Source organism: Sphingobium sp. KKT206 (assembly GCF_055640555.1).
In genome coordinates this window covers 114,889-169,442 of the sequence record NZ_CM145765.1, presented here as the reverse complement: position 1 = coordinate 169,442, position 54,554 = coordinate 114,889, and the positions used below count along the sequence as shown (strand labels likewise).

The following is a 54,554-nucleotide window of genomic DNA, read 5'->3' as shown; positions in this document are numbered from 1 at the left end:
GATGAACACGGCGCTGTTGCTTGATAGCTGGTGCAATGGCCACGCCCATGAAGCGCCAACCACGGTGGCGCGCAACGCCCATGGCTGGTTTCTGTCGACCCGCTCTATGTCAGCCGATTGCGAGCGCGCCCTGCCTGCCGATCTGATGGCTGCCATCCTCTTTGCGCGGCGGCGCGGCATCGATCTGCTGCATTTCGACTGCGATGGCCCAACGCTGCCGCAATTGCTCGTGCATGACTGGTGAACATGAAGCGCGCCGACGGCAAATCGCTTTGCACAGATCGGCCTGGCAGCGGCGGATTTTCGATCGGAGGGGAGGGGGACGTTGAGAAGGGGCGGAAAATGACCGCCTGTCCAAGGAGACATAGATCATGGCGTTACCTCTTACGATCACCCCACAGGTGGGCGCGTCCCTCATCACGCGCGTCACGCGTCTGTTCAATGGTACGATCCACGATGTGCTGAACGAGCTGCTGCAAAACAGCCGCCGCGCTGGCGCCAGCGCTGTAACTCTGGATCTTGAAGGCTCCGATGGTGCCCCTATCCTTGTCGTGAGTGATGACGGTTCGGGCATCGATGACCCGGTTGCGCTGCTGACTCTTGGCTATTCAGGCTGGAATGATGCAGTTGCCCACCGCGAGGATCCGGCCGGCATGGGCATGTTCAGTCTTGCAGGACGTCATGTTGAAGTACGATCCTGGTCGCGCAGCGCGGGCAGGGGCTGGATGGTCGAGATCCCCGAACAAGGCTGGCAGAGCCCAGAGCCGCTCGCGATCCAGCCCTGCGTCATAACCGGCGGTACGCAGTTGCGCATCGCCTTGCCGGACGCATGGACCAAGAATTTGCTTGCCGCCGCCCGCAACGCCGCACGCTATTTTCCGCTGCCGGTAACTTTGTCGGGCACGCCTCTGCCACGCGAGGATTTCCTCGCCGAGGCTGTTCGGGTCGAAACCTGGCAGGGCTGCCGCATCGGCATTTTCAGCTGGCGCGGCTACCAGCCGGTCGACATGGCCCGCATTAATTTTCACGGTGTCACCGTGCCTTGCGATTTGCCGTTCGTGTCGGAGGTGGGCAAAATCGACAAATGGTGCGTGAAGGTCGACATTATCGACGCGCCCGATCTGCAACTGGTTCTGCCTACGCGCAAGGAAATGGTCCGTAATGCAGGGCTCGACGCGCTCAAGATCGCTGCAGAAGCCGCTATCTATCGGATGATCTGCGACAGTGGCGACCATCGACTGGGCTTTACGGAATGGAAGCGCGCCAGGGCATTGGGCATCATGCTACCGCATGCAGCGCCCTGGCTTCCATGCTGGGCGCCGATGACCGCCGACAGCATGGGGTGCGATCAGGGCGAACCCATATCGTCGCCTGATATGCTGGTCGTGCCCGCATTGGAGATAGACCTTCAGCAAGGCGCTGCGCCGATATTGAATGCGCCGGACAAGCTCGGCATGCGCACGGTGCGGATCGCGCCGGAATTTTCCGGCTATGACTGGTATGACAGGCTGCCCCGCCTGCAGACTCTTGCCTTTGTGATCGAACAAAATGGTCTCGAACATATGTATGAGGCCGACACCGAACTAGATCCGTCCTGCACATCGGGACGGGCCGACGCAATCACGCTCGAACTGGGGATCGCCAGTTGCGCATTGCCTGGTGCGACGCTTACGAAGCGATGCTTCCCGCTTGAACTGCTGGTGTGTCGCAATGAAGGCTATGATCTCGAGGATGCGATCATCCTTATTGGGAGCAATGCCGTCGTTTCACCCGATGATCTGGCCTGGCAAATGGAGCAGAGCCTTTTTAGGGCATCGGATGGCAGCGATTGCGACAGCTGGGAAACCCAGCAGGACAATTTTCAGCGAAGCGCGCGTAACTACGCCTATGCGTTGCTGCTGAGCGAGGAGGAGGCTCTGCTGCGGCAAATCCGCGACAGGCTTACCGACAAGGTGCAATGGCTGATACCGCCGGACCGCACTCTCACGGTTACAGCGACCCGTACGGGCGTCGAACTGACATTGGAACCGGCGCCATGACGCCTTCGCACCCTCCAAAAATTCCTGCTCTGGGGAGGCTTGATATGCGACGATCCGCGATGTTTACCCTGTCCACCATGCATATTCCGCTCGCCGAGCGACAGAAGATCGAAAAGCTGATCAGGGCAGCGCCGCGCGATGATGACGGCCGATTGCATGTCGCGCATAATGATCTGGTTATCGAACCCCATCTCTACGGATTCTTCGTTCATTGCGGCATCGCGGCCTGCCAGGCCGCCGATCCGCCGGACATCTCGCCTCAACTCTGGGCGTTGCTTTCGGCAGCCAATGCGGACGGAGCGTCCTGGCTGCTGTTCGACCGGGATGAACCACCATCCTCTTGCTGGCCGACGTTCGATGCAGGTTGAGGGAGCACTTCGCCTCTCGTCACCTGCTTGTCAGCATTCTGTCGAGCGCGGCTCTTGCAGAATTATATCATAAAATGATATCTAGGTCGGAAAGGAGTATGACTATGCCATCCAGCTTCACCTTAGGAACCCATTTCGAGGGCTTCATCAAGCAACAGGTGAACACCGGTCGTTATGCATCGGCCAGTGAGGTCATTCGCGACAGCCTGCGTCTGCTAGAGGAGCAGGACGCCATGCGACAGGCGCGGCTTGAGGCGCTACGCGCCGAGATCGATCTGGGTGCGAGCAGCGGGACTGGCATACCTGCGGAGCAAGCCTTCGCAAATGCAAGGGCACGCATTGCTGACATCGCCGCTGCCAACAAGGAGCAGTGATGCATCTTTCGTTTTCACCGGCAGCCGACGCTGATCTGACAGATATTGCCAGTTTCATTGCCCGGGATAATGTTGATCGGGCGTTGACATTCATCGATGAACTCCAAGCGGCTTGCACAAAGCTTCTCGATTTTCCTGGCTCTGGCACGGTGCGTTCCGAGCTTCGCCCGGATCTGCGGTCCAGAGTATATGGCAGTTATGTGATTTTCTACACGCTTGTGCCGGGGAGTGTCCGCATTGAACGCATTCTCCACGGTGCCCGGGATGTGAGCACTATCCTGTCGTAAGACTGATGTGGCATCGCCCGGTCGTGGCGGCCGGTGCTCGCGCATTAAGCTGGACCGACTTCCTTCCTGTCAGGAGTCGAACCGTCATGCCGCATTGATGATGCTGGCTGGTTAGTCATCGGCGCAAAAAGCCCCTGATGGAGAAGTCCCAATGTCCAACACCGATGCTGCGGCATCGCTATCGCCGCGTCGCCAGCGACTGTCCTCGTTCGAAAACTCTTACGCCGTCGCCTTGCAACGCCAGCGGCAGACCGGCGTCAGCCAGTTCATCCTTCGCACGGCGAACCCTCTGCAGCCCTTTCGCACGACCAGTCGTGCGCCCAGGTTTCAGGAATATATTGTCGCGCTGGTCGCTTGAACAGAAATGGGCTGCGATCAGTCCTCCCAAAAACCGCGCTTGCGTCCATGCTGTGCCTGGAGTGCTGCTACATAGGTTTCATGGTCGGGATGATTGCCATAATCATCGATTCTGCGGGCAAGATGCGCGCAGCTTTCCAGATGGCGGGCGGCATGCGGATAGCGTTTGACCCGCGCCCGCTCCAGCGCGAAATCGACCATCGTGCGAAGCGCCAATGTGGCCGCCAGCGGATGGCGGCTTTCCAGTGCTTCGGCAGCATGGTTGAGAAGTTCATTAGGATCGCCATCCAGTTCGTCAGCGCGCGCCAGCATCATAGCTGCCGCGCCCTCGATATCAGGCCAGGCGAGCAGGAAATGCAGGGCGTGGGATAAGGACGGGAAGGCGCGGACATGGGCCAGCGCCTTCTTCTCCGCGTCGAGATCATCAAAATCGGGCAGGCGTTTGAGATAGGCCCGCAGATATTGGGCGTCGAGCGCCGTGACGAACCTATCCCATCGTTCGGCCTGCGCCTCGTCGGTGCGGCCCAGGGAATCGAGGATAGCAATCCGCACCCGGTCCCAATCCGGCCAGTGGCCATCTTTCTGCCTTACGGCCTGCGCGTGCTCGATAGCCGCCATCGCCTCGTCCGTCCGGCCCGCGTCGCCCAAGCGCTCGGCGATCGCCGCGGCGATGGCGGGATTGTCGCGCTGTTCGACGGGATATTGGGCTATGAAAGCATCCACATCACCCAACGCATCGGCAATCTCCAGCAGCGCGGTCTGGACTGTGCGGGCGTGACGCCGGATCTCCATATCATCCTCGTAGATGGCGCCCCCTGATCCATAGCCGATCATAGGTCGTTCAGCTTGCGTCTGTTGCTTTGACGGGCTGCTTGCCATCGCCTCAAACTTGCCTTGGAGCAGTAGCAGTCCCGGCTTCCCGAGAACCGGCGCCATCAGCGTGATGAGCGCGTCGAACTGGCCATAGCCATTGTCGCACACGCTATCGAACACTCTGTCTGCCAGCCGTGCAGTTGGCAGTTTTGCTGCCGCAGCCAGTGGCACAAGGTCAGGCAATGCGGTAGCAAATATCGAACCGATCTGACCGCTGCTATCATCGCAGCGATCAAATACCGGTCTTGCCAGCGCAACCAGTTTCCAGAGCAGATCCAATGCAGTTGCCGGATCATGGGGTGCGACATGATCCATAATTGCTCGCCGCTGTGCCTCTATGTCCGCTGCCAGCAGCTTGACCTTGTGCCAGTCGACAAAGGCTTTCGCTTTGGCGATGGTCGCAATTCGTTTGCCGATTTGGTCGGCAACGTCCCCGCTGCCACTGACGCTGGCCAGCTCCAGCCGCAACCGTCGTTTGGCCTGCGCGTCCCTCGTCACAAGCTCCAGCAGCAATTGCGCCAGGCGCTGCGCGCCCAGCGCTTCGAGGTTGGTCTGATTGAGGGTTTTGGATGAGGCCATGGGCCATTTTTGTCTTGCTGGGACGAGGGACGTCAAGCGTGGAATGATATTGGGACTGGGAATGGGCGGCTGCCCGCGCGGTGCGCGGGCACCGGGCTGGCGGGCTGGCGCCCCAAGCCCCGCTGCGCGGGTCTTGGCCCTGACGGGCGCGCATCCCTGCCGCGTGGGGCGGGGGTATGCGTGGAAAGGAAGCGCGGCGCGGCGTGAAGAATGGGGGCATAGGCGAATGGCAGTGGGTCGCCCCTACCAATGGCGCAGGGGGCGAGGGCAGGATCAGAGGAGAGGAGGATCTGGAAAGATTGTCGCCGGAAATGGGTTTCGAGCGACGATCTGGAAAGGTTAAGTCAATGAACATCGGAGAAGTTCGTATCGTCAATGGTCGTCTGGAAGGCCGTGTCGCCACCCGCACCATCGATCTCCCCCGCATCGGCCTGCGCAAAGTCGATAGCCAGAATCCGCGTGCGCCGGTCTATGAAATCCTCGCGCTTAACGTCGCGCGGCGCTGGGTGCAGGTCGGTGCGCTGTGGGAAGCGGTGGCCAAAAAGTCGGGCGAAATATTCCTCGCCGGCAATATCGATGATCCCAGCCTGCCTGAACCGCTGCCGGTTGCCTTTTTCCCGACCGACAATGGCGGCTATTCGATCGCCTGGCGGCGCGACACGCTGCGCTCGGACTTTGGTGGCACTGGCTTTGGCGCGGCCAATTATGACCGGATGGGTGGCGGTGACGCTGGCTATGATCGGGCAGAAGAGAGCGGCTTTGGCGCTAGCACCGCTGGCATGGACGGGTCGCTGGCCGGTGCCGACGCGGGGTTCGACAGGCAAGCCGACTTTGAACGGCTGAACGGCTGATCATCCGCACTGTGGCCGGGGAAGCATTCGCTTCTCCGGCCATTTTTTTGTCATGCCATCACCCAGGAGACAATCCATGTCCCAGGATAATGCCCGCAGCGTCGACAGCTTTGCTGATCTTAAAACGCTTTATGCCGCCATCACCGCCAGTCCCGATTTTCAGCGGGCCTTTGGCGATCCGATCCCGCTCAGCATCATCGAGCCGGGCGAAAGCCCAAGCGAACATGACATGCCCGAACCGCTTGCCGCGCAGGCCGAATGCGGGGCCGTCATTGCCACCATCTTCGACCTGTTTTCTGGTACGCGGCTCGAACCGCTTGCCGCCGAGATCGCCTGGGGGTTCGTCAACAGCTTCCATTTCGTGGCGTCCAGACTAGAGCGGCGCGAGGACGCGCTGGTCGATGAACTACGCGACATGCTGCGGCGGCCCGATCTTTCCGAAGTCTTCAACAGCGAACTGGAAGAACGGCAGTTGCTGTGCCAATCGACCACCGAGCAGCGCGAAGCGATCGAATGTATGCGCGACTATGCCGCCCATGTGTATAGCGCTCAGTCGGGCTGGCCCTGGTCGCCCTCCCGGGGGACGCGGGCGTCGCCTGCATCCAGCGCCACCCAGATCGCGGTGCAGGATTTCATGCGCGCCCGTGATCTGGCTGCGCGCGAGCGCTATCTGCCCAAAGGCCCGATTGTGGTCGCCTCCGGCCATGCCGACTGGCATGACTGGCAACCGATATGGGACCGGCTCGATCTGGTGCGCAAGCGGGTGCCGCACATGACATTGGTGACAACAGCCCAGCGCAAGGGGTTCGACGCGATCGTCGCGGCCTGGGCCGGTGACCGCGGCGTGCCGCTGGTCGCCTACACCCTGGCGGGGTCAGGTCGTAAAGCGCCCTTCCTGCGCAACCGCAAGATGGTAGAACTGAAACCCGTCGAAGCGGTGCTGGGCGAAGGATCGGGCATTCAGGCCAATCTCTACCAGGTGCTGCGCAAGGCGGGCATTCCAATCCATGCCTTCCGCAAGGCAGATCAGGCCCCGTTAGAGGCCGTGGGCAGGCCTGGCGCTAGGCGCCGGCGCAACGCCGCTGCCTGATCGTTCAATCTACCAAACCGGGGACGGCGCATGAGCGACCGTCCCTTTTTTTGGGAGGCCAATATGGCGATACCTGATGCGTACCGGCGGAATTTTCAAACGCTGCTGCGGGCAGCGGAAGACGGCAATCTTGCGCTGGTGGAATGTACCGATTCCGTGACGGGCGAACCAAAATATGTTCTGTGCGCGGTTGGACGGGATGGAGAGGCTTATATTATGACGCCTTTCGGGCATCTGTGGGAAGGCGATCCCTACCTCGCCTATGTGCCACCGGGAAATCCTGAAACATACTGATCGCAGATCTGAGCGCGTGGCGGGCCGGCGTCTAAGGCGAGTGTCGGGGCATTGCTCTCAGGTGAGCGACTGCAAGCTTACGGCCCCAGGATAGGAGCGGAGGAGGGGGGATGTGGCGCGATGACAGGATCATCGCGTGGCTATGAAGGAGGCTGCGCATGGAAGAAGGATCAGAATGGGGCGATGCGTCTGTGTCGCCTGTGGTGGTAGACGACGTCATGGCCAGGTGGGCGCGCCGGGAGGCGCAGGAGGCCCAGCTTCTGCCGGTGAACAAGACCGGCATATTTGGCGTACTGTCGGCTGCTGGCATGAGCATGGTGCTCATCCGCTTTGATGGATCGGGCGATAGTGGCCAGATCGAAGAGATGGAGGCGCGCGATGCACAGGGCATTAGCCTTCCGATAACCGATGTGCCGGTGAACATGCTGGTACTGCCCTGGGGCGAAGATATCCCTAAATCGCAGACTGTTCCGCTGGGCCAGGCCTTGGAAAATATCACCTATCATTTACTGGGTTCTGCCCATCCGGGCTGGGAAAATGGAGACGGGGCCTTTGGTGAATTTATCTTCGACGTCGCTGCCGGAACGATCCGGCTCGACCATTATGACCGCTATACCGCCACGGAAGAATTTACCCACCATTTCTAAAGGAGGCGCGTCATGGGACATTGCTATCATCATGCGCTTTCGAGCGTACGCAAATGGGGCGGTGAGGCCGAAGATTTCCTGCCGCTTCATCAATGGTTCGATGAGCCTTCAAAACTGATCATCGCCGACTATCGGCACCGAAGCCTGCGCCATCATGCCGAAGGCATTTTCATGGCGGAGCATTTTTTTGGGCCAACGATCACCCTTTCGACAGGCCGCATTGTTCCCGTGCGCCTGATTGCCGAACAGCATGTCATCGAGGATCTGGGATTTATTCCATCCTTTGCCGACTGGGTTCGCGCCATCAAGCCCGAACCATGGATGGGACGAGCGCAGCCTATCCATAGCCTGGTCGATCCCTTTTCCATCACTCCGACGGCGGCCTGAACTTTGGCATATTTGAGCGCGATACCCCTGAAGAGTTCATATTCAAACGGGGCTCGCTGATGGCGTAATATCGCCAGGTCATCCCAGGACCCATTCCCGAATCAGGGGCATCGAGCCCCAGATTCGGGAGCCTCCTCTCTTCTCTCAACTCTTTTTAGTGTGGCACGGGGTCAGCACCGGCCTCAAGGACGGCAGGGCCCCACCATTTTTTCCGGCGGGTCTGACCTGTGTCTGTCGATCCAGCCTTAGTGGCCGCCAGAAAAAATCGTGACCCCCACCGCCGCTGCGCGGTCGGGCTACGCCCGATCCTTGACCCCGCTGCTCGGAGCCCGTGCCGAAGAGAAAATCTCAAACTGTAAAGAGGAGGTTTTCATGACAAGGATTTTCCGTACCGTCCGTTCCTTCCCCGAAATTGCCGACCTGCTGGGGCTCGAAACCGGGCAGGTGTCCGACCGCTTCAGCCAGGCTTTTACCGAGACGATCGACGGGTTCCGCATGGGGCATGCCGAGGAGGAGAGCGATGCCGGGATGCCCGATCCCTGGCAGGTGCAGCAGGCGACCGAACTGATGATCTGCACTCTTTTTGACGTCCTGCGCGACACAAGGCTCGAAAGCATAGCCGGACGGATCGCCTGGGGGATCGTGCACAGCTTCCACAAGGTTGCAGGACAGCTCGATGGCGAGGCGGACAAGGCAGCGCTCAAGGTCCGGGATCTGGTCCGCGATGCCGACGGCAGCGAGGTGCTGATGGCGCAGTTGGAAGAAGCGCAAACCATCTGCCAGTCCCTCGACGAGGCGCGCGATGCGGTGGCCTGCATGCGCGACCATGCCGCAGGAAGTTATCATAATGAAACAGGGCGGCCCTGGTCTTCACCGCAGGGATCGCTGGTGTCGAGCAAGCGCACCGCCTCGGTGGTTGCCGCCCAGGACTTCCTGACCGCCCGCAGGGAGAAAAAAGCCGCAAGCCATTCCCCAAAGGGACCGATCGTCATATTCTCCGGTGGGCAAGTCTGGGAGGATCATGACCAGATCACCACGACCCTTGATGCGATACGCCAGCGCATTCCGACAATGGTGCTGGCGACGAGCGCGCAGGACAAGGGATGCGATGCGATCGCGGCATCCTGGGCGGCGCGCAGTGGCACACCGCTGATAGCCTTCACCCTCAACCGCAAGCTGGGACAAAGGGCCGGGTTCGCGCGCAATGAGCAACTCCTGGCGCTGCAGCCAGTCGAGGCGGTGGTGTGCGAAGGCTCAGGGCTTCAGTCCCATCTGGCACGATTGGTCCGCGCAAAAGGCGTGCCCGCGCACTTCTTCCGGCTTGCAGATCAGAAGAGCGGCGCAGCAGGGCAGCGTCACAGCGCGGCCTGACGGAAAGGGGTCAGGAGGACCGGTTCGGGTTTGCCGAACCGGTCCTCCTGTTTTTACTGTCGGGATATGTCGCCCCGCTCAGGGACCCGTAAGGGGTCCGTCGCGGAGCGATGCGGTGTCGCCTTTTGGGCGACCCCGGCCTCCTGCGCGCGGCTCCGCCGTGCTCGTCGCAGGGACGCCCTGCGGGCGCGGGCCGGGTTGTTGGTTATGTGCGATTGTGGCGGGCGGCAGGGTCTTGAGCGTAGCGACAGAGGCTGCGCCACCGGCGCGGATCGCGTGGGTGAGAATGTCGCGTAACTCGCGTTCAGTCAAAAACTCGATCGGCAGTTCGGAGACGATCGCGGCATATTTGCCGCGCAAAGCGCGGCGGGTCTGGTCGATCTCCTGCGCGACTTTCTTCTGTCGTGCTTCGAGGTCAGCGAGGCGTTCGCGTTCAGTCATTCTGGGCATGGCATCTTCCTGTCAGATGGCCTGCCCGCCACCTGTTTCTTATCGATGGAGTGCATCATGATCGCAATGGAAATGTTGCAGCTGGGGTGCGTTGGCCTGTGGCGGGATGTGCCGCGGGCAAGGACAGAAACCCCTGCGGGGAGCCCCGCGCCTTCCGGCACGAGGCAGCGCAGCGGCAAGTGCGCTGCGAGGTAAGGACGCACGGCACGAGGCCGTTTTGTAATGCACCGTACGCACGAGTGCTGCGAACGCGAACCGCCCTAATTTCCGCAGCTTATGTCTGTCACATCGGTCGGACAGTTTGTCACTGATCGTCATACCGGTATGACGCCCGATCAGTCGATCTACGCTAAGTCTTTGATCGCCCATGTCATCATTTGTCGGACATGGCAGACACCGAAAATTTCTCTATGGCATTGAGATCAAGCGACGAATCTGCCATAAGGTCAAGGCTTCACTACCCGTCGGCGCAGAAACAGGATCTGCGCATGGCCCGAATAACTATCCGTCTAGATGACGCCCTGTTCGACCGACTGGTCGATCAGGCCCATAGCAGCGGCAGCACCCCGTCTGCCTATCTCCGTGATATTCTGCACCGCTTTGAAGGGGACGATCCATCGGGATATCATGCCCGTCTGGATGAGCTGCACGCGACTGCCATTCAAACCCTTGCGATCCTCGCCAAGTCAATCGGCGCGCGCACACCCGACATATTGGCAGCAGGACTGGCCGATGCCCGACGCCTGCTCAAGGAAAGGGGGCTGCTCGATCCCGAGCAGGACCGGCCATGAGCATTTTCCGACATGACACATTGGGGTCCTGGACGCGTGGCGGCCAGGCGATCGTCCACAATGTCCGCATGACCACGCAGGTTTTTTACCAGACCTTTCTTGCCAGTGTCATCATCTGGATTGGCGGCATCATCTGGTATGCGCTGGAGAAGTCATCCGACTATGAACGCTTCGTTCTGATGAAGCTCGGCCAGGCAATGGTGATGGGGGATACTGTCCCTGGCAACGTCACGCCCATATTGTTCAAGACACCCGCCGGCCGTGAATATTGGACGACGCCCAGAGATATTTTAGAGTCGGGCATTGCCCATAAGACGCTTGTCGCTTTCGAAACCTATCTCCTGCACGGGGCGGCGCTTTCGGGTCTATTTGCCCTCGCTATGCTGTTCTGGGCCTGGTTCTATTTTACCCGCATGGGCAGGGGGCTCGGGTCGAACCAGTTCCTGCGCGGCGCGCGCTTTGGAACCGTGCGGCAGATACGCCGGGCGTTGCGCTGGCAGAAGCGCGGCAGCCTCGCCATCGGCGGCGTTCCCGTGCCTCACGCATTCGAGTCAGAGCATATCCTCATCTGCGGCGCGCCTGGCACAGGCAAGACCAACCTCATCATCAAGATGCTCGACGGGGTACGCAAGAAGAAGCGCCGGGCTATCGTATATGACACTGCGGGTACGTTTGTGGAGAAATTCTACCGGCCACGCACCGACATCCTCCTCAACCCGCTCGATGCCCGCGCTGATGCCTGGGCCCCCTGGGTCGATGTGCCGCGCGACTATCATTATGACCAGATTGCGGAATCGACCATCCCCGACAAGACCGGCGATCCCTTCTGGGCGAAAGCGGCGCGCGGCACGCTGGTCGCCGTCATGCGCAAGTTGGCGCGGCAGGAACGGACCCTGGTTTCGATCCTGCTGGACACCCTGCTTCGGTCCAAGCTCAAGGAACTGGCCGCTTTTGCCGCCGGAACCGATGCGTCGGCCTTTATTTCCATTGAAGGGGAACGAACCTCAGCGGGCATCCAGGCGGAACTCGCTTCGGTCATGCGCAGCTTCTCCTATCTGGATGATACAGATGATGGCCTGTCGATCCGCGATTGGGTCGCCAATGAAAAGGATGATAGCTGGCTATTCATTACCGTAAAGGCTGACCAGTTGCCCTCGCTTCGTCCGCTGATAACGGTCTGGCTGGACATCGCGATCAGCGCCATCATGAGCCTGGAGCCGGACCAGGATCGGCGTCTTTACTGTGTGATCGACGAACTGCCATCACTCCAGAAACTGCCCTCGCTCTCCGACTTTCTGGCCCGCGCCCGCAAATATGGCGGATGTGGTATATTGGGGTTTCAAAGCTATCCGCAGCTTGAGGCCACCTATGGTATTCAGGATGCAGCAGCCATCACCGGCTATTGCTCGACCTGGGTAGCGCTGCGCGCCAACGACACCCCGACCGCAAGGCATGTCAGCGAAAATCTGGGACAGGTTGAACAGGTCGAAGCCAATGAGGGCATGTCCTACGGCGTCAACGATATGCGCGATGGGGTAAACCTGTCGCGCATGCAAGTGACCCGGCCGCTGGTCATGCATACCGAGGTTACCAATCTTCCCAATCTCGTCGGTTATCTGCGTTTCGGTCGCAGTCTTCCGGTGGTGCGCTTTATCGACAGCTATAATAAGTTGCCCTCAATTGCTGTCGCGTTTGCAGAGCGGATCGCCCCGCCTGTCCGGCTGTCACCGCAGCTGGATGGGGAAGGGGCACCGACAAAAACTGCATCGAAACGCATGGCCAGGCCGACCCGTCGCAAGACTTCATCGTCATCCCACGAGACCGCCGAAATTCCGCCTGAACAAGAAGAAGCCGGTTTTGGCGGGGTAGATGCGCCCGCACCAAATGCCGTTATGCCGAGCAGGAATGATGGTGAAAGCCTAGCGCCACCTGTACCACCGCCGTTGGAGCTTTTTGGCAAGCCCGCGGGCTTCCGCCTTTCCCAGCATGCGCGTCACGATGGTGCTCGCAACAGGGCGACGCCAGCATGATCCATCCTCGTCGCTTGAAGGGCACGCCGACCAATCTCACCCGCTATTATATGGTGGGTGATTATTACACCAAAGGTGCCGACGAACATTCGCAATGGGGTGGTGCCATCGCTGCGGAGCTTGGACTAAACGGTAAGGTCGATCCCTCGACCTTCCAGGCTTTGCTCGATGGGAAGGTCGGTGAGCAGCAGTTGGGTCGCCGCCGTGGGGAAGGCAAGATCCAGCATCATCCAGGATGGGACTTTGCAGTGAATGCGCCCAAATCGGTGTCGATCATGGCGCTCGTTGCTGGTGACGAACGGGTCATTGCCGCGCATGAAAAAGCGGTGAGCGCGGCGCTATCCTATCTGGAGGAGCATGCGACGCTGCGTCACCGGGTCGATGGCAATATCCTTCACGAAACCACCGGGCGTCTGATCTTTGCCCGGTTTACCGAACATCCCTCGCGCGAACTGGACCCCCACCTCCATACCCATGTCGTGATCATGAACATGACCAATCGGGGGGACGGAACGCCCATGTCCAGCCTCGAAACCCGGGCGATGTTTTCAGAACAGATGGTTGCAGGGCAGATTTATCGCAACGATCTGGCCCATCGGCTCAAAGAACTTGGCTATGAAATCGACTATGATCCGCGCAAGGGACTGTTCGAGATTGGTGACATACCCAAAGAACTCATCAAACATATGTCCCAGCGCGCGGAGCAGATCGAGGCGCATGCGCGGGAAAATGGGCTGGCGGGCCAGGCGGCCCGACGCATGTCCTTCTACCAGACGCGCGGTCCCAAGGAAAAACTTGCCCTGGATGCGCTTCACCACCGTTGGTCAGCACGCCTGGGTGTCCACCAGGATGCTATCGAAGGCGTGAAGGTGGCAGCCGAGCAGAAAGGGGAGCGCCGTCTTGGTATCGAGCCCGCCACTGCTGCGCGCGCCATGCTCTTTGGCCTGCGCCAGGCGGAGGCGCGCGAGGCGGTCAATAATCTGGGCAAGCTGTTACGTATCGGCCTTGCCTCTCATGTCGGCGAGGTGCGGTTGGAAGATATCCGCCCCCTCGCGCAGGCGCATGAAGCCAGAGCCAGGCTGCTTGAAACCCGCCACCCAACTGGCGACGAAATTCATACGCGCGGGCGCACTTCGCGTCGAACCGCGCGACTTGAATTGGCGCTCTCGGATCAACTCGCGCTCGCGCTCAATGATGCAAAGCCAATCGCAACCGGCGAGAAACTTCAAAATCTGGCTGACGAAAATGGTCTCAACGCCGAGCAGGCTGCGGCGTTGGTGATGATCGGCACGACGGCTGACCGCGTGGTCGGTGTCCATGGCGTTGCGGGCGCGGGCAAATCGACGCTGGTCAGGGTATTGAACGCAGGTGCCGGGCCTGAAACGACCCTGATCGCGCTGGCGCCCACCTCCTCGGCCGCCGCCAATCTGGGTTACAGTGCGGGAATAGAATCGCGGACCGTGGCCAGCCTGATCGCGGGTGGTGGCCGCAATGTCGATAACCGCCATGTCCTGATCCTTGACGAGGCTGGGCAGCTTGGCAACCGCCAGGCGATGCGAGTGCTGGAGATCAGTCGCAAGACCGGCGCGCGCCTGATTCTGCTCGGCGATAATATGCAGACCGGTGCGATCGAGCAGGGTAAGGCTTTCTGGCTCATGCAGCGCTTGGGGCTGCCCAAGGCGGAACTGACCGCATCGGTTCGGCAAGAAACACGCCCTATGAAGGTCGCAGTGACGCAGGCCCGGCTTGAGAATTATGGGGCTTCGCTGGCATCGCTCGACAAGGTGGTAAGTGGCGATACCGCCGAAAATCTGGCGCAGGCGCTTGTAGGAGAGTGGACGCGCCTTGGTGCCAAGAGCCGCACCAGGACCAACATATTGGTGCTGGAAAATGCGACCCGTCTCATCCTCAACGACAAAATCCGGCAAGCTTTGAAGGCCGAAGGAGCGCTCGCCGGGCGAGATACCGGGTTTACCGTTCTGACGCCTTCCGGGATGACGGATCAGGAAAAGCGCTTGCCCCGCTTCTACACGCACGGACAGATCGTGATATTCTCGCGTGACGATATTGGTCTTGGTGTCGTCCAGGACAGGGAATATCGGGTTGCTGGGATTGCCAAGGACGGTAACGGGCGACAGCGGGTCCGCCTTTCCGATGAAAACGACCGTATGATCTTGTGGGATCCACGCCTGGGTCGGACGGCTAAGGTCAATATCTTCAACGAGGAGCATCGTGATCTGGCCAAAGGCGATCGGATCCAGTGGCGTCTGGTCGATCATGCGCTCGGTATCCGAAATGCTGACCGGGGGACCGTAGAAAAGCTCACAGGTCGAACCGCGACGATATTATGGGATCGTGACGGCAGACGTCAAGAAATTGACCTTACACGACACAAGAACTGGGACCATGGCTATGCGGAAACGGTCTATTCTGCACAGTCAAAAACCTATGATCGTGTCTATGTGCTCGCTCCGGTAGGTTCGTCGCTGGTCACTGGTAAAAATTATTACACGGCCATCACCCGCGCGCGCTTTGGGGTGAAGCTTTGGACGGAAAGTGCGGATCGCCTGATCGAAAAGCTTGAACGCAATTCTGGCACCAAGACGTCTGCGCTCGAAGGGCTCGGTCGGCTCGACAAGGACAGCGTGAAGGGCAGGGCAGTCAAACATGGGCAACGCTGGGACGAGTTGCGGTTGCTACAGCAGTCGGATCGAGAAGCGCGCAAAATGCGGACATTTGATGGGCGAGAGAGGCGATCACAGCCGATACCTGCCAGTCTGGCGGCGAGCCTTGCCGGCCGCGCGCAGTCAGTTGCGCAAATGCTCGATCGTTGGCTGACGTCATTGCTGAGCAAGTCCAACGACCAACATCGGCAGACTATCGATCAAGCAGCGTCACGACAATCTGATATTAATACGCCACCCCAATCGCGTGATTATCGAGGTGGTCATGACCGTTAAATTAGCAACCTGCGCTTGCCATATTGCGATCGCGTTGCTCGCAATGTTGATGCTGACTCTATCTCCGCCCGCACAAGCCAGATCAAAACTGTCTGCTTTGCACGAAACGAAGATTGGAAAATGTATCACGCAGGCAGGGGCGGGACACGAGTGGCTTGAACGGACGCTGTGGGGACTGCGCGACCAGGAAGGTGGATGGATTGGTGCCGAGATTTTGAACACAGACGGCAGCTACGATTTGGGACCGATGCAGGTTAATAGTTGGTGGGTAGGACGGATTTCCAGAATCCTCCGCCATCGCGGGTCGGATGTGCGCCATTGGTTGATCCACGATGCGTGTTTTAATGTGCGGGCCGCACGTTGGATATTTCTATCTGGGCTCGCTGTGACGGGTGATTACTGGCAGGCTGTTGGCGCCTACCATAGTCCGACAAAGCTGCGTCAGCAGCGCTATCGGGCGAATGTCGCGGAAAAACTGATTAAAAGATTTGGTTCGGATTTATTCGAATGAAAATATACCAAGCTGCAACTAAATCAGAGAACGAGCCTCCGTAATTATTTGAAAAGTGGATAGAAGAAACTAAGACTGGACACTCGATAATTGCAGTTATCATATAAGCGGATTTGACGCCTTTCTATAAGGTGGGTATGTGCATCCCGGCGGAGGGCAGGGCATTTGGACACTGAAAAGACGATATTCTGGTCATGGCAGAGCGATTTTGATGGGCGCGTGACGCGTGAGGCTATCTATGGGGTCGAACCGCACAGCTTCGACCAGATTGTCGCGCTGTCCAGATGAGCCTCCCAGCGCCCATCAGCAGCCGGCGAGGCCGACAGGCCGTCGACCTCGCCTGGGAGGTGACCAAGCTGAACTGTCGATCGCCAATCACGATCAACGCCGAGCTGATCGCCGCCTATCAGGCGGCATCCTCGCCGCATTCCCTGCGCGCGCTTGCCAGCGACATCGAGGCGTTCGACCATTGGTGCCGCCGAAACGGGCGCGTGACCTCGCCGGCGACTCCCGAGACGGTCGCCGACTATCTCGATGCCCGGGCAGGGCAGGGGGCGAAACCCGCCTCGCTCGGTCGCTACAAGGCGTCGATCGCCAAGATCCACCAGCTGCTCGACATCAAGGATCCCACCCAGGCCGAGCTGGTCAAGCTGCGGCTCCGCGCGATCCGCCGGGAGAAGGGCAGCACGCAAGCCCAGGCGCGGCCGCTGCGGTTCAAGGGGCCGGTGCGCAATGTCGAGCGGGACGCACCCCGGGGGCTTAATGTGCGGGGGCTGCTTGAGGCCTGCGCGGATGATTTGCCGGGGCTCAGGGATCGGGCTTTGCTGTCGGTCGCCTACGACACGGGCTTGCGCGCCTCCGAGCTGGTCGCGGTCGAGGTCGAGCACATTGTGGACGCCATCGATCCCGAGGCGCGGCTGCTGACGATTTCGCGCAGCAAGGGCGATCAGGAGGGAAAGGGCGCGACCGCGTTCCTCAGCCCGCGCTCGGTGCGGGCGATCGCCGCCTGGACTGCGGCTGCCGACATCGAGGAGGGACCGCTGTTTCGCCGGGTGCAGGTGCGCCGCTACAAGGCGCGGGCCGCGGTCAAGGGGCGGCGGATCGAGACGATTTCTGGCCGCGAAAGCTGGGATCTGCGCAAGACATTGCCGAAGTCGGCGGTGCCGGCGCGCACCGAATATGATGTGGGAGAGGGGGCGTTGCACCCGGGTTCGATCGGGCCGATCTGGCGGGCAATGATCCGGCGCGCCTTCGACAAGGGCGCGCTGAGCGACCTCACCGCCGATGATCTGGCGCAGTTGCTCAAGGGCGTGAGCGCGCATTCGACGCGGGTGGGCTTGAACCAGGATCTGTTTGCGAGCGGCGAGGATCTGGCGGGGATCATGGATGCGCTACGCTGGAAGAGTCCCCGGATGCCGCTCGCCTATAATCGCAATCTGGCGGCAGAGCAGGGTGCCGCCGGCCGCTTGATCGCGAAAATCGGGTGATTAGATCTTGAGCTGCGCACAATTAGGTATTTGTGACGGTGTTTGAAAATTCCGAGTGCGCCAGATCACGCGGATTAGCGTTCCAGCGAATGTCCTACGGAATCGGAAAAGAAAACCCGCCCGTCTTTTGACGGGCGGGCAAGGAAAGGTGTCTACGTCTTACCGAGACTCCTTCGGGTCGCTGGCTGATGCTATGCCTTCGTGTTTCGGATTCAAGGCTAAACTAGCGGGGCTGAGCAGTTTCTCAGGCTGTGTACATCGCCGCGACCGACGACCTGGAAATATGCGCTAGCCTTGCGTTTATGCGCAATCATGATAGATGTATTATATATACATGATTGGAGCGCGTGTCGTGGACGGTGTCTCGAAAATCAGAGAAGAAGAGCTGACTCCTTTGGTGGAGGAATTTTACGCGCGGGTCCGCGCCGATCCCGCGCTTGGGCCGATTTTCAACGATGCGATCGATGACTGGCCGGAGCATCTTGGGAAGCTGACTGCGTTCTGGTCCTCCGTCATGCTCACCAGTGGCCGATACAAGGGGCAACCGGTGCCGGCCCATTTGAAGCATAAGGCCAGGATAACGCCCGCGCTGTTCGAGCGCTGGCTCGCACTCTGGGTTCAAACGACCAATGACAGGATGACGCCCGAAGCGGCAGCGGCGCTACAAGCGAAGGCGCGGCGCATCGCCGAGAGCCTGCAACTGGCGATGTTCTTCCAACTGGAGGAACGGAGTGCTGCATCGGTCGCCAACGCGGAACGTAAGGATGCCATCGAGCGACCAGGGCAAACCCATGGCTGAAATCTTGCCTTACCGTTCCACGCCGGTGTTCAACCAGGACACTCTGCCGGCTGCCTTGCGCGCGCGACATGACACGAAGGCTGGTGTTTGGGGCGTGATCCGGGTTTTGGAGGGCGAACTCCGGCTAACCTACCTCGAGCCACCTTCGGAGATCGTCCTGACGCCTGACCAGCCTGGCTTGATTCTCCCTCAGCAACCGCATTTCGTAACGCCGACAGGGCCGATGAAGATGCAGGTGGATTTTTACGATCACATTCCCAAGCTCTGACATTCCGGGATTTTCAACGCATTCAAAAAGGAGAAGTTGATGACGCAGCCCCTCAGCGATCAGACCATTGCGCTCGTCAAGGCGACCGTCCCCGCGCTCGAAGCGCATGGCCTCGACATCGTGAACGAGATGTATTCCCGGATGTTCCAGAACCCGAACATTCGCGACCTTTTCAACCAATCGCACCATGGTGATGCCGGTTCGCAGCCGCGGGCGCTGACCGGCGCCATTCTCGCCTATGCGAGCAACATCGAAAATCTCGGTGCGCTTGCCCCGGCGGTCGAGCGGATCGCGCAGAAGCATGTTGGCCTGCAAATTCTGCCCGAACATTATCCGCACGTTGCCGAGGCGCTCCTGGGGGCGATCAAGGCGGTGCTCGGGGATGCGGCCACCGATGAGATTCTCGCTGCCTGGGGCGAAGCCTACTGGTTCCTGGCCAACATCCTGATCGCCCGCGAGCAGCGAGTCTACTCAGAACAGAAGGATGCGACCGGCGGATGGAATGGCTGGCGCGATTTTCGCGTCGAGGACGTCGTGCGTGAGAGCAGCGTCATCAATTCCTTCGTTCTGCGCCCCGTTGATGGCGGGGCCGTCATGCGGCACAAGCCCGGGCAATATCTGACCTTCTGGCTTGAAATTCCGGGACATCCGCCAGTCAAGCGCAACTATTCGATTTCAGCAGCCCCCAACGGCGAAACCTATCGCATTTCGGTCAAGCGTGAGCCGCTTGGTCTTGCGTCAGGCTGGCTTCATGATGAAGCCAAGCCGGGCACGGTGCTCAAAGTTGCCGCGCCTGCAGGCGAATTCTTCCTGGCAGCGCATGTCGAACGCCCGGTGATCCTCCTGTCGGGCGGCGTGGGGCTGACCCCGATGGTGGCCATGCTCGAAACGCTTGCTGAGGGCGAGGCGGGAGTCCCCGTGCACTATGTCCACGGAACTCATGACCGCGATACCCACGCAATGCGTGATCATGTTCGCGCTGTCGCTGGGCGGGGCAAGTCAATCACCGTCACCGATTTTCATCAGACCCCGCTCGAAGATGAAGTCGCAGGACGGGATTATGACGTCGCCGGCATCATTACCGATGAATGGCTGGTCGCCAACACGCCTGTAGGTGAGGCCGATTACTATATCTGCGGACCACGCCCGTTTCTGCGGCACGCCGTCTCGACCTTGTCGCTGGCTGGCGTCCCATCCGACCGCATTCATTACGAATTCTTCGGTCCGGCGGACGAATTGCTCGCCGCCTGACTGAGCGCGGAGAAGGGCGACATCGCCCTTCTCCGCGTCTACTCAAACCGCCATGTCGGGGGCGTCACATAAAACGGGCACAGATATACGCTCTCATGACTGCCATCCGAGACGCTGGCCGAGTTTACTCCTTCGCTGGCCTCGAGACCAGCGGTCGCATTGACCTTGGCGGGTGTGCCGCGGGCGCCTGATCGACGACGATTGATCATGCTCTCATCCGCGGGTTGATTACCGCACTACCCGTATCCGTCGCTGGGCCTATCCTCCGTATAAGTTCGGGCGTCGGACGAACCTGCCCCACCGTACACCGTGGATTGCCCATCACAGTCGGGTGCCCGCGGCACGTCGGCCAAGGCTATGCAGTTGGTGCGCTGGCGCCTCCTCTCGTTAATGTCGTGGGTGGATCAGCCGGCTATCGCCGGCGACACCCGACGGGCGATGTCCCAGGCATAGCCGAACAGTTCACGCGCGATCGCGGTGGTCACCTTGGGCTGAGGCTTGCCCGTGGCCGCCAGGCGACGGTAGCGCTGGCAATGGTTCCGTTCAGCGAGCCCGAGCTGATCGCCCAGGAGATCATGCGTCTCGTCGATCGATCCCGCGCCGAAGCAAGGACAAGCCTATGACGGATATCCAGCGGCTCCCGCTTCTTCGTCTCTGCGGTATCGCGGGCGTGATCGGCGCGATCCTCTGGACGCTCGGCGACGCGCTGATCATCGGGGCTAGGGCAAGTCCCGACGACTATCCGCTGATCCTGAAGACCTATGCCGATCGCATCCAGTTCGACGGTGTCGCGCTGATGCTTCCATCCTCCGAGGCGCGGCTCGCCGCGGGCGCGCTGGTGGCCGATGCCGGCATCGTCTTCTATCTCGCGGGCTGCTGGCATCTGCTCGAAGGGCTGCGTCCGGCGATGGGCTGGTGGCGCTGGCTGACCTTCGTCCTGCTGGTCGCCGGCAACGCCTGGTCTCCGCTCGGCCATGCGGGCTTCTACTATGTCGGCATGGCCTACAAGACGATCCTCGAAACGCCGGCCGCGGCCCATGGCGCGCTGCTCGATCTCGGCCAGCACTTCTACCATGTCCTGCTCATCGCCTGGTTGATGCCGATCGTGACGCTGGGCCTGGCGCTGCTGCTCCTCGGGATCGTCATCGCGCTGGGCCGCACCGCCTGGCCACGCTGGTTCGCAGCGCTGGCCAATCCCGTCTCGCTGGTCGCGATCGGCATGCTGATCGCGCGCATCCTGCCCGAGCCGGCGCACACCTGGCTTGACGGCGCCGCGTTCAACCTCGGCTGGCTCGTTGTCTATGCCGTCTCGACGGCGCTGCTCTGGAATGGTGGCCGTTCGCCGGTCGCATCACGGGACGAAGCAGCATGACCGAAGCTGCGACAGCGACAGGCGACGAACAAGTGGGGGAGGAAGCATCAGGCGCTTTCAGCATGAAGCCACTGATGTTCGAGACCTTCGTCTGCTCGATGGCGATGATGTCGTTCGTGGCGCTCGCGGGCCCCATCGCGCGCGTGCTTGGCCTCGAGCCATGGCAGGTCGGCGGGGCGATGACCGCGTCGGGCATCGCCTGGATGATCATGGCGCGGTTCTGGGGCGGCCTTAGCGATCGGCGCGGCGCTCGTCGCTTGACGGCTTGATTGGATCGGGGGCGCCGCGATCAAGCGTTACCGCTCGGTTAGAGAATGGGATGACCAAATTATCGCTGCAACTTTGCCATCGCTTCCACTTCGATGGTTGTAAGCTCGTCGATTGTCAGGTCGAGCGCAGAGCGCTGCGTCTTCAAGTCGACCAACCTTTCCCGGATGCGGGCAATCAATCGCTCCATTTGCTCCTTATGCTCGGGATCGGCATCGTAGAGATCGAGAAACTCCTTGATTTCCTTGATGGAGAAGCCAAGGCGTTTGCCGCGCAAAATCAGCTGTATGCGTCCGATCTCACGCCTGGAATATGCCCGGGTACTGCCTACCCGTTGAGGGGCGATAAGCCCCTCCTTTTCGTAGAAGCGTAGCGTGCGAAGTGTCAGTCCGAGTTCCTGAGCGACATCCTGGATGCCGTACACTTGTAAATCCGCATCCTTTGCGCGGGTTCTCCCCTTGTGCGTGGGGTTGTCGCGATCCGCGTCCTTAAGCGTTTCATCGTCCTCGGCGAGGTGGAGCGAGTTCCCCATGCCATCCACTCCCTGTCCTCCAATCACGGCTACCCTACCACTCAAGCGCATAAGCCTCGTAGCTTGACAGGGGATAGAGGCTCAGGCGAGCTTTTTGTTCTCCTCCTCGATCAAATCCTTCTTCGAAAGTTTGCCGATCAACGTCTTGGGCAGGCTGTCCCGGAATGCGAAGGCCTTGGGCATCTCGATCTTGCTGAGGCGATCCTGCAAAAAGACCTTGAGTTCATCGACGGTCAGGTTCGATCCCTCGTGCAGCGCGATGAACAACTTGGGAGATTGACCTCTGTAGGCGTCAGGGATCGCGATTGCGATCGCCTCCTTTACCGCCGGGTGCTGGTAGGCCGCATCCTCGATGATCCGGGGATATACATTATATCCGCCACAGAAGATGATGTCCTTGATGCGGTCGACGAGGAAGAGATAGCCATCCTCATCAAAATAGCCGATATCGCCGGTTCGTAGCGCGCCATCGACGAAGACAGCACTGGTTTCTGCAGGGCGCTGCCAATAGCCCTTCATCACCTGAGGGCCGCGGGCGCACACTTCTCCGCGGTCTCCCTGGGGAAGAACCCGCGAGGGATTCTCCGGATCTCGGATCTCGATGATGGTGCCGGGGAAACTTGGGCCGCAGCTATTGTCCTTCACCGTCCCAAACAACGGGTTGCAGGCGATGATCGGGGCGGTTTCGGAGAGCCCATATCCTTCCACGACCCTGGCACGCGTGCGTGCCTCGAACTCCTCGCGTACCTCGAGCGGGAGCGGTGCGCCGCCGGATATACAGGCGCGCACGGCCGAGAGATCGGGTATCTCGTCGTCCGGAAGCGCGTTCAGGGCAACATAGATCGTAGGCACGCCGAAGAACTGTGTCGGCGGCTTGCGCTTCATCGTGTTGAGAACCTGCTTCATCTCAAACCGTGGCAGCAGGACGATTTCGGCGCCGATTTCGACTGAGAAGTTGAGCACCGTCGTGAGTGCGAAGACGTGAAACATGGGCAGGACGCCGAGAGTTCTCTCCTGCTGCGGGCGAAGTCCTCCCACATGCACCACCATCTGGGCGCTGTTCGCCGTGAGGTTGGCGTGGGTCAGCATTGCGCCCTTGGGCACGCCGGTTGTGCCTCCGGTATATTGAAGGACCGCGACATCATCAGGGTGACGTTCTACCGCGTCAGGTTCGGCATCATGGGCGAGAAGCGCCTTGAGCCGGACATGAAGGCCTTCGTCGAGTATCCGCGCGTGGTCTTTTCGCTTGAATAGCGCAAAGCCCAGGCCTTGCAGCCAGGGCAGCATATCCCTCATGCTGCACAACACGATCTTGTCCAGCCCGGCACGTGGCGCGACGGCTTGCACTTTCTCGTGGATTATCCGGACGTCCGGTACCGCCATCATGCGCGTTCCCGAGTCCCGGATCTGATGCTCCAGTTCGCGCTCCGTGTAGAGCGGGTTGAAGTTGACCACGATCGCACCCACGCGCAGCGCCGCGAAGTACAATATCGCGAAATAGGGGCAGTTCGGCAGGCACAGGCCGAACCGATCGCCCTTGCGCAGCCCCTGATCCTGCAATCCACGTGCTGCACGGCGAACGAGTTGCCCCACCTGCGCATAAGTCCAGGTTCGCCCGAGAAAGTCGATGGCGACGCGTTCGGGATAAAGGTTCAACGCATTGTCGAGGAGGTCGGTCAGGAGCCGTGGCGGAATTGCCGGTTCCGGTATCGACGGGAAGGCGCTGATGGCGGGCTGGGGCATGGCGATCTCCAGCATCAGAAGTGGAAACGTCCGCCGAGCGACAGCACGACGGCGTGCGCGTCCTCGAGCTTGCCGTCCATCAGGATCGGCGTCTGCACGGCCGTGCCGGCATAGGCCGCTGTCGTGCGATCAATAGTCGTATCCTTGAACGTAATATACGCTGCGCCCGCATCGAGCGTGAACCGGGAAGACACGGCATAGCTTGTGCCGGCAGCGAAATTCCAACGGTTGCTGTCAGGCACTCGAGCGTCCCGATTGCCGTTGCGCGTCGGGGTCTGGGCGTGTTGAACGCCGGCACGAACGGTCCAGGCTGGTGTGACCGCGTAATCGATGCCGCCTGCGAAGCTCCAAGTGTCCCGGTAATTTTCCGGGATTGAAACGTTGAGCGGCGCGCCGAGCCGGATAGCGTCGAATTTCGACCAACCCATGCGGGTCACCTGACCGTTGAGGGTGACCTTGGGCGACACCGCCACGCGCGCTCCGAAGATCGCCTGCCAGGGGGTCTCGAACGTGGCGTTTGCATTCACTACGCTGTTTTGCCCGGCGAGCGGACCAAGAAGACCGGTCGTCGTCACCGAACCGTCGAGATTATGCTTCACGCTCGACTTGTAGCTGGCGCCCAGTTGCATGGGGCCGGCGCGATATTGCAGCCCGGCCGACCAGCCAAGATCCCAACCATTGCCTTTCAGCTCCTGGTGGCCGTCGGCGAGAAGAGGCGATAGGTTCGGCAGATAGTTGGACAATGATGCGTCGGCATATTCGATATTAAGCGCGGCGCCGATGCTGAGATTTGGCGTAACGAGGTAGGCGATCGATGGCTGGATGTCGTATGTTCGCAGCTTGGTCTTGTCGGCGCTATACCGTGCCCAGCTGTCGGCATCATAATTGGTTGTGAAGCTATAAGGGGAGGCGACGGTCAGCCCCAAAGCGAGCCGTGATGTCAGGCCGACGGCTATCGCGCCGGAGGGTAGTACGCCATTATTGATCGGATCACGAGAGCGTTGGCTCCCGCCTACAGCCGCAGCCGACTGCCCGGGACGGACAATGAGCGTGTTGACATTGTCAACCGACCCTTTGGGAAGGATTACGCTTACGGCCTGGTGGGCATCGACTCCTTCCATGCCTGCGATCGCAGCCGGATTCCACCAGAGGGACTGTACGCCCTGGTCGGCGACCTCGCCCGAAAAGGCTCGTCCGGCACCTCTGGACGATTGTTCCTGAAGGTAAAAGGCCTGCGCGCTCGCGGCTTGCGGCGCGAGCAATCCAGCCGCCACGGCCGATGTTGCGATCCCAACTTTCCAATTTTTGCCTGCCACGCCCATCTCCCCTTTCGTGATTGTCAAATTCCTCGTGCTTATCGGAGGCGCGTCCATGTCTGCGTCTTGCACAGGGGCCAGACGATGCAGCCCTTGAGGCGCAAATGATCCCGATCGGCTAACGTGACCGTCGCGCTGTATGTACCGCCATCCTCAGCGTTGTAGATGGAACCACCCGACCAACTGCCCGACTTCCACGTAAAACCCTGCAGAATCTGCAATCCACGAAGCGGACGACTGCGCAACGCAGCGGTCTTGTTCTTTTCGTCACGTAGTTCGGGGTTGGCTTTGATCCCGTCGGAACTGATCAAGGCACCGCAGATCGATTGCCCGCAGCGGGTGATTTCCACGACGCCATGACGGCTCTCGGTTTGCCAGCGACCGACAACGGTGTCGGCGGGCAATGCAGTGCTCGAAGCCAGTAGTGTCAGAATGATCGACATTGTTCCTCTCCGCGCGCCTTCAGGCGACCGTCTGTTTCACGTCTGGAGCCAATATGCGGCAAATCAGCGTCCCATAACCATCTAGATGACGTATAGGTAAGTCAATAGCTCAATGCGTCATCAAAATGCCTATTAGGTTGTGTGCGAATTGGAGGGGTCAGGCGCTGCTGGCCCCGTCGTCAGGGTTCGGGCGTGTTCGTGTGTGACGCCGTCAAGCTATTGATCTGTGCGTGCCTTCAAGAAAGGAAAGATTGCGATAATTGCCCAGTTCCTGAATGCGCTGGATGGAACGCGACACTTCGCCGTCAGCCGCCCCGTTCGCGGCAACGACCAGGCGCCCGTAGCCGCCGGCGTGAATGCGAAAGTCGCTCCAGATCCGGACGCTATCCCCGATGATGCAGGAGACGAGATGGCCCGGATGGAAGTCGGCCCGATCGACAACCGGCTCGGCGTAGCTATCGTTCGCCACAACGACGATGTGGGTTGCGCGGATGACCAGGCCCGGCAGCGTTTCCATCCACTGCAAGGTATCACTGAAGGGGCCGACCTCGGGAGCAGACCAGAACTGCGCGTCCGCGCTGACCGAGGTTGACGTTAGCGTCGTGGTGACCGCTTCACTGTGCCTTTCCCAGGCCAGCCGCCCGTTGGCGGACCACTCCGTTTCCAGGTGGCGCAGGTTGCGATCGAGTCCAGAGGCACATCGCTGCTCCAGGATCAGCCATTCCTTCTCCCGGTCATTCTCATCGACCAGGCGAACCGTCTGAAATGCCATGGCGGGCAATTCGAGTGCAGGAAAACGGCGCAGATGCATTTCGCCGACGATCTGACGCCGGAGGAGATGCTCAGAAAATCGCATGTGTGCGCCTTCGAAAACAGGTGCAGTGGCGCTTGGGGAGAGGCGCAGCCGTCGATAAGACGGGCGCGAGCATCATCGCCGGGATGAGAGTGCGCGGTTTTTCACTGGCGAGCATCCGTACGTTCCTCGGCCAAGACCTCCGATATCAAGCCTCCCGGGAACCGGTGCATGACGATTCCCTCGACGGCGTGAGAAGAATGCCAAAGATTTTAGTTGACGTAAACGTCATTTCACGCACCATTAGGTAATCAGATGTCCGATTCCCTGGAGAGGCTATCATCGATGCGTAATGTGGTTGTTGCGGGCTATGCCCGGTCCCCCTTTCACCTGGCAGGCAAGGGCGCGCTGGCGCGCGTCCGCCCTGACGATCTGGCCGCTCAGGTCATTCGCGGACTGATTCAGCAGACCGGCGTGAAGGCCGAAGATATCGAGGATATCGTGCTGGGCTGCGCTTTTCCTGAAGGCGAGCAGGGCTTCAACATCGCGCGCCTTATCGGTCTTCTTGCCGACCTGCCGCTCTCTGTCGGCGGCATGACCGTTAATCGCTTCTGCGGATCGTCGATGAGCTCGGTCCACATCGCTGCGGGCCAGATTCAGCTTGGCGCCGGCGAGGCCTTCATCTGCGCGGGCGTGGAGTCGATGAGCCGCGTGCCGATGATGGGGTTCAATCCGCTGCCGAACCCCGAGCTCGCGAAGAAGAGCGCCGCCTATATGGGCATGGGCGACACGGCGGAGAATGTCGCGACCAAATATCAGATCACCCGTGCCCAGCAGGAAGCCTTTGCGGTCGCCAGTCAGGACAAGGCGGCCGCGGCTATCGCGGCCGGCAAGCTCGAGGCCGAGATCGTGCCGATCACGACCAAGGCGGGCGTGGTCGACAAGGATGGCACGCCGCGTGCCGGCACGACGACGGAAACCCTCGCCGGGCTGAAGCCGGCCTTCAGCCAGGACGGCACGGTAACGGCGGGAACGTCCTCGCCGCTGACCGATGGCGCAAGCGCAATCCTGGTCACGAGCGAGGATTATGCGCGCGCGCATGGACTGCCGATCCTTGCCCGCATCAAGTCGGTTGCTGTCTCTGGCTGCCAGCCGGAGATCATGGGCATCGGACCGGTCGAGGCCTCGCGCAAGGCGCTGCAGCGGGCGGGGCTCAGTGTGGACCAGCTTGACGTTGTCGAGCTCAACGAAGCCTTTGCGAGCCAGTCACTGGCCTGCATCAGCGACCTGGGGCTTGACCAGTCGAAGGTCAATCTGGACGGCGGCGCCATCGCGATAGGCCACCCTCTGGGGGCGACCGGTGCGCGGATCGTGGGCAAGGCCGCGGCTCTGCTGAAGCGCGAAGGCGGCAGCTATGCGCTTGCCACCCAGTGCATCGGCGGCGGTCAGGGCATCGCCACCGTGCTGGAGGCGGCGGAATGAGCGAGCAGGCCATCAAGCCAGTCGGCGCCCCGCCGGAAACCATCAAAAAGGTCTGCGTGATCGGCGCAGGCGTCATGGGCGCCGGCATCGCAGCGCAGGTCGCCAATGCCGGCGTGCCGGTGCTGCTGCTCGATATCGTGCCCAAGGAGGGCGGCGATCGTGACGCCGTGGCGAAGGGTGCGGTCGCGAAGATGCTGAAGACCGATCCGGCGCCCTTCATGTCGAAGGCTGCGGCGAAGCTCGTTGAAACGGGCAATATCGACGACCATCTCGAGCGGGTGGCCGAATGCGACTGGATCGTCGAGGCGATCGTCGAACGGCTCGACATCAAGCAGGCGCTCTACGCCAAGCTCGAGCAGCTCAAGCGTCCGGGCACGGCGGTATCGTCCAATACCTCGACGATTCCGCTTGGCCATCTGGTCGAGGGGCGGGACGATCAGTTCAAACAGGACTTCCTGATCACCCATTTCTTCAATCCGCCGCGCTACATGCGGCTCATCGAAATCGTGACCGGCCCCGACACTGATACGGCTGTGGCGAGGCGCGTCTCGGATTTCGTCGATCGAAAGCTCGGCAAGCGCATCGTGCCGGCGCGGGACACGCCGGGCTTCATCGCCAATCGCATCGGTACCTACTGGCTGGCCGTCGCGATCAATGCCGCGATGGACCAGGGGCTGACGGTGGAGGAAGCCGACCAGATCGGCGGAAAGCCGATGGGCGTGCCCAAGACCGGCATTTTCGGCCTTGTCGATCTCGTTGGCGTCGACCTCATGCCGCTGCTCACGAAGAGCCTGTCCTCGACGCTGCCGGCAGGTGACGCCTATTTCGACACGGTGAGGCCGATGCCGCTCGTCGACAGGATGATCGCGGAAGGCTTTACCGGGCGGAAGGGCAAGGGCGGTTTCTACGCGTTCGACAAGGCGACGAAGACCAAGAAAGCGCTCGATCTCGCGACCGGCGAATATCGCGTATCGGTGAAGCCGGCTTCCTTGCCGGGCCGGGCCGAGAAGGACCTGGCAGCATTGGTTGCTGCGCCCGGCAAGGTCGGGGCCTATGCCTGGGAAATTCTCGGCAAGGTTCTTTCCTATGCCGCGAGTCTGGTCGGTGAAGCTGCGGACAACATCGTCGGCATCGATGACGCGATGAAGCTCGGCTACAACTGGAAGTTCGGGCCGTTCGAACTGATCGATCGCCTCGGGCCGGGCAAGCTCGCCGAACGGCTGGCCGCCGAGGGGCGGGATGTTCCCGCGATCCTCAAGGTAGCCGGAGATCGGCCTTTCTACCGGGTGCAGGACGGCCGTCGGCAATATCTCGATGCCGCCGGCGACTATCATGATGTCGTGCGGCCCGAGGGCGTGCTGCTGCTGGAAGACATCAAGCTCCATAGCCAGCCGATCCTCAAAAATGGTTCGGCGGCACTCTGGGATGTCGGCGACGGCGTTGCCTGCCTTGAGTTCACCGGCAAGATGAACGCGCTCGACGGCGATGTGATGAAGCTGATCGGTCAGGCGATCCCGGTCGTGCAGGACAAGTTCAAGGCGCTCGTCGTCTATAATGAGGGCAGCAATTTCTCCGCCGGCGCCAATCTCGGTCTTGCTCTGTTCGCACTGAACATCGCGGCATGGGGCGAGATCGAAAAGCTCGTCGCGGGCGGGCAGCAGGCCTACAAGGCGCTCAAATATGCGCTGTTCCCGGTCGTGAGCGCTCCGGCCGGCATGGCATTGGGCGGCGGTTGCGAGATCCTGCTCAACAGTGATGCCGTGCAGGCCCATGCCGAAAGCTATGTGGGTCTGGTCGAGTGCGGCGTGGGTCTGATCCCTGGCTGGGGCGGATGCGGTGAAATGATCGATCGCTGGCGCTCCAGTCCCGGCATGCCCAAGGGGCCGATGCCGGCCGTAGCCAAGGTCTTCGAGACGGTATCGACAGCCACTGTGGCAAAGTCGGCCGCCGAGGCGAAGGAGCATGGCTTCCTGCGTCCCTCGGACGGCATTACGATGAACCGGGACCGTCTGCTGGCGGACGCCAAGGCGAAGGCACTGGAACTGGCCGACGGTTACAAACCGCCTGTGGCTCCGGAATTCCGCTTGCCTGGCGCGGGAGGCAAGTCCGCTCTTTCGATGGCTGTCGAAGGCTTCCAGGCCCGTGGCCTCGCCACATCTTACGATGGTGTCGTATCCGGCGCGCTCGCCGACGTCCTGACGGGCGGCGAGAAGGATCTCATCGACATCGTGACCGAAGAGGATCTGCTGGCGCTCGAGCGCAAGGCCTTCATGCAACTGGTGCGCGACCCGCGGACCCAGGCGCGCGTCGAGCAGATGCTCGTCACCGGCAAGCCGCTGCGTAACTGATTGGCGGCCGGCGGCCGGATGGCCGACCGGTCAGGAGATATAAATATGCAAGTCTATGACGCCCCGTTGCGCGACATGCGCTTCGTGCTCAACGAACTCCATGCCGATGACGGCTTCGGGGATATTCCCGCACTGTCGGAGTTCACACCGGATCTCACCGATGCGATCCTCGAGGAGGCGGCGCGCTTCTGTCGCGACGTCCTGTTGCCGATCAACCGGTCGGGCGACGAGGAGGGGTGTCATCTGGAAAACGGCGTCGTGCGGACGCCGGCGGGGTTCCCCGAAGCCTATAAGCAGTTCGCCGAAGGTGGCTGGACCGCGCTCGCATCCGATCCGGAATGGGGTGGGCAGGGGCTGCCGGAAGCGGTCAACAAGCTGGTCGAGGAGATGATCTGCTCGTCCAACCTCTCCTTCGGCCTCTACCCGGGCCTCACCCATGGTGCCACCACTGCGATCGAGGGCCATGGCAGTGACGCGCTCAAGCAGGCCTACCTGCCCAAGATGGTGAGCGGCCAGTGGTCCGGCACGATGTGCCTGACCGAGCCTCATTGCGGTACCGATCTCGGGCTCCTGCGCAGCCGCGCGGTCCCGCAGGGCGATGGCAGCTACAAGGTCACCGGCTCCAAGATCTTCATCTCCGCCGGTGAGCATGACCTGACCGAGAATATCATCCATCTCGTGCTCGCCCGCCTGCCCGACGCCCCCAAGGGCGTGAAGGGCATCAGCTTGTTTCTCGTCCCCAAATATCTGCCCAGGGAGGACGGTACTCCCGGTCAATCGAACGGCGTCGCCTGCGCCGCGATCGAGCACAAGATGGGTCTCAAGGCGTCGGCGACGTGCCAGATGAACTTCGATGATTCGATCGGCTGGATCGTCGGTGAGCCTGGCAAGGGCATGGCCGCCATGTTCACGATGATGAACACGGAGCGTGTCTCCGTCGGCATCCAGGGCCTGGGTGTGGGCGAGGCGGCGTATCAGGCGGCGGCCTGGTATGCGAAAGATCGTATTCAGGGTCGGGCGCTCTCGGGACCCAAATATCCCGATCAGGCAGCCGATCCGATCATCGTTCACCCCGATGTTCGCCGCATGTTGATGACGATGCGGGCTTATAATGAGGGATGCCGGGCGCTCTCGGCCTGGGTCTCGCGCGCCCTGGACGCGGAAAAACATTCTCCCGAACCCGAAGTGCGCCAGCGTGCGAGTGACTTCATTGCGCTCATGACCCCCGTCGTCAAAGCGCTCTTCACCGACCTTGCGTTCGACAGCGCGAACCTTGCGGTCCAATGCTATGGTGGCCACGGCTACATCCGCGAAAGCGGCGTCGAGCAATATGCCCGCGATGCCCGGATCACCATGATCTATGAGGGGACGAACGGCGTTCAGGCGCTCGATCTCGTCGGCCGCAAGCTCGGCGCCCATATGGGCCGCTATCTGCGCAGCTTCTTCCATCCGGTGTCGGCTTTCATCGAGGAAAACAACGTCGACGGACCGATGAAGCCGATGATCGAGGCGCTCGCCAAGGCGTTCGGGGCGCTGCAGCTTTCGACGGCCACGGTCGCGCAGCGGGCGCTCAAGGATCCCGAAGAGGCGGGCGCGGCGTCGGCGGACTATCTGCGTCTGATGGGCCTGGTGGCCATGGGCTATTGCTTTGCCAAGGCGACCAAGATCGCAGGCTTGCAGCTCTTCTTCGGCAGCGAGGACAAGCGCTTCTACGATGCCAAGATCAAGACGGCGACGTTCTTCTTCGAGCGTATCCTGCCTCAGGCGACCGCCAGCTTCCTGGCGATCAAGGCGGGCAAGAAGTCGCTGATGGCGCTGGAAGACGACGTGTTTTGACGCTTCCGGCAAGCCTCGAAAAGCGGCTGGCCATTCCAGCCATCGTTGCGCCGATGTTCCTTGTGTCGGGACCGGACCTTGTCGTCAGTTGCTGCGAGGCGGGACTGCTTGGTACTTTCCCGGCGCTCAACCAGCGCACCAGTCAAGGTTTCGGTGAATGGCTGGATGAAATCGAGGAGCGGCTGGCTCCCATGCCGGGAGCGGCGCCCTTCGGCGTCAACCTCATCGTCCATAAGAGCAATCCGAGGCTCGACGCCGATCTGGAACTGATCGTTCGGCACCATGTGCCATTGGTCATCACCTCGCTCGGCGCCGTCGCGGATCTTGTCCAGGTGGTTCAGGGCTATGGCGGGCTGGTCTTTCACGACGTGACGAACGTGCGTCATGCGGAAAAGGCGCTCGAAGCTGGCGTCGACGGTCTGATCGCGGTCGCTGCCGGCGCGGGGGGACATGCCGGCACGATGAGCCCGTTCGCACTGGTTGACGAGATACGGCGCTTCTTCCAGGGGCCGCTGGCGCTTTCCGGCGCCATCACGCGCGGCCACCAGATCGCGGCCGCGCAGATGATGGGGGCCGATCTTGCCTATATCGGATCCCACTTCATCGCGTCGGAAGAGAGTCTCGCCTCGCCGGCACAGAAAGACATGGTGATCGGGGCCGGACCAGCGGATATCGTCTATACGGACCGGGTCACCGGCGTCGGGGCCAATTTTCTCCGGCCCTCGCTGGAAGCCGCGACTCTCCCTGAGCCACATGGCGCGCTTTCGGTTTCGGAGGAGGCCAAGGCCTGGAAGACGATCTGGTCGGCAGGCCACGGTGTCGGCGCTACCACTGCCGTCCAACCGGCCCGATCCATCTGTGAGAGACTCATTGCCGAATATCAGGCGGCATTACAATCAGAGTAGGATTGATCCATGAAGGTGCTTGTGCCCGTCAAGCGGGTTATCGATTATAATGTGAAACCGCGCGTGAAGGCGGATGGGACGGGCGTCGATTTGGCGAACGTGAAGATGTCGATGAACCCGTTCGACGAGATCGCCGTCGAAGAGGCTATCCGCCTCAAGGAAAAGGGAGTCGCGACCGAAATCGTGGTGGTGTCGATCGGCGTCGCCAAGGCGCAGGAAACGCTGCGCACCGCGCTCGCCATGGGGGCCGACCGCGCGATCCTCGTCCAGACTGACGATGAGGTCGAGCCGCTCGCCGTCGCCAAGATCCTGAAGGCCATCGCCACCGAGGAGGCTCCGGGCCTGGTGATCCTCGGCAAGCAGGCCATCGACGATGATGCCAATCAGACCGGCCAGATGCTGGCAGCCCTTCTCGGTTGGGGGCAGGGCACATTCGCCAGCAAGGTCGAAGTATCGGGCGAGACTGTCGCGGTGACCCGTGAGGTGGATGGCGGTCTGGAGACCGTAAGCCTCAAACTGCCGGCGATCGTGACGACCGATCTGCGTCTCAACGAACCGCGCTATGCGAGCCTGCCCAATATCATGAAGGCCAAATCCAAGCCGCTGGCGACGAAGACGCCGGCCGATCTCGGTGTTGAGATCGCCTCGCGCCTCAAGACGCTCAAGGTGACCGAACCCCCCAAGCGCTCGGCGGGCATCAAGGTGGCCGACGTCGATGAATTGGTCGCCAGGCTCAAGGAAATGGCGATTTGATAAACTTTCAAACGCGCCGAACTTGCCGAACCTCTCCCATGCAAGTGACGGCGCACCCCGCTTCATCCTGTGCGCACAGAGATGAAGCGGGGGCGGATTTCTCGGAGAATAAGTTATGAATACGCTCGTCTGGGTTGAACATGACAATGCGTCGGTCAAGGATGCGACGCTATCGGCCGTCACCGCCGCTGCCAAACTTGGTGAGGTCCATCTGCTGGTTGCCGGTGCGGGCATCGGCGGCGTGGCCGAGGCTGCTGCGAAGGTCGCGGGTGTCGCCAAAGTCGTAACGTTCGACGATGCGGCGTTCAAACACGCTTTGCCCGAGAATGTCGCGCCGGCCGTCGCGGACCTGATGCGCGGCTATGACGCGTTCGTGGCGCCTTCCACTTCGAATGGCAAGAACATCGCGCCGCGCGTGGCGGCCTTGCTTGATGTGATGCAGGTCAGCGACATCCTGTCGGTGGAAAGCGCTGACACGTTCACGCGTCCCATCTACGCGGGAAATGCGATCGCGACGGTCCAGTCGTCTGATGCAAAGAAGGTTATCACGGTGCGTGGCACAGCCTTCGAGAAGGCGGCCCGCGAGGGTGGCTCGGCCAGTATCGAGGCTGCGACGGGCACGGATGCGGGACTTTCCAGCTTCGTGGGTGCCGAGATCGCCCAGTCCGAGCGCCCGGAACTCACCTCGGCCAAAATCATCGTCTCGGGCGGGCGAGCGCTGGGCTCGGCCGGGCAGTTTCATGGCGTGATCGATCCGCTGGCCGACAAGCTGGGCGCGGGTGTGGGCGCAAGCCGCGCGGCGGTCGATGCTGGCTATGCGCCCAACGATTTTCAGGTCGGCCAGACCGGCAAGATCGTGGCGCCGGAAGTCTATGTCGCCGTCGGCATATCGGGTGCGATTCAGCACCTTGCTGGCATGAAGGATAGCAAGACCATCATCGCGATCAACAAGGATGAGGACGCGCCCATCTTCCAGGTCGCCGATATCGGCCTGGTCGGCGACCTCTTCAAGATCGTTCCTGAACTGACTGAAAAGCTTTGAGGTAAGCGATGACCGGTCTGGAAGAGATCGAACAGTTCATGGCGGCCGGCACCCGGCCGCCCATGATGGACCTGTTCGACATCGATCTGCTTGAGGCGGAGGAGGGGAAGGTCGTCTTTGTCGCGACGCCCACCTCGCAGACCTACAATTTCATGGGCATCGCCCATGGTGGCTATGCCGCGACGCTGCTGGATTCGGCCTGCGGCATCGCGGCGAACTCCGCGGCCCAAGTGCCCATCAACTGCGTCACGCTCGAACTCAAGGTCGCCTATCATGCGCCCTTGACCGACAGGGTCGGGATGGTCCGTGCAATCGGCCAGGTGGTGTCGATGGGCAAGAGGGTGGCGCATACCGAGGCGCGTCTGATCGACATGGCCGGCAAACTCTATGCCTCCGCGACATCGACCTTGCTGCTCGTCGATCGGGCGGCCTGAACAGGAAAGAAGATATGGAAGTCGTTATCCCGCACAGCCTTGGTAAAATCGAAGCGAAGAGCAGGATCGAGGCCGGCCTGCCCAAGCTGGCAGCGCATATCCCGGGAGGCGGTTCGCTCAGTTCCGAGTGGGTATCGGACTACGCACTACACTTGGTCATCGGGGCGATGGGGCAGAATATCCCGGTGCAACTCGACATTGAGGATAGCGAGATTCGCGGCGACGTCAGCGTACCGCTGTTCCTCAAAATGATGTCAGGACAGATTTCGGATTTTGTGAAAACGAGCGCCGAGAAAATGCTCAGCAAGGCATGATGAATTTACTGGCCGCAGGACAATATCGTTGCTCTGCGATGATTGAGTTTACGAGAATCTGCCCTGTTTCCTAGCCGATAGTGTCCGCGCGAGGGCTTTGTGATGGAAGAAATCGCTCCCCGAGTTTTCAGGATCATTAGCCGTCAGCTCGGCGTCTATCCGGATCAGATTGCCCTTGCTTCGTCTTTCTACGATGACATCGGCGTGGATAGTCTCGATGTGCTGGAAGTTGTGATGGCGCTTGAAGACGAATTCGGACTCACTATCCCGGATGAAGCCGCCGGTGAGGTCAAAACAGTAGAGGATGCGGTCAAGCTGGTCGAAGCATGGATAGCCAAGTGAGATAAAACCCACGATCCTCTGAAACCGCAATTCACGACGACAATGAAATCTAGATAGCTCTTTGGTCGCCTGACGTATCACTTCCATGATCAAGGCTACCGTGATCGCGCATAGCCGCCATATGCTTTGCGCCAGAAACGGGATTTCATCTATCGCTTTGCTCACTCGATGACGGAATGGTGTTTCCGAAAAGAATATAGCGAACCATGTTATCTAATGACGAATCGCTGTCTTCTCACATTTGACGAACTGGCTGGTAACGTCGGAGCGGGAAGATGCATGAAAGAGGTAGATCATGCGATACCGTTCATTAGGCCTGGCTACAGTCTTGATTGTCACGAGCACCGCTTGGGCGCAGACGCCGTCGGATAACCAACATGCGCTGATCGGACCGCCCCAACTCCACGCCCTTCCCGTCACCGCTCCGACGCTCGTCGAGGCCTATGGTCCTGATCCTCTGCAGATCGGTGAACTGCGCTTGCCTGCAGGTCCTGACCCGTTTCCCGTCGTCATGGTCATTCACGGTGGCTGCTGGACCAAAGGCTATGAGACACTGGCAGGCACGGCGCCGTTGGCGAGCGCCTTGACGGACAAGGGCGTGGCGACATGGAATATAGAGTATCGACAGGTTGGTGACACCCGCGGCGGGTGGCCTGGGACCTTCCAGGATTGGGGAGCGGCGCTCGATCACTTGAGGGTGCTGGCACGAACCCAGCCTCTGGACCTGAAGCATGTGGTGACGGTGGGACATTCGGCCGGCGCCCACGCTGCCCTGTGGCTGGCGGCCCGTCCCAGATTGCCTGCCGACAGCGAGGTCCGCGGCGCTGATCCACTGAAGGTTTCCGCCGCGGTCGCCATCGACGGCCCAGGCGACCTGCGAACCCTGTACGGGTTCGACAAGGATATTTGCGGCCGCCCGATCTTCGTCAACCTGTTCGGGGGCGCTCCTGACGCACAGGCGGGCCGCTACCGTCAGGCAAATCCGATCGAATGGCTGCCTCTGGCCGTGCCTCAATTCATGGTCGCTTCCGTCGTGCTGGAGCCTTCAGCCGCGCAAGCCTATGCAGCAGCCGCACAGTCGGCCGGCGATAAGGCGACGGTGATCACCCTGGAGAATGCGGGCCACTTCAACATGCTTTCGCCTGCGGACCCCACCTGGGCGCCGGTAGAGGCCGCGATCCTCGCGGCGGCGAAAGCAGAGCAATAGTCGAGGCAGCCTCCGGTTTATCCCCATCTCGGTGATCTCTATCTGATGAAGCCCTGCAGAGGTCCGCTTCGAACACCTCCCCCTGGGTTGCGCCAAGGTCGCGTCGGCCGGGGCGAGAGGGTTGCACTTGGGGTGCCCCTGACGATCTCGTTCCATTGAGGCGTCAGTCAGGCTTGAGGGGCTGAAGGTCCGGCGCGGAAATCTTCGTGAAGCGCCACCAGGCCAGGCCTCCGTAGACCAGAATGAGGATGGCGAGGTTGAGCACCTCCCGCGTCTGCTCGGCAAGGCTCGCGCCCATCTGATTGAGCCCGACCATGAGATGAATGCCCGCGGTGGTTGGCAGGAGGCGCGCGAGGAGCGCCAGCCAGGCCGGCGTCGCCTCCGCCGGCCAGGAGAGACCCGCGAGGAAGAAGATGGCGAGCGACGTGCCCATCCACAGTTGCAGGGGTCGTTCCCGTGTCCGGAAGAGGCTGGCCAGCGCAAGCGCCGCCGCCACAGTCGCGCCCACGAACAAACTGCCGCCCACGATCAAGGCGCCAGGAGAGCCGGCGGCGCGGGGATAGTCCTGAAACCAGAACACAAAACCCGCATAATAGGCCACGTCGGCCCAGCCGATCACGAAGAAGGCCAGGGCAATTCCGATAAGGGTGCGCGAGGGCAGACGAAAGCGTCCCAGTGTCTCGCGCAGGGTGGCGGCGAGCATCGTCAGGCCCATCAGCAGGGTCTGGTGAATGATGAGGAAGCCGACCCCGGGGAACACCGTGCTGCCATAGCCTTCGCGCGTGTTGAACAGCGGGCGCTGAACGAGCGACAGGGCAGGGCGGGCGGGTGCGCCCTGCGCCATGGCCTGATCGCTCGCCGCCTCGCCGGCGATCGTGGTGACCGCCAGGCCGATGCCTGACAGCGCCGTGCTGCTGCGCAGCAGATAGGCGCCGTTGCCGTAGAGCGCGACCGTGCCCTGGGCGCCGTTCAGAATATGTCGCTCGAACCCCTCGGGGATGATGACCACGGCCCCTGCGCCGGTCGTCTCGAGCCAGAGCCGGGCGGCTCCTGGAGAGGCCGGGCGCGCGGCAAGATCGGCCTGCTGGAGCGCTGCGATCCGGCGCACGAGACTGCGGCTTGCGCCGCTGTCGTCGAGATCGACGACGGCCACCGGAATGCGGACCGCGACCTCCCCGGAATAGGCTGAAGGGTAGAAGAAGGAATAGAGGATCGTCGACACGACGATCAGCATGAAGGCGGAGCGGTCGGAGAGAACGGCGCGGAAGGTAGCGAGGAAGGCGCGGCCGATCATCGTCGTCCCCAGACCTCCGGGCTCATCCGCGCCGAGACATAGCGCGGCAGCCCGGCGCCCGAGCCGACGACGAGAAAGGCAAACAGCGCCAGGATCGATCCAAGAGATGCGAGCACGGGTGCGCCGATCATCCATTGCTCCGCGACCAGCCGCGCGAAGCGGGTAAAAGGCAGCAGCGCGCTCCATAGCCGGGCGAAGGCGGAGGCCGACTCGATCGGGAAGATCGCCCCGGCGAAGGCGAAGGAAGCGCCCGCATAGAGGGCGGTCATCGACAGCGCCTGCCCCATGGAAAGGGTGGCCCCGACGATGAACAAGGCCATGCCCGCATAGGCGAGATAGAGGGCGAGATAGCCGCCCATCAGCATCGCCACGCTCCCTTGCACGGGCCAGCCCCGGTAGACCGCGAGATAGCCGGTCGCAAGCGCCCCCCAGAGCAGGAAGATGAGGATATAGGGCGCGATCTTGCCGGCGACGGCGGCGACCGCCTCGCCTCGAGGCCCTGCAAGCCATGCTCCGATGGTCCCGTCCCGCAGCTCGCGACCGAGCGCGCTCACGACCGCGATCATGAACAGCAGGTGCAGGAGTGCGGGGTGGATCAGGGCGACGAGTTGCAGCTCGTAACTGGCCTGCGGGTTGTAGAGGATCCGGCTCTGCACGCTCACCGGCTGCGGCCGCACACGCGCGGGACCGGCGATCGCGGCGCTTTGCTCCCCGGCCAAGGCCTTTGCGTGGGCCTGGACCACGGTGCCGACTTCACGCAACACCGAACCCGAGGGCGTGGAATAGCTCGCATTGTAGAAGAGGAGGATCTTGCCGGTCTCGCCGCGCAGCACGGTGCGCTCGAGATCACGCGGGATCAGGACCACGGCATAGGCGGCGTTGGAGCGGACCAGATGCTCGGCCTGTGCCATGTCCGGTGGCCGCGCCGCGACCTTGAGCCCGGGTGACGCCTCCAGCTTGCGGGTGAGGTCGCGCGCGACGCCGCCGCCGTCCTCGTCGACCACGACGATCGGCAGGTTCCGCATGACGCCTGCCGACAACTGGACCGCGACGATCGCCAGCAGCAGCAGAGGCAGCCAGGTGACCAGCGCCAGATCCCAGACGCTGCCGCGCAGGAAGGCGGTTTCGCGCCGGGCGCTATCGACGAAGGCCCGGATCATTGCGGCCAGTCGAACAGGACCGTCATGCCGGGGCGCAGCCCATCGACCCGCGACACGGGCGACAGGCGCACGTCAAAGCTCTTCACGTCAAAGCCGCTCGACTGGCGGGTCGCGCGCCATGTCGCGAAATCGCCGGCGGGCGCGATGTAGAAGACCCGAAACTGGGCGCAACGATCGCCGAGCGCAGGTATGCGACCGGTCAGGACCCGTCCCCGGCGGATCGCACTGAACTGATCTTCTCTCAGGGTGAGCGTCACCCAGGGATGATCGATGTCGGTCAGGACGAAGACGGGAAATCCCTGCGGCACGAGTTCGCCCGACTGCGCCAGCCTGCGTCCGATCTCACCGTCCGACGGCGCGAACACCCGGGTTTCCTTCTCGGCCGCCTCGACTTCGGCCAGGGCGCCGCGCGCCTGGCGCACCTGTCCGCTCGCGGCCTGCCGATCCTGTCGCCGCGCCCCGGCCAGCGCCAGATCATATTGCGCGCGCGCCGCTCGGGCCGCTTCATTGGAGGCCAGGGCGTTTGCGCGGCTCTCGTCGCGTTTCTGCCCCGCCAGCACACCCTGTTCAAAGAGGCGCTCGGTGCGCTGATAGGTGGTCTGGGCGAGGTCCGCCGCCGCCTGCGCGCGTCGCCACTGGGCCTCGGCAGCCCGGATATCCTCCGGCCGTGCGCCTTCATCGGCCTTGTCCGCATTCGCCTGCGCGGCGGCGAGCGCGCCGCCGGCCTGTTCGGAGCGGGCTTCGACCTCGGGACTGTCGAGCGTATAGAGCAGCTGTCCCGTCTTCACCGGCTGGCCTTCCTCGACATGAAAGGCCGTGATCCGAGCCGAGACCTTGCTCGTGATCCGCAGTTCGCGGGCCTCGACCATGCCCTGGAGCTGATCGGGAACCGGGCGATAGGCCAGCCAGAGACCGAGGCCGAGAATGACCACGACGAGGAAAGCAATGAGCGGCAGCAACTTGCGCTTCCGCCCGGTCGGAACCGGCGGAGCCGTCTCGTCCGGGGTGACCAGGGTTTCCGATGTGGCGGTCATGGCGTGACCCTTTCACCCTGGTCGATATAGTCCGGCAATGTGGCGATCTGACCGCTGACGTGGAGAAGCTGGGCGAGCGCGACAACGAAATCATATCCGGCCTGGGCGCGCTGGATCCGGGAGCGGGCAAGACCGAGCTGCGCATCGATCACGTCGAGCGAGGTTGTCTGCTGCTCCTGATAGCCGAGGGTCTGGACCCGCAGATTCTCCTGCGCCGCAGTGATGGCCGTGTCGGTCAGCTCAAACCGCCGTCGCGCGGCTTCCGCATCGTTCCAGGACCGCGTGACGCCGATTTCGATCTGGGTGCGGGCTTCGCGCAGGCCCGCATTGGCTTGCGTCACCGTTTCCCGCGCGGCCTGCACCGCTTGCGAGCGGCCCACACCGGAGAAGAGCGTGTAGCGCAGCCCGACGCCCACCGACCAGTCGGGATCGGTCAACAGCGTGTCGCGCCGATCGAAATTATACTGGGCGAAGCCATAGATCGTAGGCCGGAGCTTGGCGCGCTGAAGGGCCACCCCCGCTTCAGCCTGGTCTTCCAGCGCGCCGAGCCGATCCAGTTGGGGATGGGCGCGCAGGGCCGCGTCCACATAGGTGTCGAGCGAACGGAGCGGCTGACGGATCACGAAGATCGGGGAGACGGGATCGACGCCGGACGGCGCCCGCAGCGCGCCGGCAAGCGCTACCTGCGCACTCGCGAGATCGGCCTGCGCCTTTTCCAGTTCGCGCGCGGCGTCGTCGCGCGCTACCTGCGCCTGGAGGCGTTGGGCCCGGCTTATGAACCCTTCCTGTTCGAGCTTGAGGGCGTCCGCGACATGCCGCTCTAATCCCGCAAGCGCATCACGGCGAACATCGCGCACGCGCTCGAGCAACTGCTGGCCGAAATAGAGCTGGGTCATCTGCAACAGACCGTTGTCGATGACGATCTGGCGTTCGGCGCGCGACTGTCCCAGTTGCGCCGCGGCGCCCGCCTGGGCGGCGGGAATCTGGCCGCCGGAATAGAGCGGCAGCGTCGCCGTCACGATCGGCCGGGTGCTGGTGCGCTCGATCTCGAAGCGCAGGGGGTCAGAGATGGAATAATCCTGGGCCACGTCCGCCAGCGGGCCGAGCGGCAGATAGAGGGTTTTCTGATAGCGGATCATCTGTCCTTCGAACTCGACGGTCGGACGCCGCAACGTGCTCGTGGAGCCTTTCTGGGCCTCCTTGCTGCGCACATCGGCGTCGGCGCCCTGGATCGCGTCCGACCGCTCGAGCAGCCTCGCCTGGGCGCTTCGATAATCGAGATCAAGCCTGTCGATCGTTTGCGCCTGCGCGCCCTGACAGACCGCAGTCGCCAGCGCGGCAACCAGCATCGAACATCGCAAGGTCATGAAGAACGTCTCCTGCTCCCGCACGGTAACGTTGACATCCAACCGACTCAATACATATTTGTATCGAAATGCTCCCGCCCGTGATCCCGTGAGCCGCCGCCCGGCACGAACGCGCCCGACCCGGGCGCAGACCCGGGAGCGCATCCTGGATGGCGCTCTCGAGGCCTTCGCCGAACGTGGCTTCCATGGCTCCACCCAGGAAGATATTTGCGAGCGCGTCGGTCTGAGCCGGGGGGCCTATAATTCCAGCTTCCGATCCAAGGACGAATTGTTCTTCGCCCTCTATGACCGGGTGATCGAGCGCTTGCAGTCGAGGCTGGAGGAGGCGACCGCTTGCGCCCTGTCCATGCCCGGCTCGACGGCCGACAATTTCCTCAAGGCCTTTATCGCCAGCTATCCGTTCGATCGGGACTGGTATCTGCTCCAGGCCGAGTTCGGCCTCTATGTCCTACGCCATCCTGCCATGGCGAGCCACTATGCCGAACGGCAAGGACGGATCCTCGCCATCATCGAGGGCGCGCTCGCCGACATCCTTCGCGAGGACTCCCGCATCGTTGCCCGGGGCCTCCCGCGCATCGCGCGACTGATCCTGGCTGTCCACGAGGGAAGCATGTTCCAGGGCCTGCTCGAACCGCACGAGGTCGCAAGCGGAGAGCTTCTGGACTTTCTCGTGGATCTCATGCTGGCGAGGGCGGCAACGAGAGTCGACTAAGAATGGATTGCTGATCTTGCCTTGCGGGAGGCCGCGCAACAGCATGCCTGCCTCTATTTGTGACGTGGGAGATCGTTTAGTGAAGGAGACCGCGCTGTATCGCCGTGGCGACGGCCTGGGTGCGCCTGTTGACAGCGAGACACTTGAAGATCGCGCGAAAATGCCATTTTACGCCATCTTCGCCGATACCCAATATGTTGGCGATCTCCGCGCTCGTAAGACCATCCCGCGCCAGGCCGAGGATATGGAGTTGGCGGCGAGACAGGTCGGATCCTTCGGTATGTTGTGAACTCGGCAAGTGATGTTGTGCTGCGGACCGATCAAACCTCGCCTTTACGGCCCATCCCGCGTGAATATGCTCCAGGATATTCCGGAACTCCCGCGCTGTTTCCTTCAGTCCTGTGCTGTCGCGAATTTCCGAGGCCTCTTCCGCTGACCGTATGGAAAGTTGCAGCGCCTCTTTACGTAGATGCAGCACCGAACGCAGCATGAGGGTTTTGAGTATGATATGTTGCCATCCTGCCCTGCGGATGCGGGCCAGGATACGGTCCGTCAATTGGCGCGCGAGGTGATCCTTCCCGTCGGCAAGCGCCCGCGTCGCAGACAGAAGCATGCACTCGACGTCCGCAATGGCGAGGTGAGCCGAAGTGATGGCGTCGTTCCTGGGAATATTGGGGATGGTGACCGATCGACCCGACGCGATTTCATGTTCCGCAGTCAGGATATCGGCCATGAGTTGCAGTCGCGGCATGTGGTCGCGTACGGCTTTCACGTCCAGTTCGGTCAGGATTTTTTCGCAGAGGTCCGCATCTCCGGCCAGACGAGCGGCCCGTAATATGGCCCGTGCCGTATGAATGCGGACGTCGACGATCTGGTCGCAGAAAAGCAACGGCCATTCCAGTTCTGCCAGAGGCACGCCGCTTTCGGCCAGCACAGCGAGGCGCAATGTTTTCAGCGTCTGCTCGGCGACCGGGGAGACCATATCCGTCAGATGCGCGTCGATCCTATTTCGTGCGGGAATGATCTGCCCCTGCGTCAGCAGGAGCAGCACTTCGGCAATCTTTGCCCAGTCGCGGGCAAAGCCCTGATCGGCCAGGGCACAGGCTTGATCCAGTAGGGGACGTAGTGCCGCGAACTCGGCCGCGTTCGACTGGCTCGCCACGATGCTCGCGAGGCAGGCCAGGGCGGAGGCCTTCATCATCGGATTTTCCCGGGCGTGCAGCTCGAGCCATTGCCGGCAGAGCATTTCCGCCCGGACGACATCGTCCCTCAGCGCCGCTGTCGTCGCACCGAGCAGCGTCAGCAATTCCTCATGCGCATCCGTGCGTGACAGCAACTTCAAAAGGTGCGTCGCCCCTGCATGCTGCTGCTGGAAGGAAAGGGCCCATATCTTTCCCAGGCCAGCCATGGGATTGGTCAGCAACGCTGTGTCGGGCACGCCCTCGAGCCAATGGGCCAACTCATCGATACGGCCTTGTCGCAGGGCGACATCCATGACGATCTCACCGCCCAGCCCCCGCGCCCAGGCCGGATCGCCGGCCCGCAGCGAAAGCGCTATCGTTTGCGCTGGCCGGCCGGCGCGCCAGTGATGAAAAGCCGCATGTTTTAGAAGATGGCTTGGAGAGGAACGAAGCTGCGACTGTCCGCTCAAGGCAAGATGGTGTCGCAGCGCCGGATTGAGCGCAAACATTCCGTCACTGTCCGGCCTCAATAGGAGGCATTCGCGTTGCGCACGTGCGATCCATTGCGCGCCGTCGTGGACGCGCAGGGCAAAATCGTGGCTTTCGGCATCGAGGGGAGCGATTAATGCCGCCTTTTTCAGCCATGTGCGCAGAGCGGGCGATAAGGGCGCCAACACCATCTGATCGAGATAACAGATGATCTCGGGCCATAAATGCAGTGGCTGCATCCGGTGGGATACACGGCCCGCGATGCGGCACAATGCGGGCCAACCCTGTGTGTCCGATATGATCCGGTCGAGGGCTGAAGGGACCCGGATCAATTCCTTCAGATCCTGGGCGCGGCAGGCCAGGGCATCGGGGCCGACTTCCTGCCAGTCAGCGTTGAGGACGCCAAATCCCCAGGGGGCGGAGGTTGCAAGGACCGCTCGCCAATCATCGGGAAGAGCATCCATCATGTCTCTTGTCAGCGTTTCGAGATGCGGCGCTTCCTGAACATCATCGAGGCAAATAATCCCGGGCCTGTCCTGATGCCATATCCATTGGAGAATGGACTCGATGTCCGCGGCGGTTCCGGCCTGAAAGGCGAGGCGACGCAGGGTGCCCTTCTTTGTGTCGTCGCTTGCAAGACTTGCCCAAAGCGCCGGGCGACCAGTGTCCGCCGCCTCCTTCCAACCGGCCGCGAGCGTCGCCGATTTGCCGTAGCCGCAAGGTGCGCGCAGCAGGCTGACGCGCGCGGTCAATTCCACACGGCGAAGTGCCGTTTCCGCCAGTCGCGAAAGCAGCGTTGGAGTCCATTCGGTTCCCAGGCCCATGCCGGGTCGATACTACATGTTCGTGTAGTTCCCTATTGCTTTTGCGCTCGTAAGACTCGCGCGAAGGTCATGTTTTCGACGAGAATGAAATGATTGAAGAGAGCCATTCGATTTCGCAGGAACCCTGTGATGGCCGCCCGGTGGAAATGCTCTTCACCGCGCAAAAGGCAATGTCGGACGAGCGCCGGATGCGCTTTGGCCTTGCTGAAAGACGCGCTGCGCTGGCGCGCCTCGCGGCTGCCATACGAAAGTTCGAAGGGGAGATCGTCCAGGCCATGGCGACCGACTTCGGCAAGCCGGAGGCCGAAGTGTTTCTGACGGAAATTCTTCCGGTCATGCAGGAAATCCGCCACAGCCGTCGTAATCTGCGCCGATGGATGCGGCCAGTCCATGTCGGACCGACATTGATCGGTTTCGGCACGGCCGGACGGATCGTGCCGCAGCCACGCGGCGTGTGCCTTATCATCGCGCCCTGGAATTACCCATTCAATCTCTGCCTGGGGCCGCTTGTCTCCTGCCTTGCTGCCGGCAACAGCGCTATCCTGAAGCCTTCGGAGATGACACCTGCTACCTCGGGCGTCATCGCGCGGCTGATCGCCGACACATTTCCGCCAGACTTGGTTACCGTCGCCCTCGGCGGGAAGGAGATGTCTCAGGCCCTGCTCGCGCTGCCCTTCGATCATATCTTCTTCACCGGCAGCCCCGAGGTCGGGAAAGTCGTAATGCAGGCAGCCTCCCGCCACCTGACCTCCGTTACGCTGGAACTGGGTGGCAAGTCGCCCACGATCGTGGGACCGGATGCCGACATAGAGACGGCCGCCAGTTGGATCGCCTTCGGCAAATTCTCCAATGCCGGTCAAACCTGCATCGCGCCCGATCATGTGTTCGTCCACGCTTCGATCCGCGACCGGTTCGTGGAAGCGCTGCGCCGCCGGATCGCCGCCGCTTATGGTTCGGGCATGACGAGCCCCTATCTCGCAAGGATCGTCAATGATCGCCATGCGGACAGACTGGGGGGCCTGATTGCGGATGCCCTGGCCACGGGCGGGCGGATCATTGTCGGCGGCGAAAGGCAGGGAAGGGCGCTGGCGCCCACAGTGCTGGAGGCGATCGCTCCCGAGGCGGCGATCGACCATGAGGAGATATTCGGTCCCGTCCTGCCGGTCCTGACCTATGATGACATTGAAACCGTGATCGGTCGGATCAACGCAAGACCCAAGCCGCTGGCGCTTTATGTGTTCGATCGTGACCGGGCGAGAGTGGATCATATCCTGGCGGCCACGACTTCCGGCAGTGCAGGCGTCAACCTTACCATCGTCCAATACGTCCACGATCATCTGCCGTTCGGCGGTGTGAACAATTCCGGGATCGGGGCGGCACATGGCCATCACGGGTTCCGGACTTTCAGTCATGAGCGCGCCGTTCTCCAGAACCGCTTCTCCGCTCTGCCTCTCGTCTTTCCTCCCTATTCGGGCCGGGCAGCGCGTCTGATCCGACTTGCCAAACGCTTTCTGGGGTAAATCCATGTACGACTATATCATCATTGGCGGCGGCTCGGCCGGCTGCGTCATGGCCAACCGCCTTTCTGCTGATTCGGATAAAGCTGTCTGCCTCATCGAGGCGGGGCCGCGCGATCGCAATCCCTTCATTCACATGCCGCTTGGCGTCGGCGTCATTGCCCGCACGGGATGGGTGAACTGGAACTGTGAGACCGAAGTCGAGCCTCACCTTAACAACCGGCGGCTCTATTGGCCGCGCGGCAAGACGCTGGGTGGCAGCAGCTCGATCAATGCAATGGTCTACATTCGCGGCGATCGGGCGGACTATGAGGGCTGGGGGGCGGCCGCCGGAGCTGACTGGGACTGGCCGCGCATGCGCGAGCTTTTTATCGCGCTCGAAAACAATCAGGCTATCCACGACGAGCATCATGGCAATGCCGGGCCACTTTGCGTCTCCAATCTTGGGCGAGTGAACCCACTTACGGAAGACTTCGTCGAAGCTGGGGTGGAACTGCACTACCCGCGAAATCCCGACTTCAATGGCGTGAGCCAGGAAGGCTTTGGTGTCTATCAGGTGACCCAGAAAGACGGGCAACGGTTCAGCACGGCGCGAGCGTTTCTCGATCCGGCTCGCTCGCGCAAGAATCTCGCCATCGAAACGAACGGCCTCGTCGAACGGATACTGTTCAAGGACCGTCGCGCCATCGGGGTCCGCGTCGGCGGCCGGGACCTGCTGCTGCGCCCCGGTGGAGAGGTGATCCTTTCGGCTGGCGCGGTCAATTCGCCGCAGATTCTGATGCTGTCGGGCGTCGGCCCGGCGAGCGAACTCAGGCAGCATGGCATAGAGATCGTTCTGGATGCGCCCGAAGTCGGAGCCAATCTCGCCGATCACCTCGACTATACGGCTGTGGCAACCACGGCCGATCGCGAAGGATTTGGGGTGGCGCCCAGTTTCCTGCCTCGTGCGATACGCGGCGCATGGAGCTATTTCCTTCATCATGAAGGCGAATTGACGTCAAATGCCTCGGAGGGCGGCGCTTTCCTCAAATCCGACGCCGGCCGGGAGCGGCCCAATCTTCAATTCCATTTCCTGCCGGCGATCCTGCGTGACCATGGCCGCAAGACAGCCTTCGGCTACGGAATGACCGTGCATGTCTGCGACCTTCTACCGAAGAGCCGCGGCAGGATCGGGCTCAAGATCGCCGATCCCACGGCTCATCCGCGCATAGAGGGCAATTATCTCAGTCATCCCGATGATGTGGGCGTCTTGCTGAATGGCGCGAAGCTAGCCCGCAAGCTCCTTCATGCGCCGGCGCTCGCCCGTCACTTGCGCGAGGAGGTGCGACCGGGACCCGCGGTCCAGACCGACGAGGCTCTGATCGACGACATCCGCGCGCGCGCTGAAACAATCTATCATCCGGTAGGAACATGCCGCATGGGCAGTGACTCGGCATCCGTGGTCGATCCGGCAGCCCGTGTACGTGGCATTGACGGTTTGCGCGTGGTCGATGCATCGATCATGCCGTCGATCGTGTCGGGCAACACTAACGCGCCTACCATGGCGATCGCGGAAAATGTCGCGCAAATGATGATCCGGCCTTGAGGAAGAATGGCGATGAGGTTCAGTTTCGTATTGGCAGCCATGCTGCTACTTGCAGCATCTGCGTCCGTCGAGGCACAGCGCGCTTCTTTCGGAGTGTGGAAGAATCCGCAGGACAGCGTACATGTGCGAGCCCAGCCGTGCGGAAGCAGAATGTGCGGGGTCGTGGTCTGGGCAAGTGACAAAGCCAAGGCGGATGCGCGGCGCGGCGGGACAAACGATCTGGTAGGTCTGATCCTGTTTCGCGATTTTGTTCCTGAAAAGAAGGGCGTGTGGCGCGGCAGTGTTTTTGTACCCGACATCGGCCAAACCTTCTCTGGAACAATCACCACGCTCGACGATCGGCGGATGGAGGGAAAGGGGTGCCTGACAGGGCGGATCATGTGCAAATCGCAGATATGGACGAAAGTGAACTGAAATCCGTCCAATCATCGTCTGACCGAGAGCGGCAAGCCAAGGATTTTAATAAGACACATCAAAAGCTTCTACGATAAATTGAAGAGGCGCGGAGCAGGAAGCGGGCATGGCGACAGCGATGTGTGCAGCCGCCACGGGATCAATTCGGCGACGGGCATGCGACTTGGTCAGCGTAAGCAGGCGGATAATCCGTTATTGATCGTCGCGGCCAGAAGACGGTCCGCTGCGGCAGCGGCTGCACGAACAGATTAACCTAATGGAAATCACACGATAAGCGCCCCGCCTGATGCGCCCGACGACCCATTCCGCCGCTAGCAGGCATCCCCCCGGAAATTCCAGCAATCTACGCACGCCCAAAATCCGTAGCGTCCGATAAACTCTGCCGGAAAGGAGGACTGTCCCACAACAAGCTATCAGGGGTTTTCCGACATGCTTATAGGCTACATGCGCGTCTCTTCCACAGATGACCGGCAATCGGTCGATCTTCAGCGCGATGCGCTGATCGCAGCCGGCGTCGATAGCCGGCATCTCTATTCCGACAAGGCATCCGGCGCTCGCGAGGACCGGGCGAGCCTGCGGGCCTGCCTCGAATATCTCGCAGCCGGCGATACGCTGGTCGTGTGGAAACTGGATCGGCTCGGCCGCTCCCTGCCGCATTTGCTGTCGATCCTGACCGATCTCAGGGAGCGTGACGTGTCATTCCGGTCATTGACCGAGCAGATGGACACGGGAACGCCGCATGGCGAGCTGCTGTTTTCGCTGTTCGGCGCGCTGGCCCAGTATGAACGGGCATTGACGCGCGAGCGCATCATGGCAGGCCTTGCGGCCGCCAGACGGCGCGGGCGCTGCGGTGGCCGCCCGCGAACGATCGATGCGGAAAAGCTCGATCAGATCACCGCCGCCCTTGCCGGTGGCGCTAGCAAGTCGTCGATCAGCCGCACGTTCAACGTGCCCCGATCGACCCTCGCAGATACGCTCGCGCGGGCCGGATGGCTCAAACCGCCGCGCCTTGCGTAACGACAAAAACATAATTATATTTCCGTAATGCCATCCATGCGCTTCTCCTGGCACCCGGCCAAAGCCGAGAGCAATCTGAAGAAGCACGGCGTCAGCTTTGCGATCGCTACTCGTGCGTTCACAGATCCTTTCGCGCTGAGCGATCAGGATCGGATCGAAGGTGGCGAGCGACGATGGCAAACCTTGGGCCTCGTGGAAGGGCATCTGCTCCTCCTCGTGGCCCACACTGTCGTCGAGCAAGACGATGACGGCGAGTATGTAGAGATCATTCATATCATTTCGGCTCGAAAGGCCGATCGAACGGAAAGGCGACGTTATGAAGAAGAAAGACGCTGATACCGTCCGTTTCCAACTCGATCCGGACAATCTGCCGCCGTTGACCGAAGCGCAACAGGCCGAACTGGATGCCCTGCAGGCGATGCCGGATAGCGGGATCGACTATAGCGACTCTCCGGCGCTGACAGAGGATTTCTGGCGGAACGGGCAGCGTGGGCGCTTCTATAAGCCCATCAAGCAGCAGGTGACGGCACGCCTTGATGCTGATGTGCTCGCCTGGCTCAAATCGCAGGGTAAGGGCTACCAAGCCCGCATGAACGCCATACTTCGCCGTGAGATGCTGGCGACCGCCAGAAGGCAGGAAAAGCCACGTTAATTTAGATAGTTAGGCTATCGGTTATCGTATGGTTTCCGTCAGCGCCGAACCGTAACCTCTAGCTACTCCTCTTCTATCCCCATCGCTTTCAAGTCCAATCCCAATTCCTTTAAACTGGGCAGGGGAGGAGGATCGAAGGCTACCAGTGCATCGATAAAGTCATGAAAGCTGTCGTATACGGGGGTTATCGCCCTAGAAGGCAGAGCTTCATCGTGCAGCCATACGGATATCTTTCCATCAATTCTGTCAATTAACAGCATATTACCCAGACCGATTTCCGCAAAAACCACAGATGTTTTTGGAATCTGCATGGATAATTGTTCGTTTATGCGAATTATTCCTAAGCTTCCGTCAACAGGGCCATATATAACTGAAACGCCAATTCTTCCTGAATCATCGGAATAGGCGCATTTTTCCGCAGGAAATTCAACATCCTTATTGAAAACTATCGCTGATCCGAATTCAATAAATAAATCACGAAGCTCAGACGGCAGCAATATTCTTAATGAACTCTCTATCTGGTCTAATTCGATCAAAGAATCTCCCGGCATGTGGAGTGATTCTGCATCGAATGATGGATCAAACTGAAAGGTCATATATTTTCTGCCTTACATCGTTAGGGCGTCGCTATCGTGTCCGTTCCGCACCGCGCCTCAATCACGCCACCTGATTGGTATAGCCGTTAGCGGAGGGGCACGACAATCAGGTCAATCTTGGCGCGTCGATGCTTTGATTGGTGCTGCGCTCCATCTACGATTGAATATCCGCCATCCGACTAAGCCCGCGACAACGCCCAGCAGGCCGCCCACGAGATAGGCGGTTGGCGCATCATTCGGCACAAAAAAGAAGCCGCCAGCAACATAGCCGCCGATTACGGCGGTGCGTGTCACCGCACCATAGATCGCGGCGACCTTGCCATGATCGGCGGGCGGGCATTCCGACTGGAACAAGGTTCGGACAGCGACGTTGTGGATGCTGTTTGCGCCGCCGCCTAGGATGAAGGCGACGGCAACGATTGCCAGCCCGATCGGCGCAAGGCCGATCCACAGCATGGTCGCGCCCATGACAGCGGCCGTGCCGAACGCCGCCAGTCCGACCCTATGGCCAATAACCCTTTCGGCCAGCCCAGCGCCGATCAACATCCCAACCGCCCATAGTGCCGTCAGCATTCCAAACGCGGTCGGCCCGCTCCCAGCGTCACCATCACGAGAAACACGAAAGCAACGTCGGCTATGGCGGTCGCAAACACTTCGAGGCTGAGCGCACCCGTAACCACCATCAACCGTCGATTGCGGAGCAGCGGCAGGTAGTCCGCGAACAGGGTCTCTTCCTCCTGATCGTCCCGTTGTGGCTTGCGGCGAAGCCTGCTCGCCATCACGACGAGGGCCAAAAGGGCAAAACTGGCGGCATCGGCTAAAAGCGCATTGCGCGATCCGATCCATCCCACCAGTACGCCCCCAGCGACTGGACCAGCGAGCATTCCAAGGCTGCGAACCATTTCCATAAGGGAATTGGCGAGTGCGAGGTCATTCCAAGCCGCTCGCCAGCACTGGAATCAACGCGAATGTTGCGGCGCTGCTGATCGTGAACAGCACGCTCAACAGCGCGGCCCCGGCGAGCGTGAACATGGGATAATAGGCGATAAATGCTATCACGCCCGCTTGCAGAACTGACACCATGACCAGAATGCGGGCCGCCTCCCGGCGGTCGATCAAGCGGCCCGCCCAGGGTGCGGCGATCAGACCGGGTAGCAGCTCCGCGGTCAGCAGCGTCGGCACCGCATAGCCGGATGCGTTCTCGGCAGTGCGGAACATCAACGTCAGCAACGTGATTTCATCGCCGGTCGTCGAAATCGTAAGCGCCACAAGGACCAACCATCCCCAGCCTTGCCGAAACTCAACTCCCACTCACTTAACCTTCCGCACAGCCCCGCACTTTCCGGGTCACTCTGCACACTTCAAATCTCAACCGACAATCAGGTGAATAGCTTTAGCGTCGTTCTGCCAACCACTTAAGCGCCGATAGGCTTGGCATGAACAGATATTCGCCTCCCTTCATGACATTGAAGGTCTGCACACCGTCGATGCGCTTGCGCGCAGGCGCCTGCGGGATCGTGAACCGGCCGTCCTCCTCATGCAGACCAACGATTGGATCGCGCTCCTCGCCGAGGTCGACGAAATTGCCGCGGTTGATCCATTCCTGCTGCATGAACTCGATCGTGTCGTAAGCGCGCGCGCTTATGAAGATGAAGAACAGGCCGCGATCGCCTTTGGCATCGTCTTTCGGCGCCACATCCTCGGAATAAACCGGCCCGAAAGTCGAGGAACGGCGGATGATGCGGTGAATGTTGACGTCGGTGAGCAGTGTCAGCTCGGAATCGCGGGGATTGAGCCGGCGCATATGACAGCCGAGCGGCACGACGCGGCCTTTGGGGTCGTCCTTGAAATTGAAGTCGTTGTTGCGCTGCGGATCGGCGCCGAGGTCCGGGTCGTCATGATCCGGCGACAACGTCAGTGGAGCGCCTGACCGCCAGCGACCGAACATCTTGGCGGCAAGACGTTCGCGGTCCTCCGCCGTCTCGCCATGGGCCTTGAGGAAGGCGTTGAAGCAGCCGACCCGGCTGTTGTACTTGCGCAGGACGACGAAGGTGCCGTTCTTTCCCAGCGCCGCAGGTTCAGGCATGCCGAGCGGCTGGCCGTTCTCGCTCTCGTATCCAAGGATGAACTCGCCCGCCTTGATCGCGCGTTCCTCGCCGGGCAGCGGATCGACGCCGCTGCCTTCGACGGCGGGCTGGGAGATCGAATCCCGGAAGCCGAACGGGTTTTTCGCGCCGTCCGGCGCGCCGAAGCGATGCTCGCCGATCAAGGTGACGCCGCTGCTCTGGTCGAGTTCGGTTCGCGCGGTCGCCAGCGCCTTGTCGAGCGCCGCATCGTCGACCGCGTAGATGGTCAGCGCGAGATGGCAGTTGCCCGGCTTGAACACGTCCTCCCAGTTTTCCGGCGCGTTGGGTCCTAAGTCGCGGAGCTGCTCCGAGCGCGCCGCCATGCCCTGCTGAAAGGGGAGCGGGAATGTCTTGAGCTGCGCTTCAGGAACGCCGAGCGCCTTTAGTCCCTCGAAGCTGAGTGCAGCGCCTATCCAGAAATCGAGATCCTCGTTCCAGTTGTCGGCGGATGCGATATGGGGCGCGAGCCGGCCCAGCAAAGCGCGCGCGCCCTCGGCCTCGTCGAAATGGAGCATCGCATGGATGCCGACATAGGGCTCCGGCCGGCTTCGCAGGATCAGCGCCTGGATATCGTGCAGGTCGAGCGTAACGCTGTCCCTCGAGAAGCGCTCTTTCAGCTTTTGAAGGATCGTCATCGCTCAGCCCACCTTGTCCAGGAATTCGTTGACGGCATGTTCCATCCGCTGAAGCCGACGCACGTCGACGACCGTGACCTGCGGGTTGGCGACGAACCATCCGGCGGCGGTGATCTGATGTTCGGCGATGAAATCCTTGACCTTCGGGCTCGCGATGCCCGGCCAGCCTTCGACCGAGGCGAAGAGCAAATCCATCAGGTCAGGGATCTTGGTGGCGAAGTCGTTGATATAGGTGTCCCAGTCGCCGTCATAGGCGGTGGCGAACAGGATGCGGGTGTCGTTGTCGAAGAAGACGAACCGCATGTTGTGCAGGGTGCCGACCTTCTGCGCCCCGTCGAAATTGCCGTTCACGAGTCCGAAGATGCGTTTCAGCCGGTCCGCGCCGCCCGGCTTGAGGTTGGCGATGGCGGTGAGCTCGGAGACATTGCCGGACTGCGCGCCGACGCGACCGGCCGAGCCGGCCGTGCCCTTGAGGTCGGGATTGTGCTTCGTCACCATCTGCTCGAGCGCGAGCTTGGCGAGCTGCGGCGCGTCGCCGGCCACTTCCTCGATCCGCCGCCGGATGGCCTGAAGGCGGGTTTCGTCGATCTGCGGGTTTTCTTCGGTCTCGGCCATGACTGGCCTCCTTTCGTGATTTCGTGTGTCGATCGGTGCGTCAGTCCGGGATGGCGTCGATGTTTGTCGGCTCGACACGCGGCTGCGCGTTCATCTCATGGCGGTAGCGGGTGGATCGCTCATAGGCGGCGATGCGCACCCGC

Annotated in this window: 58 protein-coding genes and 1 pseudogene (2 of these 59 only partly in view); 39 read left to right on the top strand and 20 right to left on the bottom strand. The window is 61.4% G+C overall.

All coding sequences use genetic code 11. The annotated features are described in order from the left end of the window. The 6 genes from ACZ2HM_RS18740 to ACZ2HM_RS18715 all read left to right on the top strand — a co-directional run. On the top strand, positions 1–244 hold the 3' portion of the coding sequence (locus ACZ2HM_RS18740; protein WP_130754526.1) for a DUF5983 family protein. Its footprint begins 161 nt before the window's first position; the window shows 244 of its 405 coding nt (coding positions 162–405); the start codon falls outside the window, past its left edge; its stop codon occupies positions 242–244. A gap of 127 nt (positions 245–371) precedes the next feature. Then, positions 372–2,039, top strand: coding sequence for a sensor histidine kinase (locus ACZ2HM_RS18735; RefSeq protein ID WP_130754528.1), 1,668 nt, complete (start codon positions 372–374; stop codon positions 2,037–2,039). A gap of 44 nt (positions 2,040–2,083) precedes the next feature. Continuing rightward, positions 2,084–2,407 (top strand): DUF5983 family protein, encoded by a 324-nt coding sequence (locus tag ACZ2HM_RS18730; protein WP_130754530.1) that lies wholly within the window; start codon positions 2,084–2,086, stop codon positions 2,405–2,407. A 98-nt stretch (positions 2,408–2,505) separates the two neighbouring features. Beyond that, on the top strand, positions 2,506–2,781 hold the full coding sequence (locus ACZ2HM_RS18725) for a type II toxin-antitoxin system ParD family antitoxin (protein ID WP_470427166.1): 276 nt from the start codon (positions 2,506–2,508) through the stop codon (positions 2,779–2,781). Then, positions 2,781–3,068, top strand: a complete 288-nt coding sequence (locus tag ACZ2HM_RS18720) for a type II toxin-antitoxin system RelE/ParE family toxin (RefSeq protein WP_119749433.1) — start codon at positions 2,781–2,783, stop codon at positions 3,066–3,068. The genes ACZ2HM_RS18725 and ACZ2HM_RS18720 overlap by 1 nt, the downstream gene beginning before the upstream one ends. A gap of 151 nt (positions 3,069–3,219) precedes the next feature. Beyond that, positions 3,220–3,426 (top strand): hypothetical protein, encoded by a 207-nt coding sequence (locus ACZ2HM_RS18715; protein WP_119749430.1) that lies wholly within the window; start codon positions 3,220–3,222, stop codon positions 3,424–3,426. A gap of 17 nt (positions 3,427–3,443) precedes the next feature. On the opposite strand, the gene ACZ2HM_RS18710 is transcribed toward ACZ2HM_RS18715, so the two are convergent. Then, positions 3,444–4,877, bottom strand: a complete 1,434-nt coding sequence (locus ACZ2HM_RS18710) for a DUF6880 family protein (protein WP_470427165.1) — start codon at positions 4,875–4,877, stop codon at positions 3,444–3,446. Positions 4,878–5,224: 347 nt separating this feature from the next. Between ACZ2HM_RS18710 and ACZ2HM_RS18705 the strand changes: the two genes are divergently transcribed. The 6 genes from ACZ2HM_RS18705 to ACZ2HM_RS18680 all read left to right on the top strand — a co-directional run bounded on the left by ACZ2HM_RS18705 (position 5,225) and on the right by ACZ2HM_RS18680 (position 9,517). Then, positions 5,225–5,728 (top strand): DUF736 domain-containing protein, encoded by a 504-nt coding sequence (locus ACZ2HM_RS18705; protein WP_119749426.1) that lies wholly within the window; start codon positions 5,225–5,227, stop codon positions 5,726–5,728. Positions 5,729–5,804: 76 nt separating this feature from the next. Continuing rightward, positions 5,805–6,818: a DUF2493 domain-containing protein gene (locus tag ACZ2HM_RS18700; RefSeq protein ID WP_313921845.1), complete on the top strand. Its 1,014-nt coding sequence runs from the start codon at positions 5,805–5,807 to the stop codon at positions 6,816–6,818. Between the two features lie 30 nt (positions 6,819–6,848). Next, the gene (locus tag ACZ2HM_RS18695; RefSeq protein ID WP_313921846.1) at positions 6,849–7,112 is read left to right on the top strand and encodes a DUF6117 family protein; all 264 of its coding nucleotides are present in this window, start codon (positions 6,849–6,851) and stop codon (positions 7,110–7,112) included. 158 nt (positions 7,113–7,270) lie between these two features. After that, a complete protein-coding gene (locus tag ACZ2HM_RS18690; protein ID WP_313921847.1) occupies positions 7,271–7,759 on the top strand; it encodes a DUF6878 family protein in 489 nt (162 codons plus the stop codon). A 12-nt stretch (positions 7,760–7,771) separates the two neighbouring features. Beyond that, positions 7,772–8,146 carry a DUF6915 family protein gene (locus tag ACZ2HM_RS18685; RefSeq protein WP_130754541.1) on the top strand — a complete coding sequence of 125 codons (375 nt, stop codon included), beginning with the start codon at positions 7,772–7,774 and terminating at the stop codon, positions 8,144–8,146. Positions 8,147–8,518: 372 nt separating this feature from the next. Further along, the gene (locus ACZ2HM_RS18680; protein WP_470427164.1) at positions 8,519–9,517 is read left to right on the top strand and encodes a DUF2493 domain-containing protein; all 999 of its coding nucleotides are present in this window, start codon (positions 8,519–8,521) and stop codon (positions 9,515–9,517) included. 78 nt (positions 9,518–9,595) lie between these two features. Here ACZ2HM_RS18680 and ACZ2HM_RS18675 read toward each other — a convergent pair whose 3' ends face one another. Beyond that, the gene (locus ACZ2HM_RS18675) at positions 9,596–9,967 is read right to left on the bottom strand and encodes a hypothetical protein (protein ID WP_470427163.1); all 372 of its coding nucleotides are present in this window, start codon (positions 9,965–9,967) and stop codon (positions 9,596–9,598) included. Positions 9,968–10,455: 488 nt separating this feature from the next. Between ACZ2HM_RS18675 and ACZ2HM_RS18670 the strand changes: the two genes are divergently transcribed. The 8 genes from ACZ2HM_RS18670 to hmpA all read left to right on the top strand — a co-directional run bounded on the left by ACZ2HM_RS18670 (position 10,456) and on the right by hmpA (position 20,064). After that, positions 10,456–10,758, top strand: a complete 303-nt coding sequence (locus tag ACZ2HM_RS18670) for a hypothetical protein (protein ID WP_470427162.1) — start codon at positions 10,456–10,458, stop codon at positions 10,756–10,758. Then, positions 10,755–12,788 (top strand): type IV secretion system DNA-binding domain-containing protein, encoded by a 2,034-nt coding sequence (locus ACZ2HM_RS18665; RefSeq protein ID WP_470427161.1) that lies wholly within the window; start codon positions 10,755–10,757, stop codon positions 12,786–12,788. The genes ACZ2HM_RS18670 and ACZ2HM_RS18665 overlap by 4 nt, the downstream gene beginning before the upstream one ends. Then, positions 12,785–15,748 carry a MobF family relaxase gene (gene mobF / locus ACZ2HM_RS18660; protein WP_470427160.1) on the top strand — a complete coding sequence of 988 codons (2,964 nt, stop codon included), beginning with the start codon at positions 12,785–12,787 and terminating at the stop codon, positions 15,746–15,748. Before ACZ2HM_RS18665 ends, mobF begins: the two co-directional genes overlap by 4 nt. Beyond that, on the top strand, positions 15,738–16,259 hold the full coding sequence (locus ACZ2HM_RS18655; protein ID WP_470427159.1) for a lytic transglycosylase domain-containing protein: 522 nt from the start codon (positions 15,738–15,740) through the stop codon (positions 16,257–16,259). Before mobF ends, ACZ2HM_RS18655 begins: the two co-directional genes overlap by 11 nt. A gap of 284 nt (positions 16,260–16,543) precedes the next feature. Continuing rightward, the gene (locus ACZ2HM_RS18650; protein WP_037479953.1) at positions 16,544–17,746 is read left to right on the top strand and encodes a tyrosine-type recombinase/integrase; all 1,203 of its coding nucleotides are present in this window, start codon (positions 16,544–16,546) and stop codon (positions 17,744–17,746) included. Between the two features lie 319 nt (positions 17,747–18,065). Continuing rightward, complete coding sequence (locus tag ACZ2HM_RS18645) at positions 18,066–18,545, top strand: group III truncated hemoglobin (RefSeq protein WP_017503290.1); 480 nt, start codon at positions 18,066–18,068, stop codon at positions 18,543–18,545. Beyond that, positions 18,538–18,813, top strand: a complete 276-nt coding sequence (locus tag ACZ2HM_RS18640; RefSeq protein ID WP_004206958.1) for a TehB family protein — start codon at positions 18,538–18,540, stop codon at positions 18,811–18,813. The genes ACZ2HM_RS18645 and ACZ2HM_RS18640 overlap by 8 nt, the downstream gene beginning before the upstream one ends. A 39-nt stretch (positions 18,814–18,852) precedes the next feature. Next, positions 18,853–20,064, top strand: coding sequence for an NO-inducible flavohemoprotein (hmpA, locus tag ACZ2HM_RS18635; protein WP_004206960.1), 1,212 nt, complete (start codon positions 18,853–18,855; stop codon positions 20,062–20,064). A gap of 404 nt (positions 20,065–20,468) precedes the next feature. Here hmpA and ACZ2HM_RS18630 read toward each other — a convergent pair. Beyond that, positions 20,469–20,597 (bottom strand): annotated as a pseudogene (locus tag ACZ2HM_RS18630) (IS110 family transposase); the annotation flags it as partial. A gap of 86 nt (positions 20,598–20,683) precedes the next feature. On the opposite strand from ACZ2HM_RS18630, the gene ACZ2HM_RS18625 reads away from it, so the two are divergent. Together ACZ2HM_RS18625 and ACZ2HM_RS18620 are read left to right on the top strand one after the other, a co-directional pair. Beyond that, entirely contained in the window at positions 20,684–21,436 is a 753-nt protein-coding gene (locus tag ACZ2HM_RS18625; protein ID WP_004206961.1) for a DUF6796 family protein, read from the top strand. Beyond that, entirely contained in the window at positions 21,433–21,705 is a 273-nt protein-coding gene (locus tag ACZ2HM_RS18620) for a hypothetical protein (RefSeq protein ID WP_017503288.1), read from the top strand. Before ACZ2HM_RS18625 ends, ACZ2HM_RS18620 begins: the two co-directional genes overlap by 4 nt. Before the next feature lie 59 nt (positions 21,706–21,764). Here ACZ2HM_RS18620 and ACZ2HM_RS18615 read toward each other — a convergent pair whose 3' ends face one another. The 5 genes from ACZ2HM_RS18615 to ACZ2HM_RS18595 all read right to left on the bottom strand — a co-directional run bounded on the left by ACZ2HM_RS18615 (position 21,765) and on the right by ACZ2HM_RS18595 (position 26,593). Beyond that, positions 21,765–22,235 (bottom strand): MerR family transcriptional regulator, encoded by a 471-nt coding sequence (locus ACZ2HM_RS18615; protein WP_017503287.1) that lies wholly within the window; start codon positions 22,233–22,235, stop codon positions 21,765–21,767. An 81-nt stretch (positions 22,236–22,316) separates the two neighbouring features. Then, entirely contained in the window at positions 22,317–23,993 is a 1,677-nt protein-coding gene (locus tag ACZ2HM_RS18610) for a long-chain-fatty-acid--CoA ligase (protein ID WP_409592838.1), read from the bottom strand. Continuing rightward, the gene (locus ACZ2HM_RS18605; protein ID WP_036526777.1) at positions 23,993–25,300 is read right to left on the bottom strand and encodes an OmpP1/FadL family transporter; all 1,308 of its coding nucleotides are present in this window, start codon (positions 25,298–25,300) and stop codon (positions 23,993–23,995) included. The genes ACZ2HM_RS18610 and ACZ2HM_RS18605 overlap by 1 nt, the downstream gene beginning before the upstream one ends. Positions 25,301–25,332: 32 nt before the next feature. Continuing rightward, complete coding sequence (locus ACZ2HM_RS18600; RefSeq protein ID WP_037479959.1) at positions 25,333–25,737, bottom strand: DUF2147 domain-containing protein; 405 nt, start codon at positions 25,735–25,737, stop codon at positions 25,333–25,335. A 211-nt stretch (positions 25,738–25,948) separates the two neighbouring features. Next, positions 25,949–26,593 carry a DUF3422 family protein gene (locus ACZ2HM_RS18595; RefSeq protein WP_470427158.1) on the bottom strand — a complete coding sequence of 215 codons (645 nt, stop codon included), beginning with the start codon at positions 26,591–26,593 and terminating at the stop codon, positions 25,949–25,951. 282 nt (positions 26,594–26,875) lie between these two features. Between ACZ2HM_RS18595 and ACZ2HM_RS18590 the strand changes: the two genes are divergently transcribed. The 10 genes from ACZ2HM_RS18590 to ACZ2HM_RS18545 all read left to right on the top strand — a co-directional run bounded on the left by ACZ2HM_RS18590 (position 26,876) and on the right by ACZ2HM_RS18545 (position 37,193). Next, a complete protein-coding gene (locus tag ACZ2HM_RS18590) occupies positions 26,876–28,012 on the top strand; it encodes a thiolase family protein (protein ID WP_004206969.1) in 1,137 nt (378 codons plus the stop codon). After that, a complete protein-coding gene (locus tag ACZ2HM_RS18585; protein ID WP_004206971.1) occupies positions 28,009–30,360 on the top strand; it encodes a 3-hydroxyacyl-CoA dehydrogenase/enoyl-CoA hydratase family protein in 2,352 nt (783 codons plus the stop codon). Before ACZ2HM_RS18590 ends, ACZ2HM_RS18585 begins: the two co-directional genes overlap by 4 nt. Positions 30,361–30,405: 45 nt before the next feature. Beyond that, positions 30,406–32,196 carry an acyl-CoA dehydrogenase C-terminal domain-containing protein gene (locus ACZ2HM_RS18580; RefSeq protein WP_017503705.1) on the top strand — a complete coding sequence of 597 codons (1,791 nt, stop codon included), beginning with the start codon at positions 30,406–30,408 and terminating at the stop codon, positions 32,194–32,196. Continuing rightward, a complete protein-coding gene (locus tag ACZ2HM_RS18575; protein ID WP_164523917.1) occupies positions 32,193–33,101 on the top strand; it encodes an NAD(P)H-dependent flavin oxidoreductase in 909 nt (302 codons plus the stop codon). Before ACZ2HM_RS18580 ends, ACZ2HM_RS18575 begins: the two co-directional genes overlap by 4 nt. A gap of 9 nt (positions 33,102–33,110) precedes the next feature. Beyond that, positions 33,111–33,854 carry an electron transfer flavoprotein subunit beta/FixA family protein gene (locus tag ACZ2HM_RS18570; protein WP_004206977.1) on the top strand — a complete coding sequence of 248 codons (744 nt, stop codon included), beginning with the start codon at positions 33,111–33,113 and terminating at the stop codon, positions 33,852–33,854. 115 nt (positions 33,855–33,969) lie between these two features. Beyond that, entirely contained in the window at positions 33,970–34,896 is a 927-nt protein-coding gene (locus ACZ2HM_RS18565; protein WP_004206978.1) for an electron transfer flavoprotein subunit alpha/FixB family protein, read from the top strand. An 8-nt stretch (positions 34,897–34,904) separates the two neighbouring features. Further along, positions 34,905–35,330 (top strand): PaaI family thioesterase, encoded by a 426-nt coding sequence (locus tag ACZ2HM_RS18560; protein WP_004206979.1) that lies wholly within the window; start codon positions 34,905–34,907, stop codon positions 35,328–35,330. A 14-nt stretch (positions 35,331–35,344) separates the two neighbouring features. After that, complete coding sequence (locus ACZ2HM_RS18555) at positions 35,345–35,644, top strand: polyhydroxyalkanoic acid system family protein (protein WP_004206980.1); 300 nt, start codon at positions 35,345–35,347, stop codon at positions 35,642–35,644. Positions 35,645–35,746: 102 nt separating this feature from the next. Continuing rightward, on the top strand, positions 35,747–35,986 hold the full coding sequence (acpP, locus tag ACZ2HM_RS18550; RefSeq protein ID WP_004206981.1) for an acyl carrier protein: 240 nt from the start codon (positions 35,747–35,749) through the stop codon (positions 35,984–35,986). 295 nt (positions 35,987–36,281) lie between these two features. After that, entirely contained in the window at positions 36,282–37,193 is a 912-nt protein-coding gene (locus tag ACZ2HM_RS18545) for an alpha/beta hydrolase family protein (RefSeq protein WP_037474527.1), read from the top strand. A 163-nt stretch (positions 37,194–37,356) separates the two neighbouring features. Here the strand turns inward: ACZ2HM_RS18545 and ACZ2HM_RS18540 are convergent, their stop codons facing one another. Genes ACZ2HM_RS18540 through ACZ2HM_RS18525 form a run of 4 tightly spaced genes read right to left on the bottom strand, consistent with a single transcriptional unit; the run spans position 37,357 to position 42,048 of the window. After that, positions 37,357–38,487 (bottom strand): ABC transporter permease, encoded by a 1,131-nt coding sequence (locus tag ACZ2HM_RS18540; RefSeq protein ID WP_004206985.1) that lies wholly within the window; start codon positions 38,485–38,487, stop codon positions 37,357–37,359. Then, positions 38,484–39,647 carry an ABC transporter permease gene (locus tag ACZ2HM_RS18535; RefSeq protein ID WP_004206986.1) on the bottom strand — a complete coding sequence of 388 codons (1,164 nt, stop codon included), beginning with the start codon at positions 39,645–39,647 and terminating at the stop codon, positions 38,484–38,486. Before ACZ2HM_RS18535 ends, ACZ2HM_RS18540 begins: the two co-directional genes overlap by 4 nt. Then, complete coding sequence (locus tag ACZ2HM_RS18530) at positions 39,644–40,681, bottom strand: HlyD family secretion protein (RefSeq protein ID WP_004206989.1); 1,038 nt, start codon at positions 40,679–40,681, stop codon at positions 39,644–39,646. Before ACZ2HM_RS18530 ends, ACZ2HM_RS18535 begins: the two co-directional genes overlap by 4 nt. Beyond that, entirely contained in the window at positions 40,678–42,048 is a 1,371-nt protein-coding gene (locus ACZ2HM_RS18525) for a TolC family protein (protein WP_025290596.1), read from the bottom strand. Before ACZ2HM_RS18525 ends, ACZ2HM_RS18530 begins: the two co-directional genes overlap by 4 nt. Here ACZ2HM_RS18525 and ACZ2HM_RS18520 point away from each other — a divergent pair. Next, a complete protein-coding gene (locus tag ACZ2HM_RS18520; RefSeq protein WP_313921852.1) occupies positions 42,047–42,760 on the top strand; it encodes a TetR/AcrR family transcriptional regulator in 714 nt (237 codons plus the stop codon). The genes ACZ2HM_RS18525 and ACZ2HM_RS18520 overlap by 2 nt on opposite strands. Before the next feature lie 76 nt (positions 42,761–42,836). Here ACZ2HM_RS18520 and ACZ2HM_RS18515 read toward each other — a convergent pair whose 3' ends face one another. Continuing rightward, a complete protein-coding gene (locus ACZ2HM_RS18515) occupies positions 42,837–45,254 on the bottom strand; it encodes a helix-turn-helix transcriptional regulator (protein ID WP_037474523.1) in 2,418 nt (805 codons plus the stop codon). Positions 45,255–45,343: 89 nt separating this feature from the next. On the opposite strand from ACZ2HM_RS18515, the gene ACZ2HM_RS18510 reads away from it, so the two are divergent. The 6 genes from ACZ2HM_RS18510 to ACZ2HM_RS18485 all read left to right on the top strand — a co-directional run bounded on the left by ACZ2HM_RS18510 (position 45,344) and on the right by ACZ2HM_RS18485 (position 50,439). Further along, positions 45,344–46,774, top strand: coding sequence for an aldehyde dehydrogenase family protein (locus ACZ2HM_RS18510; RefSeq protein WP_037474520.1), 1,431 nt, complete (start codon positions 45,344–45,346; stop codon positions 46,772–46,774). A 4-nt stretch (positions 46,775–46,778) separates the two neighbouring features. Further along, on the top strand, positions 46,779–48,356 hold the full coding sequence (locus ACZ2HM_RS18505) for a GMC family oxidoreductase (RefSeq protein WP_037474518.1): 1,578 nt from the start codon (positions 46,779–46,781) through the stop codon (positions 48,354–48,356). 12 nt (positions 48,357–48,368) lie between these two features. Beyond that, positions 48,369–48,770 carry a DUF2147 domain-containing protein gene (locus ACZ2HM_RS18500; RefSeq protein ID WP_004207001.1) on the top strand — a complete coding sequence of 134 codons (402 nt, stop codon included), beginning with the start codon at positions 48,369–48,371 and terminating at the stop codon, positions 48,768–48,770. A 429-nt stretch (positions 48,771–49,199) separates the two neighbouring features. Further along, positions 49,200–49,787 carry a recombinase family protein gene (locus ACZ2HM_RS18495; RefSeq protein WP_037474513.1) on the top strand — a complete coding sequence of 196 codons (588 nt, stop codon included), beginning with the start codon at positions 49,200–49,202 and terminating at the stop codon, positions 49,785–49,787. A gap of 36 nt (positions 49,788–49,823) precedes the next feature. Further along, the gene (locus tag ACZ2HM_RS18490) at positions 49,824–50,123 is read left to right on the top strand and encodes a BrnT family toxin (protein WP_228221671.1); all 300 of its coding nucleotides are present in this window, start codon (positions 49,824–49,826) and stop codon (positions 50,121–50,123) included. Then, positions 50,104–50,439 carry a BrnA antitoxin family protein gene (locus tag ACZ2HM_RS18485; RefSeq protein ID WP_004206995.1) on the top strand — a complete coding sequence of 112 codons (336 nt, stop codon included), beginning with the start codon at positions 50,104–50,106 and terminating at the stop codon, positions 50,437–50,439. Before ACZ2HM_RS18490 ends, ACZ2HM_RS18485 begins: the two co-directional genes overlap by 20 nt. 62 nt (positions 50,440–50,501) lie before the next feature. On the opposite strand, the gene ACZ2HM_RS18480 is transcribed toward ACZ2HM_RS18485, so the two are convergent. The 7 genes from ACZ2HM_RS18480 to ACZ2HM_RS18450 form a co-directional block, all read right to left on the bottom strand. Beyond that, on the bottom strand, positions 50,502–51,035 hold the full coding sequence (locus ACZ2HM_RS18480) for an SMI1/KNR4 family protein (protein ID WP_081912838.1): 534 nt from the start codon (positions 51,033–51,035) through the stop codon (positions 50,502–50,504). Between the two features lie 111 nt (positions 51,036–51,146). Beyond that, positions 51,147–51,581: an MFS transporter gene (locus ACZ2HM_RS18475; protein ID WP_025290603.1), complete on the bottom strand. Its 435-nt coding sequence runs from the start codon at positions 51,579–51,581 to the stop codon at positions 51,147–51,149. A gap of 20 nt (positions 51,582–51,601) precedes the next feature. Continuing rightward, the gene (locus ACZ2HM_RS18470) at positions 51,602–51,919 is read right to left on the bottom strand and encodes an MFS transporter (RefSeq protein ID WP_231958566.1); all 318 of its coding nucleotides are present in this window, start codon (positions 51,917–51,919) and stop codon (positions 51,602–51,604) included. 46 nt (positions 51,920–51,965) lie between these two features. Beyond that, positions 51,966–52,304: a hypothetical protein gene (locus ACZ2HM_RS18465; protein ID WP_017503244.1), complete on the bottom strand. Its 339-nt coding sequence runs from the start codon at positions 52,302–52,304 to the stop codon at positions 51,966–51,968. A gap of 124 nt (positions 52,305–52,428) precedes the next feature. Continuing rightward, positions 52,429–53,796 carry a Dyp-type peroxidase gene (locus ACZ2HM_RS18460; protein ID WP_037472601.1) on the bottom strand — a complete coding sequence of 456 codons (1,368 nt, stop codon included), beginning with the start codon at positions 53,794–53,796 and terminating at the stop codon, positions 52,429–52,431. Between the two features lie 3 nt (positions 53,797–53,799). Continuing rightward, positions 53,800–54,411, bottom strand: coding sequence for a hypothetical protein (locus ACZ2HM_RS18455; protein ID WP_004207013.1), 612 nt, complete (start codon positions 54,409–54,411; stop codon positions 53,800–53,802). A gap of 40 nt (positions 54,412–54,451) precedes the next feature. After that, on the bottom strand, positions 54,452–54,554 hold the final stretch of the coding sequence (locus ACZ2HM_RS18450; protein WP_066764021.1) for a catalase family protein. 986 nt of this gene lie beyond the right edge of the window; the window shows 103 of its 1,089 coding nt (coding positions 987–1,089); its start codon lies beyond the right edge, outside the window; it ends in the stop codon at positions 54,452–54,454.

Excerpts from the sequence above, each read along its gene's own strand:
- ACZ2HM_RS18735 (WP_130754528.1), top strand. The coding sequence starts at position 372 with ATGGCGTTACCTCTTACGATCACCCCACAGGTGGGCGCGTCCCTCATC.
- ACZ2HM_RS18730 (WP_130754530.1), top strand. The coding sequence starts at position 2,084 with ATGCGACGATCCGCGATGTTTACCCTGTCCACCATGCATATTCCGCTC.
- ACZ2HM_RS18725 (WP_470427166.1), top strand. The coding sequence starts at position 2,506 with ATGACTATGCCATCCAGCTTCACCTTAGGAACCCATTTCGAGGGCTTC.
- ACZ2HM_RS18720 (WP_119749433.1), top strand. The coding sequence starts at position 2,781 with ATGCATCTTTCGTTTTCACCGGCAGCCGACGCTGATCTGACAGATATT.
- ACZ2HM_RS18715 (WP_119749430.1), top strand. The coding sequence starts at position 3,220 with ATGTCCAACACCGATGCTGCGGCATCGCTATCGCCGCGTCGCCAGCGA.
- ACZ2HM_RS18710 (WP_470427165.1), bottom strand. The coding sequence starts at position 4,877 with ATGGCCTCATCCAAAACCCTCAATCAGACCAACCTCGAAGCGCTGGGC.
- ACZ2HM_RS18705 (WP_119749426.1), top strand. The coding sequence starts at position 5,225 with ATGAACATCGGAGAAGTTCGTATCGTCAATGGTCGTCTGGAAGGCCGT.
- ACZ2HM_RS18700 (WP_313921845.1), top strand. The coding sequence starts at position 5,805 with ATGTCCCAGGATAATGCCCGCAGCGTCGACAGCTTTGCTGATCTTAAA.
- ACZ2HM_RS18695 (WP_313921846.1), top strand. The coding sequence starts at position 6,849 with ATGAGCGACCGTCCCTTTTTTTGGGAGGCCAATATGGCGATACCTGAT.
- ACZ2HM_RS18690 (WP_313921847.1), top strand. The coding sequence starts at position 7,271 with ATGGAAGAAGGATCAGAATGGGGCGATGCGTCTGTGTCGCCTGTGGTG.
- ACZ2HM_RS18685 (WP_130754541.1), top strand. The coding sequence starts at position 7,772 with ATGGGACATTGCTATCATCATGCGCTTTCGAGCGTACGCAAATGGGGC.
- ACZ2HM_RS18680 (WP_470427164.1), top strand. The coding sequence starts at position 8,519 with ATGACAAGGATTTTCCGTACCGTCCGTTCCTTCCCCGAAATTGCCGAC.
- ACZ2HM_RS18675 (WP_470427163.1), bottom strand. The coding sequence starts at position 9,967 with ATGCCCAGAATGACTGAACGCGAACGCCTCGCTGACCTCGAAGCACGA.
- ACZ2HM_RS18670 (WP_470427162.1), top strand. The coding sequence starts at position 10,456 with ATGGCCCGAATAACTATCCGTCTAGATGACGCCCTGTTCGACCGACTG.
- ACZ2HM_RS18665 (WP_470427161.1), top strand. The coding sequence starts at position 10,755 with ATGAGCATTTTCCGACATGACACATTGGGGTCCTGGACGCGTGGCGGC.
- mobF (WP_470427160.1), top strand. The coding sequence starts at position 12,785 with ATGATCCATCCTCGTCGCTTGAAGGGCACGCCGACCAATCTCACCCGC.
- ACZ2HM_RS18655 (WP_470427159.1), top strand. The coding sequence starts at position 15,738 with ATGACCGTTAAATTAGCAACCTGCGCTTGCCATATTGCGATCGCGTTG.
- ACZ2HM_RS18650 (WP_037479953.1), top strand. The coding sequence starts at position 16,544 with ATGAGCCTCCCAGCGCCCATCAGCAGCCGGCGAGGCCGACAGGCCGTC.
- ACZ2HM_RS18645 (WP_017503290.1), top strand. The coding sequence starts at position 18,066 with ATGTATTATATATACATGATTGGAGCGCGTGTCGTGGACGGTGTCTCG.
- ACZ2HM_RS18640 (WP_004206958.1), top strand. The coding sequence starts at position 18,538 with ATGGCTGAAATCTTGCCTTACCGTTCCACGCCGGTGTTCAACCAGGAC.
- hmpA (WP_004206960.1), top strand. The coding sequence starts at position 18,853 with ATGACGCAGCCCCTCAGCGATCAGACCATTGCGCTCGTCAAGGCGACC.
- ACZ2HM_RS18625 (WP_004206961.1), top strand. The coding sequence starts at position 20,684 with ATGACGGATATCCAGCGGCTCCCGCTTCTTCGTCTCTGCGGTATCGCG.
- ACZ2HM_RS18620 (WP_017503288.1), top strand. The coding sequence starts at position 21,433 with ATGACCGAAGCTGCGACAGCGACAGGCGACGAACAAGTGGGGGAGGAA.
- ACZ2HM_RS18615 (WP_017503287.1), bottom strand. The coding sequence starts at position 22,235 with ATGGGGAACTCGCTCCACCTCGCCGAGGACGATGAAACGCTTAAGGAC.
- ACZ2HM_RS18610 (WP_409592838.1), bottom strand. The coding sequence starts at position 23,993 with ATGCTGGAGATCGCCATGCCCCAGCCCGCCATCAGCGCCTTCCCGTCG.
- ACZ2HM_RS18605 (WP_036526777.1), bottom strand. The coding sequence starts at position 25,300 with ATGGGCGTGGCAGGCAAAAATTGGAAAGTTGGGATCGCAACATCGGCC.
- ACZ2HM_RS18600 (WP_037479959.1), bottom strand. The coding sequence starts at position 25,737 with ATGTCGATCATTCTGACACTACTGGCTTCGAGCACTGCATTGCCCGCC.
- ACZ2HM_RS18595 (WP_470427158.1), bottom strand. The coding sequence starts at position 26,593 with ATGCGATTTTCTGAGCATCTCCTCCGGCGTCAGATCGTCGGCGAAATG.
- ACZ2HM_RS18590 (WP_004206969.1), top strand. The coding sequence starts at position 26,876 with ATGCGTAATGTGGTTGTTGCGGGCTATGCCCGGTCCCCCTTTCACCTG.
- ACZ2HM_RS18585 (WP_004206971.1), top strand. The coding sequence starts at position 28,009 with ATGAGCGAGCAGGCCATCAAGCCAGTCGGCGCCCCGCCGGAAACCATC.
- ACZ2HM_RS18580 (WP_017503705.1), top strand. The coding sequence starts at position 30,406 with ATGCAAGTCTATGACGCCCCGTTGCGCGACATGCGCTTCGTGCTCAAC.
- ACZ2HM_RS18570 (WP_004206977.1), top strand. The coding sequence starts at position 33,111 with ATGAAGGTGCTTGTGCCCGTCAAGCGGGTTATCGATTATAATGTGAAA.
- ACZ2HM_RS18565 (WP_004206978.1), top strand. The coding sequence starts at position 33,970 with ATGAATACGCTCGTCTGGGTTGAACATGACAATGCGTCGGTCAAGGAT.
- ACZ2HM_RS18560 (WP_004206979.1), top strand. The coding sequence starts at position 34,905 with ATGACCGGTCTGGAAGAGATCGAACAGTTCATGGCGGCCGGCACCCGG.
- ACZ2HM_RS18555 (WP_004206980.1), top strand. The coding sequence starts at position 35,345 with ATGGAAGTCGTTATCCCGCACAGCCTTGGTAAAATCGAAGCGAAGAGC.
- acpP (WP_004206981.1), top strand. The coding sequence starts at position 35,747 with ATGGAAGAAATCGCTCCCCGAGTTTTCAGGATCATTAGCCGTCAGCTC.
- ACZ2HM_RS18545 (WP_037474527.1), top strand. The coding sequence starts at position 36,282 with ATGCGATACCGTTCATTAGGCCTGGCTACAGTCTTGATTGTCACGAGC.
- ACZ2HM_RS18540 (WP_004206985.1), bottom strand. The coding sequence starts at position 38,487 with ATGATCGGCCGCGCCTTCCTCGCTACCTTCCGCGCCGTTCTCTCCGAC.
- ACZ2HM_RS18535 (WP_004206986.1), bottom strand. The coding sequence starts at position 39,647 with ATGATCCGGGCCTTCGTCGATAGCGCCCGGCGCGAAACCGCCTTCCTG.
- ACZ2HM_RS18530 (WP_004206989.1), bottom strand. The coding sequence starts at position 40,681 with ATGACCGCCACATCGGAAACCCTGGTCACCCCGGACGAGACGGCTCCG.
- ACZ2HM_RS18520 (WP_313921852.1), top strand. The coding sequence starts at position 42,047 with ATGAAGAACGTCTCCTGCTCCCGCACGGTAACGTTGACATCCAACCGA.
- ACZ2HM_RS18525 (WP_025290596.1), bottom strand. The coding sequence starts at position 42,048 with ATGACCTTGCGATGTTCGATGCTGGTTGCCGCGCTGGCGACTGCGGTC.
- ACZ2HM_RS18515 (WP_037474523.1), bottom strand. The coding sequence starts at position 45,254 with ATGGGCCTGGGAACCGAATGGACTCCAACGCTGCTTTCGCGACTGGCG.
- ACZ2HM_RS18510 (WP_037474520.1), top strand. The coding sequence starts at position 45,344 with ATGATTGAAGAGAGCCATTCGATTTCGCAGGAACCCTGTGATGGCCGC.
- ACZ2HM_RS18505 (WP_037474518.1), top strand. The coding sequence starts at position 46,779 with ATGTACGACTATATCATCATTGGCGGCGGCTCGGCCGGCTGCGTCATG.
- ACZ2HM_RS18500 (WP_004207001.1), top strand. The coding sequence starts at position 48,369 with ATGAGGTTCAGTTTCGTATTGGCAGCCATGCTGCTACTTGCAGCATCT.
- ACZ2HM_RS18495 (WP_037474513.1), top strand. The coding sequence starts at position 49,200 with ATGCTTATAGGCTACATGCGCGTCTCTTCCACAGATGACCGGCAATCG.
- ACZ2HM_RS18490 (WP_228221671.1), top strand. The coding sequence starts at position 49,824 with ATGCGCTTCTCCTGGCACCCGGCCAAAGCCGAGAGCAATCTGAAGAAG.
- ACZ2HM_RS18485 (WP_004206995.1), top strand. The coding sequence starts at position 50,104 with ATGAAGAAGAAAGACGCTGATACCGTCCGTTTCCAACTCGATCCGGAC.
- ACZ2HM_RS18480 (WP_081912838.1), bottom strand. The coding sequence starts at position 51,035 with ATGACCTTTCAGTTTGATCCATCATTCGATGCAGAATCACTCCACATG.
- ACZ2HM_RS18475 (WP_025290603.1), bottom strand. The coding sequence starts at position 51,581 with ATGTTGATCGGCGCTGGGCTGGCCGAAAGGGTTATTGGCCATAGGGTC.
- ACZ2HM_RS18470 (WP_231958566.1), bottom strand. The coding sequence starts at position 51,919 with ATGCTCGCTGGTCCAGTCGCTGGGGGCGTACTGGTGGGATGGATCGGA.
- ACZ2HM_RS18460 (WP_037472601.1), bottom strand. The coding sequence starts at position 53,796 with ATGACGATCCTTCAAAAGCTGAAAGAGCGCTTCTCGAGGGACAGCGTT.
- ACZ2HM_RS18455 (WP_004207013.1), bottom strand. The coding sequence starts at position 54,411 with ATGGCCGAGACCGAAGAAAACCCGCAGATCGACGAAACCCGCCTTCAG.